Source organism: Aeromonas sp. ASNIH8 (assembly GCF_002919855.1).
Lineage (GTDB): Bacteria > Pseudomonadota > Gammaproteobacteria > Enterobacterales > Aeromonadaceae > Aeromonas > Aeromonas caviae.
In genome coordinates this window covers 1-54,021 of sequence record NZ_PQLN01000024.1, presented here as the reverse complement: position 1 = coordinate 54,021, position 54,021 = coordinate 1, and the positions used below count along the sequence as shown (strand labels likewise).

At 62.2% G+C, this 54,021-nt stretch carries 43 protein-coding genes and 2 pseudogenes; 21 read left to right on the top strand and 24 right to left on the bottom strand.

Features of this window, described 5'->3' with window-relative positions; translation table 11 throughout:
• Positions 1–160: 160 nt before the first annotated feature.
• The 4 genes and pseudogenes from C3418_RS08700 to C3418_RS08685 all read left to right on the top strand — a co-directional run.
• Positions 161–409: pseudogene (locus C3418_RS08700) on the top strand (cupin domain-containing protein); the annotation flags it as partial.
• Between the two features lie 205 nt (positions 410–614).
• Complete coding sequence (gene asnB, locus C3418_RS08695) at positions 615–2,279, top strand: asparagine synthase B (RefSeq protein WP_103858313.1); 1,665 nt, start codon at positions 615–617, stop codon at positions 2,277–2,279.
• A gap of 179 nt (positions 2,280–2,458) precedes the next feature.
• The gene (locus C3418_RS08690) at positions 2,459–2,959 is read left to right on the top strand and encodes a thioredoxin family protein (protein WP_103858312.1); all 501 of its coding nucleotides are present in this window, start codon (positions 2,459–2,461) and stop codon (positions 2,957–2,959) included.
• A gap of 128 nt (positions 2,960–3,087) precedes the next feature.
• Positions 3,088–3,711 (top strand): glutathione S-transferase family protein, encoded by a 624-nt coding sequence (locus tag C3418_RS08685; protein WP_103858311.1) that lies wholly within the window; start codon positions 3,088–3,090, stop codon positions 3,709–3,711.
• A 72-nt stretch (positions 3,712–3,783) separates the two neighbouring features.
• On the opposite strand, the gene maiA is transcribed toward C3418_RS08685, so the two are convergent.
• From maiA to C3418_RS08655, 6 genes are all read right to left on the bottom strand, one after another.
• Complete coding sequence (maiA, locus tag C3418_RS08680) at positions 3,784–4,422, bottom strand: maleylacetoacetate isomerase (RefSeq protein ID WP_181023080.1); 639 nt, start codon at positions 4,420–4,422, stop codon at positions 3,784–3,786.
• Between the two features lie 69 nt (positions 4,423–4,491).
• Positions 4,492–5,490, bottom strand: coding sequence for a fumarylacetoacetate hydrolase family protein (locus tag C3418_RS08675; RefSeq protein WP_103858309.1), 999 nt, complete (start codon positions 5,488–5,490; stop codon positions 4,492–4,494).
• A 10-nt stretch (positions 5,491–5,500) separates the two neighbouring features.
• A complete protein-coding gene (locus C3418_RS08670; RefSeq protein ID WP_103858308.1) occupies positions 5,501–6,649 on the bottom strand; it encodes a homogentisate 1,2-dioxygenase in 1,149 nt (382 codons plus the stop codon).
• The gene (gene hppD, locus C3418_RS08665) at positions 6,642–7,796 is read right to left on the bottom strand and encodes a 4-hydroxyphenylpyruvate dioxygenase (RefSeq protein WP_010675123.1); all 1,155 of its coding nucleotides are present in this window, start codon (positions 7,794–7,796) and stop codon (positions 6,642–6,644) included. Before hppD ends, C3418_RS08670 begins: the two co-directional genes overlap by 8 nt.
• 239 nt (positions 7,797–8,035) lie before the next feature.
• The gene (locus tag C3418_RS08660; protein ID WP_069785203.1) at positions 8,036–8,689 is read right to left on the bottom strand and encodes an HAD family hydrolase; all 654 of its coding nucleotides are present in this window, start codon (positions 8,687–8,689) and stop codon (positions 8,036–8,038) included.
• Positions 8,686–9,330, bottom strand: coding sequence for a TIGR01621 family pseudouridine synthase (locus C3418_RS08655; protein WP_069785204.1), 645 nt, complete (start codon positions 9,328–9,330; stop codon positions 8,686–8,688). Before C3418_RS08655 ends, C3418_RS08660 begins: the two co-directional genes overlap by 4 nt.
• Positions 9,331–9,418: 88 nt before the next feature.
• On the opposite strand from C3418_RS08655, the gene C3418_RS08650 reads away from it, so the two are divergent.
• Positions 9,419–11,011 (top strand): GGDEF domain-containing protein, encoded by a 1,593-nt coding sequence (locus tag C3418_RS08650; protein WP_069785205.1) that lies wholly within the window; start codon positions 9,419–9,421, stop codon positions 11,009–11,011.
• Positions 11,012–11,116: 105 nt separating this feature from the next.
• On the opposite strand, the pseudogene C3418_RS08645 reads toward C3418_RS08650, so the two are convergent.
• Positions 11,117–12,667: pseudogene (locus tag C3418_RS08645) on the bottom strand (methyl-accepting chemotaxis protein); the annotation flags it as partial.
• Between the two features lie 382 nt (positions 12,668–13,049).
• Here C3418_RS08645 and prpB point away from each other — a divergent pair.
• The 4 genes from prpB to prpF all read left to right on the top strand — a co-directional run bounded on the left by prpB (position 13,050) and on the right by prpF (position 19,145).
• A complete protein-coding gene (gene prpB, locus C3418_RS08640) occupies positions 13,050–13,949 on the top strand; it encodes a methylisocitrate lyase (RefSeq protein WP_052814557.1) in 900 nt (299 codons plus the stop codon).
• A gap of 64 nt (positions 13,950–14,013) precedes the next feature.
• Positions 14,014–15,171, top strand: coding sequence for a 2-methylcitrate synthase (gene prpC / locus C3418_RS08635; RefSeq protein WP_010675128.1), 1,158 nt, complete (start codon positions 14,014–14,016; stop codon positions 15,169–15,171).
• The gene (acnD, locus tag C3418_RS08630; RefSeq protein WP_219812688.1) at positions 15,171–17,789 is read left to right on the top strand and encodes a Fe/S-dependent 2-methylisocitrate dehydratase AcnD; all 2,619 of its coding nucleotides are present in this window, start codon (positions 15,171–15,173) and stop codon (positions 17,787–17,789) included. Before prpC ends, acnD begins: the two co-directional genes overlap by 1 nt.
• 156 nt (positions 17,790–17,945) lie before the next feature.
• Positions 17,946–19,145 carry a 2-methylaconitate cis-trans isomerase PrpF gene (gene prpF / locus C3418_RS08625; RefSeq protein WP_103858307.1) on the top strand — a complete coding sequence of 400 codons (1,200 nt, stop codon included), beginning with the start codon at positions 17,946–17,948 and terminating at the stop codon, positions 19,143–19,145.
• Between the two features lie 103 nt (positions 19,146–19,248).
• Here prpF and C3418_RS08620 read toward each other — a convergent pair whose 3' ends face one another.
• From C3418_RS08620 to C3418_RS08610, 3 genes are all read right to left on the bottom strand, one after another.
• Entirely contained in the window at positions 19,249–19,509 is a 261-nt protein-coding gene (locus C3418_RS08620) for a DUF6719 family protein (protein ID WP_103858306.1), read from the bottom strand.
• A gap of 135 nt (positions 19,510–19,644) precedes the next feature.
• Positions 19,645–20,691, bottom strand: a complete 1,047-nt coding sequence (locus C3418_RS08615) for an alpha/beta hydrolase (protein ID WP_103858305.1) — start codon at positions 20,689–20,691, stop codon at positions 19,645–19,647.
• Between the two features lie 97 nt (positions 20,692–20,788).
• Positions 20,789–22,945: a TonB-dependent siderophore receptor gene (locus C3418_RS08610; RefSeq protein WP_103858304.1), complete on the bottom strand. Its 2,157-nt coding sequence runs from the start codon at positions 22,943–22,945 to the stop codon at positions 20,789–20,791.
• A 130-nt stretch (positions 22,946–23,075) separates the two neighbouring features.
• Here C3418_RS08610 and C3418_RS08605 point away from each other — a divergent pair, with 130 nt between their 5' ends.
• The 5 genes from C3418_RS08605 (at position 23,076) to C3418_RS08590 (ending at position 27,707) form a co-directional block, all read left to right on the top strand.
• Positions 23,076–24,014: an AraC family transcriptional regulator gene (locus tag C3418_RS08605; RefSeq protein ID WP_223932020.1), complete on the top strand. Its 939-nt coding sequence runs from the start codon at positions 23,076–23,078 to the stop codon at positions 24,012–24,014.
• A gap of 163 nt (positions 24,015–24,177) precedes the next feature.
• Positions 24,178–24,834, top strand: a complete 657-nt coding sequence (locus C3418_RS08600; protein ID WP_010675134.1) for a Bax inhibitor-1/YccA family protein — start codon at positions 24,178–24,180, stop codon at positions 24,832–24,834.
• A 95-nt stretch (positions 24,835–24,929) separates the two neighbouring features.
• Positions 24,930–25,097 carry a hypothetical protein gene (locus C3418_RS24355; RefSeq protein WP_158656303.1) on the top strand — a complete coding sequence of 56 codons (168 nt, stop codon included), beginning with the start codon at positions 24,930–24,932 and terminating at the stop codon, positions 25,095–25,097.
• 1 nt (position 25,098) lies between these two features.
• A complete protein-coding gene (yccS, locus tag C3418_RS08595) occupies positions 25,099–27,240 on the top strand; it encodes a YccS family putative transporter (RefSeq protein WP_103858302.1) in 2,142 nt (713 codons plus the stop codon).
• 122 nt (positions 27,241–27,362) lie between these two features.
• Positions 27,363–27,707: a TusE/DsrC/DsvC family sulfur relay protein gene (locus C3418_RS08590; protein ID WP_039038798.1), complete on the top strand. Its 345-nt coding sequence runs from the start codon at positions 27,363–27,365 to the stop codon at positions 27,705–27,707.
• A gap of 113 nt (positions 27,708–27,820) precedes the next feature.
• Here the strand turns inward: C3418_RS08590 and dedD are convergent, their stop codons facing one another.
• The 7 genes from dedD to C3418_RS08555 all read right to left on the bottom strand — a co-directional run bounded on the left by dedD (position 27,821) and on the right by C3418_RS08555 (position 36,719).
• On the bottom strand, positions 27,821–28,624 hold the full coding sequence (gene dedD / locus C3418_RS08585; protein WP_029314728.1) for a cell division protein DedD: 804 nt from the start codon (positions 28,622–28,624) through the stop codon (positions 27,821–27,823).
• A gap of 179 nt (positions 28,625–28,803) precedes the next feature.
• The gene (gene folC / locus C3418_RS08580) at positions 28,804–30,063 is read right to left on the bottom strand and encodes a bifunctional tetrahydrofolate synthase/dihydrofolate synthase (protein WP_164882630.1); all 1,260 of its coding nucleotides are present in this window, start codon (positions 30,061–30,063) and stop codon (positions 28,804–28,806) included.
• Between the two features lie 2 nt (positions 30,064–30,065).
• A complete protein-coding gene (accD, locus tag C3418_RS08575) occupies positions 30,066–30,929 on the bottom strand; it encodes an acetyl-CoA carboxylase, carboxyltransferase subunit beta (protein ID WP_010675139.1) in 864 nt (287 codons plus the stop codon).
• Positions 30,930–31,048: 119 nt separating this feature from the next.
• Complete coding sequence (gene truA / locus C3418_RS08570) at positions 31,049–31,858, bottom strand: tRNA pseudouridine(38-40) synthase TruA (RefSeq protein WP_103858300.1); 810 nt, start codon at positions 31,856–31,858, stop codon at positions 31,049–31,051.
• 156 nt (positions 31,859–32,014) lie between these two features.
• Positions 32,015–34,141, bottom strand: coding sequence for a FimV/HubP family polar landmark protein (locus C3418_RS08565; RefSeq protein ID WP_103858299.1), 2,127 nt, complete (start codon positions 34,139–34,141; stop codon positions 32,015–32,017).
• 293 nt (positions 34,142–34,434) lie between these two features.
• Positions 34,435–35,451, bottom strand: coding sequence for an aspartate-semialdehyde dehydrogenase (locus C3418_RS08560; RefSeq protein ID WP_041214974.1), 1,017 nt, complete (start codon positions 35,449–35,451; stop codon positions 34,435–34,437).
• A gap of 146 nt (positions 35,452–35,597) precedes the next feature.
• The gene (locus C3418_RS08555) at positions 35,598–36,719 is read right to left on the bottom strand and encodes a 4-phosphoerythronate dehydrogenase (RefSeq protein ID WP_103858298.1); all 1,122 of its coding nucleotides are present in this window, start codon (positions 36,717–36,719) and stop codon (positions 35,598–35,600) included.
• A gap of 250 nt (positions 36,720–36,969) precedes the next feature.
• Between C3418_RS08555 and C3418_RS08550 the strand changes: the two genes are divergently transcribed.
• On the top strand, positions 36,970–37,692 hold the full coding sequence (locus C3418_RS08550) for a phosphatase PAP2 family protein (protein WP_103858297.1): 723 nt from the start codon (positions 36,970–36,972) through the stop codon (positions 37,690–37,692).
• 53 nt (positions 37,693–37,745) lie between these two features.
• Here the strand turns inward: C3418_RS08550 and C3418_RS08545 are convergent, their stop codons facing one another.
• Positions 37,746–38,567, bottom strand: coding sequence for a MetQ/NlpA family ABC transporter substrate-binding protein (locus C3418_RS08545; RefSeq protein ID WP_103858296.1), 822 nt, complete (start codon positions 38,565–38,567; stop codon positions 37,746–37,748).
• Positions 38,568–38,908: 341 nt separating this feature from the next.
• On the opposite strand from C3418_RS08545, the gene C3418_RS08535 reads away from it, so the two are divergent.
• From C3418_RS08535 to C3418_RS08525, 3 genes are all read left to right on the top strand, one after another.
• On the top strand, positions 38,909–39,295 hold the full coding sequence (locus C3418_RS08535; RefSeq protein WP_103858294.1) for a VOC family protein: 387 nt from the start codon (positions 38,909–38,911) through the stop codon (positions 39,293–39,295).
• 69 nt (positions 39,296–39,364) lie between these two features.
• Positions 39,365–39,904 carry an isochorismatase family protein gene (locus C3418_RS08530; protein ID WP_103858293.1) on the top strand — a complete coding sequence of 180 codons (540 nt, stop codon included), beginning with the start codon at positions 39,365–39,367 and terminating at the stop codon, positions 39,902–39,904.
• A gap of 17 nt (positions 39,905–39,921) precedes the next feature.
• Complete coding sequence (locus C3418_RS08525) at positions 39,922–40,101, top strand: hypothetical protein (protein WP_223918067.1); 180 nt, start codon at positions 39,922–39,924, stop codon at positions 40,099–40,101.
• An 18-nt stretch (positions 40,102–40,119) separates the two neighbouring features.
• Here the strand turns inward: C3418_RS08525 and modF are convergent, their stop codons facing one another.
• Positions 40,120–41,574: a molybdate ABC transporter ATP-binding protein ModF gene (gene modF, locus C3418_RS08520; RefSeq protein ID WP_103858292.1), complete on the bottom strand. Its 1,455-nt coding sequence runs from the start codon at positions 41,572–41,574 to the stop codon at positions 40,120–40,122.
• Between the two features lie 118 nt (positions 41,575–41,692).
• On the bottom strand, positions 41,693–44,065 hold the full coding sequence (gene ppsA, locus C3418_RS08515) for a phosphoenolpyruvate synthase (RefSeq protein WP_048207926.1): 2,373 nt from the start codon (positions 44,063–44,065) through the stop codon (positions 41,693–41,695).
• Between the two features lie 307 nt (positions 44,066–44,372).
• Between ppsA and C3418_RS08510 the strand changes: the two genes are divergently transcribed.
• Positions 44,373–45,185 carry a pyruvate, water dikinase regulatory protein gene (locus C3418_RS08510; RefSeq protein ID WP_103858291.1) on the top strand — a complete coding sequence of 271 codons (813 nt, stop codon included), beginning with the start codon at positions 44,373–44,375 and terminating at the stop codon, positions 45,183–45,185.
• Positions 45,186–45,314: 129 nt separating this feature from the next.
• Here the strand turns inward: C3418_RS08510 and C3418_RS08505 are convergent, their stop codons facing one another.
• Positions 45,315–45,590 (bottom strand): hypothetical protein, encoded by a 276-nt coding sequence (locus tag C3418_RS08505; protein ID WP_081999384.1) that lies wholly within the window; start codon positions 45,588–45,590, stop codon positions 45,315–45,317.
• Positions 45,591–45,946: 356 nt separating this feature from the next.
• Between C3418_RS08505 and C3418_RS08500 the strand changes: the two genes are divergently transcribed.
• The gene (locus C3418_RS08500) at positions 45,947–47,323 is read left to right on the top strand and encodes an amino acid permease (protein ID WP_039041364.1); all 1,377 of its coding nucleotides are present in this window, start codon (positions 45,947–45,949) and stop codon (positions 47,321–47,323) included.
• Positions 47,324–47,489: 166 nt separating this feature from the next.
• Here the strand turns inward: C3418_RS08500 and C3418_RS08495 are convergent, their stop codons facing one another.
• From C3418_RS08495 to C3418_RS08485, 3 genes are all read right to left on the bottom strand, one after another.
• Positions 47,490–48,191, bottom strand: a complete 702-nt coding sequence (locus tag C3418_RS08495; RefSeq protein WP_103858290.1) for an SIMPL domain-containing protein — start codon at positions 48,189–48,191, stop codon at positions 47,490–47,492.
• Between the two features lie 54 nt (positions 48,192–48,245).
• Positions 48,246–48,803, bottom strand: a complete 558-nt coding sequence (locus C3418_RS08490; protein ID WP_103858289.1) for a hypothetical protein — start codon at positions 48,801–48,803, stop codon at positions 48,246–48,248.
• Between the two features lie 87 nt (positions 48,804–48,890).
• Positions 48,891–53,519: an S-layer family protein gene (locus tag C3418_RS08485; protein ID WP_181023079.1), complete on the bottom strand. Its 4,629-nt coding sequence runs from the start codon at positions 53,517–53,519 to the stop codon at positions 48,891–48,893.
• Positions 53,520–53,622: 103 nt separating this feature from the next.
• Between C3418_RS08485 and C3418_RS08480 the strand changes: the two genes are divergently transcribed.
• A partial coding sequence (locus tag C3418_RS08480) for an ISAs1 family transposase (protein WP_146054096.1) occupies positions 53,623–54,021 on the top strand: 399 nt, incomplete at its 3' end.

Genomic DNA, 54,021 nt, shown 5'->3' with positions numbered 1-54,021 from the left:
ATAGTGTATAACTTGTTTATCGCTAAATTGTGTGGCTACGGTGCGTAACATGCCTGCGACTACTTGCAGCCATTATATTTGTTATGTTTAGTTATACGGCGGCTGCAGTAATCTCCACGAGAGCGCTCGGCGGCAGCGTCAGATGGGTATAAGGGACAGCTCCGACCCGAGCCAGCAGTTTCACGTGGGCTTCTGGGCTTGCGAGCCGGGCTGCTGGGCCGTTCACTATACCGAACACGAATACTGCCAGATGCTGGAAGGGGAGGCGGTGATCCACGACGAGCAGGGCGGCCGGCTGCACCTCAAACCGGGGGATCAGTTCGTCATTCCCGCCGGTTTTGTCGGGCAGTGGGAGACCCTCACCCCTTGCCGCAAGCTCTATGTGATCTTCGAACCCGCCGCGACTTGACGCGCACGTCAACCCTGACCCTCTCTCTTCAGGCGGCCGAACGGCCGCCATCCCCTGCGCAACTTGACGCTTACGGCATGATTTTCTGCGGTTTTCCCGCTTGCAAAAGGGTTTTCCGCTAGGCATTGTGATTGGCGAGGAATGTAAATGGAATTTCGAGCCCAAACGTGGGGGGCTCATATAAAAATCAAGAGGATTACCGCCAATGTGTTCTATTTTCGGCATTCTGGACATCAAGACCGACGCCACTGCCCTGCGCAAATCGGCCCTGGAGATGTCCAAGCGACTGCGTCACCGCGGGCCTGACTGGTCCGGCGTCTACAGCTCCGACAAGGCCATCCTGGTGCACGAGCGCCTGGCCATCGTCGATCCGGGCAACGGCGCACAGCCTCTCTACAACCCCGAGCGCACGCACGTATTGGCCGTCAACGGCGAGATCTACAACCACAAGGAGCTGGAGAAGAACCTCAAGGTCGACTTCCAGTTCCAGACCCACTCCGACTGTGAAGTGCTGCTGGCCCTCTACAAGGAGAAGGGCCCGGCGTTTTTGGACGATCTGAACGGCATCTTCGCCTTCATCCTCTATGACGCGGAGCAGGATGCCTACCTGATTGGTCGCGACCACATGGGGATCATTCCCCTTTACACCGGCCGCGACGAGCACGGCAACTTCTACGTCGCCTCCGAGATGAAGGCGCTGGTACCGGTCTGCAAGAGCGTCGAAACCTTCCCGCCGGGACACTACCTGTGGAGCAAGGATGGCGAGCTTAAAACTTGGTACAAACGCGACTGGATGGAGTACGGCGCCGTCGAGCACAACGTCAGCGACAAGGCCGAGCTGAAAGCCGCGCTGGAAGCGGCAGTGAAGCGCCAGCTGATGTGCGACGTGCCCTACGGCGTGCTGCTCTCCGGCGGGCTGGATTCGTCCGTCATCTCCGCCATCACCAAGCTCTATGCCGCCCGCCGGGTGGAAGACGATGGCAAGAGCGAAGCCTGGTGGCCCCAGCTGCACTCCTTCGCCGTCGGCCTGGAAGGCTCGCCGGATCTCGCCGCCGCCCGCAAGGTGGCCGATCACCTCGGCACCATCCACCACCAGATCCACTTCACCGTGCAGGAGGGTCTGGATGCCCTGCGGGACGTCATCTATCACCTCGAGACCTATGACGTCACCACCATCCGTGCCTCCACGCCGATGTATCTGATGGCCCGCTACATCAAGGCAATGGGGATCAAGATGGTGCTCTCTGGCGAAGGCTCCGACGAGCTGTTCGGCGGCTACCTCTACTTCCACAAGGCGCCCAACGCCCGCGAATTCCACGAAGAGAACGTGCGCAAGCTTGCCTCGCTGCACCTCTATGACTGCCTGCGCGCCAACAAGTCGATGGCCGCCTGGGGGGTGGAGGGTCGCGTACCCTTCCTCGACAAGGAGTTCATGGACGTGGCGATGCGCCTGCAGCCCGCCGACAAGATGTGCGGAAAGGGCAAGATCGAGAAGCATATCCTGCGCGAAGCCTTCGAGGATCTGCTGCCCCACGAAGTGGCGTGGCGCCAGAAGGAGCAGTTCTCCGACGGCGTAGGCTATTCGTGGATAGACAGCCTGAAAGCCATGGTCGAGGAAGAGGTGACGGATCAGATGTTCGAGGCGGCCGCATTCCGCTTCCCCATCAACACCCCGCTCACCAAGGAGGCCTACTTCTATCGCGCCATCTTTGACGAGCACTTCCCGCTGGAGTCCGCCGCCCGCACCGTGCCCTACGGCAAGTCGGTCGCCTGCTCCACCCCGACCGCGCTGGAATGGGATGCCAAGTTCAAAGAGATGGCAGACCCGTCCGGTCGCGCCGTGATGGACGTCCACCAGCAGGGTTACTGATCTGCCGGCGACCTCCCTTGCCTGAATGCAAAGCCCCTCCTGCGAGGGGCTTTGTTTTTTCCCGCCGACCCATTCCCGCTTTTTGCATAACAAGCACCCATCTCGCCCTTGGCGGCCGGGCTCGCTCGTGTCACATTGTTGCGGCTTGGAAGCAACCACAACAACACAAGGAGCACGTGATGAACCGACTGCTATTGCCGCTGGTGCTTGGCACCGCCCTGTTTCATGGCGAGGCGTACAGCGCCGGCCACCTCTGGAGCCAGACCCTGCCCGATTACAGCCAGGGCTATGACGAGCAACGGGACCCGGCCCGCGATCTCGCCGCCGCCACCGCCAAGGCCAGTGCCGAGGGCAAGAAAGTCCTGCTGCTGGTGGGCGGCGAGTGGTGCAGCTGGTGCCAGGAGATGAACCACTTTCTGGACCAAAAACCCGATCTTGCCAGTCAGCTCAACCGCACCTTCGTGGTGGTCAAGGTGAACGTCAGCGAGCAGAACAAGAATGAATCCTTCCTGAAAGCCTATCCCGAGTATCTGGGGGTCCCCCACTTCTACGTGCTGGATGCCAAAGGCAGGCTGCTCGAGTCCTTCAACACCGGGCTGCTGGAGAAGGGGAAGAGTTACGACGGGGAGAAACTCGGCAAATTTATCGCCTATTTCCAGCCCAGGACCACCCACGGCTGACTCGCCAGTCAATAAAACAGGGCCCCGCACGGTCAGTGACAGTGCAGGGCCCTGATGGCTACGCAAACAGGGAAGTGGCATGTCTGCGACAAACAGGCCATCCATCACCCCGGACAAGGACGAAAAAGATGTTGCGAATACTGGGCAAGGCGTCGTCAATCAATGTGCGCAAGGTACTGTGGACCTGTGCCGAGCTGACCCTCCCGTTCGAGCTGGAGGAGTGGGGATCCGGCTTAAAACCCACGGACACCCCGGCGTTTCTGGCGCTCAACCCCAATGCCATGGTGCCCGTCATTCAGGATGAGGATTTTACGCTGTGGGAGTCGAACACCATCATCCGCTACCTGGCGACGCGCCATGGTGCCAATGCACTCTATCCCGCCGAGGCGAGAGCCAGGGCCAGGGTCGATCAATGGATTGACTGGCAGGCATCGGACTTGAACACCGCCTGGCGCTACGCCTTCCTGTCGCTGGTGAGGCGCTCTCCCCAGCATCAAGACCATCAGGCCCTTCACGCAGCTTGCCTGCAGTGGTCTCACTGCATGGAGATCCTGGAGAGACAGCTTCAAACAACCGGAGGATATGTGGCCGGTCCGCACTTCTCGCTGGCAGATATTCCCATCGAGCTGTCAGTCAACCGCTGGCTGGAGACGCCCTATGATCGCCCGTCGCTACCCGCCGTGGACGACTACTATCAGCGACTGAAAGAGCGGCCGGGGTTTCGACGCTATGGGGCCAATGGCACGCCCTGAGGAGAGCAAGATAACTCGGGCAAGGAAAGAGACGGCAGACCGGGCCAACGCGCTGGTCCGGTCTGCACAGCTTCAGGGCTGGGCATCCGGCTGATTGGCGGGGGCGGCCTTGATAAAGGCCTGCAACTGCTCGCAGTTGGTGACGATGCGCGCAATGGTGGGGTAGTCATCCAGGGTCATGTCGAAGCGGAGGGCGTTGTAGACCTGGGGTACCAGCATGCAGTCCGCCAGGGTAACCTCATTGCCCACGCAATAGATGCCGGAGGTGGTCATGAGAAGCTGCTCCAGCGCGGTGAAGGTCTCGTCTATCCAGTGGCGATACCAGGCATCCCGCGCCATCTTGCTCTGCCCCAACTCCTGCTCCAAGTAGTGCAGCACGCGCAGGTTGTTGAGGGGGTGGGTGTCACAGGCGATCATGTTGACTATCTGGCGCACCTGGGCGCGCTCGATGGGGGCGGAGGGCATCAGGGGGTAGGCGGGATAGGTCTCGTCGAGGTACTCCATGATGGCCACCGACTGACCCAGATGCACGTCATCGTCCACGAGAAACGGCACCAGCCCCTGGGGATTGACCCGGCGGTAGGCCTTCTCCTTCTGCTCACCCTGCCGCAAGTTGACCGGGTGCTGCTCATAATCGAGCCCCTTGAGTTGCAGTACCAAACGCACGCGAAAGCTGGCCGATGAGCGCCAATATCCAAACAACTGCAGCATAGTGTGTCCCTGTGGTGGCAGATGTCTGCCACCTGCCGTGTCGCCCGCCCCTCCCGGGGTCGGGCTCTCCTAGCTCGCCCGCTCGGCCGTTGCTTGCGTGACCCGCTGCAAAATGGTGCCAAACAGACTCATCCCGTTGCGATCCTGCATCGCGATGGACACTGTATCACCAAAGCGCAGAAAGGGTGTAGTGGCTTGACCTGACTCGATAATTTCCAGCATCCGCCGCTCGGCAAGACAGGAGGATCCCCGGCTTCTGTCGTAGTTGGAGACGGTGCCCGAGCCGATGATGCAACCCGCCCCGAGCGGCCTTGTCTTGGCGGCATGGGCAATCAGCTCATGGAAGGTGAAGGTCATGTCCACCCCGGCGTCGGGCTGCCCGAACAGGGCGCCGTTGAGGTGGGTCACCAGGGGCAGGTGGACCTTGCCATCGCGCCAGTCATCCCCCAGCTCGTCCGGGGTGATGGCCACCGGCGAGAAGCTGCTGGAGGGCTTGGACTGGAAGAAGCCGAAGCCCTTGGCAAGCTCCCCGGGAATGAGGTTGCGCAGGCTCACGTCGTTGACCAGCATCAAGAGCTTGATGTGGCTCGCCGCCCCCTGCGAACGGGTGCCCATGGGCACGTCGTCGGTGATGACGGCGACTTCCGACTCGAAGTCGATACCCCACTCCTCGGAGCCCATCACGATGGGGCCACGGGGCGGCAGGAAGCTGTCAGAGCCTCCCTGATACATCAGGGGATCGTGCCAGAAGCTTTCTGGCATGTCGGCGCCGCGCGCTTTGCGCACCAGCTCCACGTGATTGACGTAGGCACTGCCGTCAATCCACTGGTAGGCGCGAGGCAGCGGGGAGAGGCACGCCTCCTCATCGAAGGGGAAGGCGTCGGGGCAGGCGTCCTCGTTGAGTCGCTGATAGACGTTCGCCAATTGCGGCGCCACTTCGCCCCACTGGTCGAGGGCCGACTGCAGGGTCGGGGCAATGGTCGTCACGTGGACGGCGCGCGCCAGATCGCGGCTCACCACCACCAGGGCACCGTCGCGCTTGCCATTGTTCAGGGTTGCCAGTTTCATATCGAACTCCTTATTTGCCGAGCGTCTCTGGACGCTGCCAGCTGGTGACATAACCGGGGTATTCAACCCCTTCGCAGATCGGGCCGACGGCCAGGGCATCACGGGTGTCGAGCATCACCGCCACCTCGTCGGTGAAGGTCTTGGTATGAGCCAGCCCCGCCGCAAAGGCCTTGGGATGGGGACCATGGGTGAAGCCGGCAGGGTGGAAGGTGACCATGCCCCGCTTGATGTTGTCCCGGCTGAAGAAGTCCCCGGCGTGGTAGAAGAGCACCTCGTCGAAGTCATCGTTGCTGTGGTAGAAGGGCACCCGCAGGGCACCTGGATCGCTCTCGATGGGACGCGGCACGAAGGTGCAGATGACAAAACGGCTCGCCACGAAAGTGGTGTGGGCCGAGGGAGGCAGGTGGTAGCGGTGGCTCATCAGCGGGCGGATATCCCGCCAGTTGAGGCGCACCACGCACAAGTCCCCGTGCCACCCTTGTGCATCCAGCGGGTTGAACGGCCAGGTGACGACCGAGACCTGATCGTGGCGCTTGATCTGCAGCGACCAGGGGTTTTCATCCTGCTGGGCCAGGAAGCGCTCATTGATGGCGGGCACGTCCAGGGCCGCCGGATCGAAGATGGCGTGATTGCCCAACAGTCCCTTGTCCGGCAGCTGATAACTGTCTTCCGTCGCCTCGATCATCAGGATGAAGAGGGGCGCGGTGGGCTCGATGCGCCACATGGTGCCACGGGGGATCACCACATAGTCGCCATCTCTCAAGATGAGGTGCCCGTAGTCGCAGTAGAACTCGCCGCTCCCCTCGTGAATGAACAGGAGCTCGTCGCCATCGGCGTTGCGCACCAGAAACGGCATCCTCTCGCTCAGGCGCCAGATGCGGTAGCGGCAGTGGGGGTTGCTGAGCAGATCCGGCATCACCCAGGGGGAGAGGGAGCTCACCTCCTCCTGCAGATCGTTTAAGTCAAACGCCCGTGGCCGAAGCGGCCCTTCCCAGTTGACCCAGTCGGTGGGAGCGTGCTTGTGGTGCATGTGGGTGGCCGGACCGAAGAAGCCCGAGCGCCCCAGCTCGCGCTCATAGATGGCCTGCTCCGGCAGATCGGCATGGGCCTGGCGGGAGTGGGTTCCCTCCCGATGGGGGAAGCTTATCCAGTTACGCATCGCTCGGTTCTCCGTTTTTCTGGCCCTGCGCGGCACTGTTCACCTCCCCTTGCGTGGATCCGTCCAGCACGCCACGGCGGATCTGATCCAGCTCGATGGATTCGAACAATGCCTGGAAGTTGCCCTCACCAAAGCCCTCGTTGCCCTTGCGCTGGATGATCTCGAAGAACACGGGACCGATGACGGTATCGGTGAAGATCTGCAGCAGGATGCCGTCCTTCGTCGGCGAGCCGTCGATGAGGATGCGCAGCGCCTTCAGCGCCGCCAGATCCTCCTGATGACCCGCGACCCGGCTGTCCACCTTCTCGTAGTAGGTGTCCGGCGTCGGCATGAAGCCGGTTCCCCGCCCTCTGAGCGTGCGGATGGTGTGATAGATGTCGGCAGAGGCGAGCGCGATGTGCTGGATCCCCTCCCCCTTGTACTGGCGCAGGTACTCCTCTATCTGGGACTTGTCGTCCGCCGACTCGTTGATGGGGATGCGAATTTTGCCGCAAGGGGCCGTCATGGCGCGCGAGTGCAGTCCGGTCAGCTTGCCCTCGATGTCGAAGTAGCGGATTTCCCGGAAGTTGCCGATCCGCTCGTAGAAATTCGACCAGAGGTTCATGTTGCCGCGATGGACGTTGTGGGTCAGGTGGTCGATCTCATAGAGCCCCGCGTCCACCTCGGCCATGCGGGCCTGCCAGTCGGGGTAGAAGATAAAGTCCACGTCATAGATTGAGCCCCGCTCACCATAGCGATCGACAAAGGAGAGGGTACTCTCGCCGATGCCGTAGATAGCGGGGATGTTGAGTTCCATGGGGCCGATTTTGCCCACAAACGGCTTGGCCCCCTGGCCAATGGCGTACTGCTGGGCACGGCCGGCATCGCTCACCCGAAACGCCATGCCGCACACGCTCGGACCATGGGCCCGGGCAAACTCCTCCGCCTGGGAGTGGGGCTCGGCATTGACCACGAAGTTGATGTCCCCCTGGCGATAGAGCCAGCACTGCTTGTGCCTGTGCTTGGCCACTTCGGCAAAGCCCAGTGAGACGAACAACGCCTTGAGGGCCGCAATGCCCTTGAGATCCGGCGCCGTGTACTCGACGAACTCAAACCCGTCGGTGCCAAGGGGGTTGATGGTGTGAGTACGGGAAGAGGGGGTGGTCATGATGCGCTCCTTGCGATGAACTGATAACGAAACGGTTCACGCCGCAAGGGCTCGACAGGCAGCCCGCACGGCGTTGTTAACAACTTGTTTCATTAGAGTGGCGAGCGCAGGGAATGAGAAGGGGCTGCGTTCAGATAGTTTGGCGGGGATCCGCGCCAAAAAATGTAAATGAAATGTGACATAACAGCCCCAACCTTGCACTGCGCTCGTTAGCGTCCCGCAAGGCTGTCAGCTTTGCCTTACAGCGACCAATAACGGGGTTCGATATGGGGCAGCACCGCCCTCGCCTTTAGCAATCGAGTCCTTTGCGGGTTGATGAGCCAGGCCTGCTCCCCCAACGCCAGCAGGGGCAGATCGTGCAGGCTGTCACTCAGGGTGAGTGCGGCCTCCAGGGTCAGGAGCTCGGGCAGCAGCTTGTGCCTGCCATGGCAATAGAAGCGCGGCACCAGGCCGCCGAAACGGTAACCCATCCGCGAGCCGATGATGCGGTGAGGGAGCCTTGGCAGTTGACGATGGAGCTGGGCACGGACCAGGGCGCGGGGACTGGCGGAGATGACCCAGCAGTGGTGCCCCTCCCCCGTCAGGAGGGCTCGCGCCTCCCGATACAGACCGGGCCGGGTCAGGCTGTACTGCCGTACCAGGGCGCGCCAGGCCAGGGGGGATAGCCCGAGGGTGATGGCCCACCAGATGAGTGCAATGCCGCGACTGCGCTGACCTGGCAGCAGATAGATCACGGCACCGAACGCCATCAGTGGCCACAGCAGCAGCGGCCAGATACGGCGGCGCAAGATGAAACGCAGCAACCCCGCATGGCTGTCATCCGGCGCCAGGGTGTCATCGAAGTCGGCCAGGATCCAGCCACGGGCTGGGACTCTCGCGGTTGCAGCGCTCATTCGGTGATCTCTGCGATGGCGGCATGCAACTCGGGCAGGAGGAACAGCGCCCCCTCATCGGGCGGACAAACGAGATCGAAGCTCTCACCTGCCAGGGTGAAGGCGAGGCGCCAGGCGTGCAGATAACCGCGATCCGCCGCCGTGCCGCCGTAACGCTCATCTCCGAGGATGGGGGCTCCCACGCTCTTCAAGGCCACCCGGATCTGGTGGGTCTTGCCGGTCCGGGGCTTGATGCGATAAAGGCGCAGCCCCTCGCGCACCGAAACGGAGTCGAACCAGCTGATGGCCGGGTTATCCTGGGTGCGGCTCAGCATCCAGCTGCCGCCTCGCCCTTTCTCCATGTCACCCTTCACCCAGCCCTGCTTCTTCTTCGGCTTGCGATCGGAGAGGGCCAGATACTGCTTGCTCACTTCCCGCGCCGCGAAAGCCATGCTGAGGGCGCGATTCGCTTCGGCGGTGCGGGCCAGCAGCACCAGCCCAGAGGTCATCTTGTCCAGTCGATGGACCGGATAGAGGTCAAGACCGGTATCCATTCTGACCCGATTGACGAGACCCGGCTCGCCGGCATCATCGTGCATGCCAATGCCCGGACGCTTGTTGATCACTATGAAATCTTTGTGCTGCAATTGTATCCGGTACATGTATAACCCTTTAGAATGTTATTTGTTAACAACTTGAATGCAGGCCTGCAGGCCATCTTCATGGACCCTCAGCACAAGAATCGCACGAATGAAAAAATGCCTGTTTTGGCTGTTGTTGCTTGGCATCACTTGCTTCTCGCCCCTCCAGGCCAGTGAACGGACACGTGATCTGCCGGAGAAGGTGGTATTGCAGTTGCGCTGGCTGCATCAGCCCCAGTTTGTGGGCTATCACATGGCCAAGGCCAAGGGGTATTACGCCGACGTCGGTCTGGATGTCGAGATAAGGCCAGGTGGCAAGGGAATAAGTCCGGTTCAGGAGGTGCTGGCCGGACGCGCCGACTTTGGCGTCGGCAACACCGAGGTGCTGACCCACTACGCCCAGGGCAAGCCACTGCTGGCGCTGGCCAGCGTCTACCAGCACTCTCCCTCCATCTTCCTGGCACGCCGCGACAGCGGCATTCTCACCGTTGCGGACATGCGTGGCAAACGGATCATGATGTTTCCGGGTCATCAGGATGCCGAACTGCTGGCCACCCTCTACTATCAGGGGCTTCACGAGCGCCAGCTCATCCCGGTACCCACTTCGGTCAACATCGACGATCTGATCGCCGGCCGGATAGACATCTTCAACGCCTATCTGAGCAATGAGCCCTTCTATCTGGAAGAGCGCGGCATCTCGGTGTCCGTCATCAACCCTCGCAACTACGGCATCGATTTCTACAGCGACATTCTCTTCACCACCCAGGCACAGGAGCGGCTCAATCCGGAGCGGGTAGCACGTTTTCGTGCAGCCAGCCTCCAGGGATGGCGCTATGCCCTCACCCACCCCGAGGAAGCCATCGCCCTGCTGCGCACAGAGTATGGCGTCAACCGCAGTCAGGCCCACATGGAATACGAGTTGCAGATGAGCAAGGAGATGATCCAGCCGCTCTATGTGGAGATCGGGTATATGAATCCGGATCGCTTCGCTCACATCATGCAGCAGCTGGTCGAGATAGGCCTCCTTGCCAAACCGGTCTCCCTGACCCGTTTTCTCTATCAGGTTCCCTCAGAACAGTGGAGCTTCTGGCGTCCATGGTTCCTGCTGAGCCTGGGTGTTGGTGGTCTCATCCTGCTGCTCTCCCTCTATCTTCTGATGAGCAACAAGCGGCTCAACCAGGAAGTGGCCCTGCGCAAGCAGCGAGAGCAGGAGATACTGCAACTGGCCCGCCTCGATCCCCTTACCGGGCTGCCCAATCGCCTGAGCCTGATGGAGCAGTTGAAACACCAGGTGCAAAGCGACAATCCGGGCTGCCTGCTGTTTTGCGATCTCAATGACTTCAAGCGCATCAACGACAACTTCGGCCACAGCCAGGGGGATGCCATCCTCTGCCAGCTGGCCCGACGGATCCACGACGCCATCGGCCACCAGTGCTATTTTGCCCGCTTGGCGGGGGACGAGTTCATCCTGCTGCTGCCGGGCTACGATATCCGTCAGGCAGAGGAGGTCACCGCCGTGATCCGCCAGGCCATGCAGGCCCCCTTCGTGGTCAATGACCAGCCGATGCAGGTGGGCATCAGCATCGGCGTCAGCCACTACCAGCATGACTGGAGCCCGGAGCAGTGGCTCATTCAGGCCGACAGGGCCATGTATTGTGACAAGGGCGGCCGCGTCATCACGCTGGCGGAGCAGTCCGGCTGACTGGTTCATCTCCCGGCACACAGAGCCGATACCCCCATGAAACCAATAAACAGGAAGGCCACCCCAGGGGTGGCCTTCCTGCATTGCATGAGTCTGACCGCTCTTACCCGAAGGTCTCCCCAGGGATATGAGCTGGCGAGCCTTGGTGAGCAGGATGTCGCTCGAAGCGTCCATGTCCTGCATCTTGTTGCTGTTGGTGTGGGAGTGCTGGGAGATGGCGTTGACGTTGCGGCTGATGTCCTCCACCACCGCCTGCTGCTCCTCTGCCGCCGTCGAGATCTGGGCCGAGAGGTCCACCACCCGTTCTATTTCCGCCAGCACCTGATGCAGGCTCTCTGATCCCTGGCGGGTCAGGGTCACGCAGGATTGGGTCTGTTGCAGGTTCTGCTGCATCATTCCCTTCCAGCCGTTCAGGGTACGCTGGATCTGGCCTATGCTGCTCTGGATCTGCTCGGTCGCCTTGTGGGTGCGCGTGGAGAGGGTTCGCACCTCGTCCGCCACCACCGCAAAGCCTCGCCCCTGCTCCCCTGCCCGCGCCGCCTCGATGGCGGCGTTGAGCGCCAGCAGATTGGTCTGATCCGCAATGCCCTGGATCTCGCTCATCAGCACACCGATGCGGTCCGACTCCTCCGCCAGTGCCACGGCGGCCGTGAAGGCATGCTCTGCCTGGGTGGCCAGCTCCATCACCCTGTGCTGGGTATCTTCCAACTGCTGATCGGTGTGTTGGCAGTGCGCCTTGGCCTGGGCTATCTGGTTGTCCGTCTCCAGGATATTGCGGGCAATCTCGTGGGCTGTCGCCGCCATCTCGGTGATGGCCGTCGCCACCTGCTGGGTCTGGATATCCTGTTCGGCGATGTCGGCGCTCGCCTCGCTGGAGGCTGTTTTCAGATGCACCGCGAGATCCTGCAGGGAGAGGGTCGCATCGTCCACTCGTCCAAGGACGGTGCGGATCCTGGCCTGCAACAGCTTGATGTGGAAGTCTGCAATGGCACTGGCATCCTCCCCCGAATAGATGAGCCGGGTCAGGCTGTCATATTCGTCCGCGAGCTGTCGCAGATAACGGGGGGTAGTGATGAGGGTGTCACGATAGATCAGGGCCAGCCACAAGAGAGGCAACAGGGTGAACAACGGCCCCCAGGGCCCCATCAGATAGGCCCCCCCTGCCAGCATCAGCAAGACACCGATGATGGCCAGCCCGTGGCGCATCGGGCGCAGGCTCAATCCGCCCTTTCGCTCCCCCCGCTCCACGCTCTTCAATCTGGCATAGGTGCGCCCGGCCACGGCTTTCATCTCCGGCGCGGCGCGACTGCGGACCGACTGGTAGCCATTGATCCGCCCCTGCTCGAAGATAGGGGTGACATAGGCATCCACCCAATAGTAACGCCCATCCTTGCAGCGGTTTTTCACCATGCCGCGCCAGGGTTTGCCCTGCTTGAGCTTGCCCCAGAGGTCAGCAAATGCAGCCTTGGGCATGTCCGGGTGGCGAACCATGTTGTGGTGCTGGCCGATGAGCTCAGCCCGGCTGTACCCCGCTACCCGGCAGAAGTGATCATTGGCGTAGGTGATCACACCCTGCAGGTCCGTAGTGGAGACCAGCTGTTCATTGGCAGGAAAATCCACCTCTTCGTCGATGAGATGAACCTGGCTTTTCTTCATGGCGCACACCCCTTGTTTGATCACCCACTGAGCGTAGCCAAACGCCTACGGGCAAGCAACGCAGAGACCCAGTCGGGGAGGATGGCTGAGACACAATTTGCATCCTGTTTGACGCCGCGCAAGATTATGACCCCAAAAGACCAGGTTTGGCCAAAAAACACTCGGCATTTTCCCAGGTTCACCTCTCTCCCACACGATGCATCACACCAAAAAATGGTTCCAACGAGTCTGTGTTACTGGTGTTACCAGGGGCCCGTCAGGGGAGAGCACACTTGATACGACCTTGGACCTAAGCATAATTGACGTTAACGTAAACGTAGTGTGAGATGATGCCATTCACCCTACACATCCAGCAGACACGCACCCCATGAAAGGAGTCACCATGTCCAACCTCTCCCCCTCGGCCGGCAAGCGTTTTCGCACGGCCCTGGCCAACGAAAAGCCCCTGCAGATAGTCGGCACCATCAATGCCTACATGGCGCTGATGGCCGAGCGCAGCGGCTTCCAGGCCCTCTATCTCTCCGGCGCCGGGGTGGCGAACGCCTCCTATGGCCTGCCGGATCTCGGCATGACTTCCATGAATGACGTGCTCATCGATGCCGAACGCATCACTGCCGCCACCCAGGTGCCACTCTTGGTGGACATCGACACCGGCTGGGGGGGCGCCTTCAACATCGCCCGCACCATCCGCGCCTTCGAGCGCGGCGGTGTGGCCGCCGTCCACATGGAAGATCAGGTGGCCCAGAAGCGTTGCGGCCACAGGCCCAACAAGGCCGTGGTCAGCGTCACCGAGATGGTGGACAGGATCAAGGCGGCGGTGGATGCCCGCCAGGACGAGAGTTTCGTCATCATGGCCCGCACCGACGCCCTGGCGGTGGAAGGGCTGGGCTCGGCCCTGGAGCGCGCCGCCGCCTATGTGGAGGCGGGCGCCGACATGATCTTCGCCGAAGCGGTCACCGAGCTCGAGCAGTACGACCGTTTCAGGCAAGCGGCCGGGGTGCCGATCCTCGCCAACATGACCGAGTTCGGCAAGACCGAGCTGTTTGACAAGGAGGCGCTCGCCTTGCATGGCGTCGACATGGTGCTCTACCCCCTGAGCGCCGCCCGCGCCGCCAACCAGGCCGCCCTCAACGTCTATCAGACGCTTCGCCGCGACGGCCACCAGCGCGCCGTGGTCGACACCATGCAGACCCGGGAGTCCCTCTACGATTTTCTCGGTTACCACCACTACGAGCAGACCCTGGACAGGCTGTTCACCCAGGATCTTTCGACAAAGGAATAAGACGGCGACCGGCCGCCTTATGCTGGCGGCTGGCGCATCAACGGACTGAATGAGGAAACATGTGATGAGCGCCCTGCCCGAAACCACCGGCTTCAAGCCGAAGAAATCCGTCGCCCTTTCCGGCACCGCCGCCGGCAATACCGCCCTGTGCACCGTGGGCCTCAGCGGCAACGATCTGCACTACCGTGGCTACGACATCCTGGACGTGGCCACCAGCTGCGAGTTTGAAGAGATAGCCCACCTGCTGGTGCACGGCCACCTGCCCAATGTGGCGGAGCTCGCCGCCTACAAGGCCAAGCTCAAGGCCCTGCGCGGCCTGCCCACCGGGGTCAGGACCGCCCTGGAGCAGTTGCCTCCCTCCGCCCACCCCATGGACGTGATGCGCACCGCCGTCTCCGTTCTGGGGTGCCTGTCGCCGGAGAAGGACGATCACAACCACCCGGGCGCCCGGGACATCGCCGACAAGCTGATGGCCTGTCTCGGCTCCGTGTTGCTCTACTGGTACCACTTCAGTCACAACGGTAAACGCATCCATGTGGAGACCGACGACGACTCCATCGGCGGCCACTTCCTGCACCTGCTGCACGGGCACAAGCCACGCGACTCCTGGGTTCGCGCCATGCACACCTCTCTCATCCTCTACGCCGAGCACGAGTTCAACGCCTCCACCTTCACCGGCCGCGTCATCGCCGGCACCGGCTCGGACATGTACTCCTGCATCACGGGAGCCATCGGTGCCCTGCGCGGGCCAAAGCACGGGGGCGCCAACGAGGTGGCTTTCGAGATCCAGAAGCGCTACGAGAACCCGGACGAGGCGGAGGCCGACATTCGCGCCCGCATCGAGAAGAAGGAGGTGGTCATCGGCTTCGGCCACCCGGTCTACACCGTCTCAGATCCCCGCAACAAGGTGATCAAGGAGGTGGCGCGCGAGCTCAGCCAGGAGCAGCACAACACCAAGATGTTCGACATCGCCGAGCGGCTGGAGTCCACCATGTGGGAGGCCAAGAAGATGTTCCCGAACCTCGACTGGTTCAGCGCCGTCAGCTACCACATGATGGGGGTGCCCACCGCCATGTTCACCCCGCTGTTCGTCATCGCCCGCACCTCAGGCTGGTCGGCCCATGTCATCGAGCAGCGCATCGACGGCAAGATCATCCGCCCGAGCGCCAACTACGTCGGCCCGGAGGATCTCCAGTTCGTGCCGCTCAAGGAGCGCAAGTGATGATCAACACGCAATATCGCAAGCCCCTGCCCGGCACACAGCTTGACTACTTCGACGCCCGGGAGGCGGTGAACGCCATCGCCCCCGGCGCCTGGGACAGGCTCTCCTACACCGCCCGCGTCCACGCCGAGAACCTAGTGCGTCGGTGCGATCCGACCATCCTCGGCGAGTGCCTCGGCCAGATAGTGCACAACAAGCGCGATCGCGACTTCCCCTGGTTCCCGGCGCGGGTGGTGTGTCACGACATCCTGGGTCAGACCGCCCTGGTGGACCTCGCGGGCCTTCGCGACGCCATCGCCGAGCAGGGGGGAGATCCCGCCCAGGTCAACCCCGTGGTGCCGGTGCAGCTCATCGTCGACCATTCCCTCGCCGTGGAGTGCGGCGGCTTTGACCCCCAGGCGTTCGAGAAGAATCGCGCCATCGAGGATCGCCGCAACGAGGATCGCTTCCACTTCATCAACTGGACCAAGCAGGCGTTCAAGAACATCGAGGTGATCCCGCCCGGCAACGGCATCATGCACCAGATCAACCTGGAGAAGATGTCGCCGGTCATCCACGCCGATCGCGGCCTCGCCTACCCGGACACCTGCGTCGGCACCGACAGCCACACCCCCCACGTTGACGCTCTGGGCGTCATCGCGGTGGGGGTGGGTGGGCTGGAAGCCGAGAACGTCATGCTGGGGCGCGCCTCCTGGATGCGGCTGCCTTCGATCGTCGGCGTGGAGCTCTCCGGCAAGCCGCAGCCCGGCATCACCGCCACGGACCTGGTGCTGTCGCTCACCGAATTCCTGCGCCAGCAGAAGGTAGTCGGCGCCTACCTGGAGTTTCGTGGCGAGGGCGCCGCCGCCCTCACCCTCGGCGATCGGGCCACCATCTCCAACATGGCACCGGAGTATGGTGCTACCGCGGCCATGTTCTTCATCGACCAGCAGACCCTCGACTACCTCAAGCTCACCGGCCGTGACGACGAGCAGGTCAGGCTGGTGGAAACCTATGCCAGGGAGGCCGGTCTCTGGGCCGATGCCCTGGCGAGCGCCCAGTACGAGCGGGTGCTGCACTTTGACTTGTCGAACGTGGTGCGCACCCTGGCGGGCCCCTCCAATCCCCATCGCCGCCTGCCGGTATCGGCATTGGCCGAGCGCGAAATCGCGGTGGACCTGGACAAGGCTCGTGCCCAGGAGGCTGACGGCCTCTTGCCCGATGGCGCCGTCATCATCGCCGCCATCACCAGTTGCACCAACACCAGCAACCCGCGCAACGTGATTGCCGCAGGCCTGTTGGCCCGCAACGCCAACCGGCTCGGCCTGATGCGCAAGCCCTGGGTCAAGTCGTCCCTGGCCCCCGGCTCCAAGACAGTCGCCCTCTACTTGAAAGAGGCGGGACTGGACGAGGAACTTGAGCAACTCGGTTTTGGCGTGGTGGCCTTCGCCTGCACCACCTGCAACGGCATGTCCGGTGCCCTGGATCCCGCCATCCAGCAGGAGATCATCGAGCGGGACCTCTACGCCACGGCGGTGCTGTCCGGCAACCGTAACTTCGATGGCCGCATCCACCCTTATGCCAAGCAGGCGTTCCTCGCCTCCCCGCCCTTGGTGGTGGCCTACGCCATCGCCGGCACCATCCGTTTCGACATCGAGAAGGATGTGCTGGGAGTGGTGAACGGCCGCGACATTCGCCTCAAAGACATCTGGCCGTCGGATGAAGAGATCGACGCCGTAGTCAAGGCCTCGGTCAAGCCGTCCCAGTTCCGCCAGGTCTATATCCCCATGTTCACCCTCGAGGAAGACCATGGCCCCAAGGTGGCGCCCCTGTACGACTGGCGTGCGCAAAGCACCTATATCCGTCGCCCGCCTTACTGGGAGGGGGCACTGGCGGGCGAGCGCACTCTGCGCGGCATGCGGCCCCTGGCGCTGTTGCCGGACAACATCACCACAGACCATCTCTCCCCTTCCAACGCCATCCTGCCCGACAGCGCGGCGGGGGAATACCTGGCGAAGATGGGCCTGCCGGAGGAGGACTTCAACTCCTACGCCACCCACCGCGGCGATCATCTGACCGCCCAGCGCGCCACCTTCGCCAACCCCCAGCTGGTCAACGAGATGGCGGTGGTGAACGGCGTGGTGCAGAAGGGGTCCCTCGCCCGTGTCGAGCCGGACGGCAAAGTAATGCGGATGTGGGAAGCCATCGAGACCTACATGGCACGCAAGCAGCCCCTCATCATCGTGGCCGGTGCCGACTACGGTCAGGGCTCGTCCCGGGACTGGGCGGCCAAGGGGGTGCGCCTTGCCGGGGTGGAGGTGATCGCGGCGGAAGGCTTCGAGCGCATTCACCGCACCAACCTCATAGGTATGGGGGTGCTGCCGCTCGAGTTCAAACCGGGTACCACCCGCCTCACGCTGGGCCTCGATGGCACCGAGACCTATGACGTGGTGGGAGCACGCCAGCCGCGCACCGATCTCACTCTGATGATCCGCCGCCTGAGCGGCGAAGTGATCCAGGTGCCCATGACCTGCCGCCTCGACACCGCCGAGGAGGTCTCGGTCTATGAGGCGGGTGGCGTGCTGCAACGCTTCGCCCAGGATTTTCTGGCGTCGACCGCGCAAAAGGCCGTGAGCTAAATCGCAACTCGCTCCACCCCTTTGAAAAAGGGGAAGGCATAAGGCACCCTCTCTCTTTGGGAGAGGGTTGGGATGAGGGGACATCCCCCACATCCGCCCTTCGGGTACCTTCTCCCAGAGGGAGCAGGATCTATGACTCTTTTCAGGACACTCTCTATGGCCCACATACCACAAGTCAGAATTCCGGCCACCTACCTTCGCGGCGGCACCAGCAAGGGGGTCTTCTTTCGCTTATCTGACCTGCCCGAGCGCTGCCAGCAGCCGGGCCCGGCACGGGATGCCTTCTTCCTGCGGGTCATCGGCAGCCCCGATCCCTACGGCGCCCATGTCGACGGCATGGGGGGCGCCACCTCGTCCACCAGCAAGTGCGTGATCCTCTCCAAGAGCAGCAAGCCCGATCACGACGTGGACTACCTCTACGGCCAGGTCGCCATCGACAAGGCATTCGTGGACTGGAGCGGCAACTGCGGCAACCTCTCCACCGGCGCCGGGGCCTTCGCCATCCACGCCGGCCTGATGGACCCGTCCCGCATCCCGGAGAGCGGCACCTGTGAGGTGCGGATCTGGCAGGCCAATATCGGCAAGACCATCCTCGCCCACGTGCCGGTGACGAACGGCCAGGTGCAGGAGACAGGCGATTTCGAGCTGGACGGGGTGACCTTCCCCGCCGCCGAGATCGTGCTGGAGTTTCTCGACCCGTCCGACGAGGGTGAAGACGGCGGCGCCCTCTTCCCCACCGGCAATCTGATAGACGAGCTGGAGGTGCCGGATTCTGTTGTAAAGAGCGGCACCTTGAAGGCCACCCTGATCAGCGCAGGCATCTCCACGGTGTTCGTCAACGCCGAGGACATCGGTTATGAAGGCACCGAGCTGCGCGAGGCGATCAACACAGACCCGCAAGCGCTCGCCCGTTTCGAGGCGATCCGGGTTGCCGGTGCCCTGCGCATGGGGCTCATCAAGCGCCCCGAAGAGGCGGCCACTCGCCAGCACACCCCGAAAATTGCCTTCGTCGCACCCGCCAAGGATTACCGCACCGCCAGCGGCAAGGAGATTATTGCCGGCGAGATCGATCTGCTGGTGCGGGCCCTCTCCATGGGCAAGCTGCACCACGCCATGATGGGCACCTGCGCCGTGGCCATCGGCACGGCGGCGGCCATTCCCGGCACCCTCGTCAATCTGGCCGCCGGGGGCGGCGAGCGCGAAGCGGTGCGCTTTGGTCACCCCTCCGGCACCCTGAGAGTCGGAGCCCAGGCAGAGCAGGTCGCGGGACAGTGGACGGTCACCAAGGCGGTGATGTCCCGCTCCGCCCGCATCCTGATGGAAGGCTGGGTGCGGGTCCCTGGAGATACCTTCTAGCCCGCTGCGGCATCACACCGACCGGCCAGCCAGACGAAAAGAGCCCCAAGGCGACTGCCTCAGGGCTCTTTTTTGGATGTTTCAGGCTGTGAAAATCACATCATCATTGCGGTCTTGCCACACACTCCACCTTTCTTGGCACATTGTGCTTCGCGTCCCCGCCGATGAGCCGCTTGACCTGCCCTGGTGGGCAGCGACCGTCATCCACATAGGCGGTCTCCCCAAGGGGCAGCCTGCCTGGGGGCGGATCCTGACTCAGATAGGTGACGGGAATGGGCGCAGGCGCAAACCCACCACACCCCGACATCAGGAGTGCACCGCACCACAGGGCCAGCATGCCTCCCCTCTTTCCTGCAACCGCCATCGCTCACTCCCTGCCTCTATCGGGGCACCGACCCAGCGCCCCTCGTTTCGGCAGTCTACCCAGGGATGGCGCCGGACCGACACCCGTCTCCGGCGCCGTTGTGACGATTCCAGACACAGGCAAAAAATCGGCTTTTCACGGCTTCGACCCGTAGTAGTGGGCCAGCAGGGCATCGGCCTCGTCCACGGGGATCGCCATCTGCGGCCAGCGCGCGGCCTTCTCCCTGATGTCCCGCAGGCTCCCCAGCTCCGGGCGCAGTGCGCTGCCGAGGTGGCGGTTCAGGGCATCAAAGCGGGCGATCACCCCCTGTCGGCTGAAGTGCCCGGGCGCCAGATCCAGCCGATAGCCCTGAAACAGCCACTGGAGTCCCTGATAGACGGCGGGGTGGTAGACGCTGTGGTGATCCTCCTCCTCGAAGTAGCGGCTGGTGACGTTCAGGTTTGCGCCGGGCGCTGCAACTACCTGCCGCGCAAACTGCTGCAGGCGATCCCGGTGAAACGCCGAGCGCCCGAATCCCGGGGTGAAGGGGTTGTTGGCCACCGCCATGAACAGCGAGGAGGCGTGCTTGAGCGGCCCGGTCAACTCCGACGCGATGCGCTCGTAATTGCGGGGGTAATCGAACCAGAGGCTGGCGTCGATGGCGATCACCCCCTGGAACTGGCCGCCGTCTTGCGCCTGTGCATCGAGTGCCAGCAGGCCGCCGAGGGAGTGGCCCACCAGCAGGGCCGGCGCCTGGGTCCGAAACCTCTCCTCGATGAGGGGGCGCAGTTCCTCACTCAGATAGCGCAGGAACCGGGGCCCGCCCCCCGTCACGGCATAGCCGGGCCCCGCCGGTGCCCCATTGGGCAAGGTCATGGTGTGGCTCGGGGTGTAATCCCGCATCCGGTCGGTGTTGTGCACCGCGACGATGATGAGGGGGGGGATAGCCGGATTGAGCCCGGCCCGCAGGGCCCGGGTGATGCCGACAACCTCCAGCAGGCTCTTCTCCCCGTCGAGCAGATAGAGCACGGGGAACCGAGCCCCGGGCTCGCGTTCATATTCCTGGGGCAGGGAGACGCTGTATTGCCGCGTCTCCCCCAGCAGGGCCGAATGGTGGGTGAAGCGCTGGGCGTAGTGGAGCATGTCTGCCTGGGCAGAAGAGAGTGTGATCATGATGAGCAGCAGGGTGATGAGTCTTGTCATTGGATGAACCAGGATTGTGTCGCCAGCCTTGGGGATCCCCCGTAGGGCGGCGCACAGAGACGACAGCAGGGCCCGCAGGCCCTGCTGTCGTCGGTCGTTACAGCTTGTAGGTGAAGCCTGCCATCAGGTTCGCCGGCTCGCCGTACATGTTGAAGGTGCTGGTGGAGCCGACCCGGTAGAAGTACTCCCGGTCGAGCAGGTTGTAGAGGTTCAGGGTCACCTGCATTCTGTCGTTGATCTCGTAACGCACCGCCGCATCGAACAGGGCATAGCCCCCCTGATGGGTCTCGACCCCCTTCTGGTTGAAGCCGTAGTCGCTCACCGCCGTCATTCCTGCCCCGAGGTGCAGCCCCTGCACCCAGTCGGCCAGGTGGTAGTCGGTCCAGAGCGAGAGGGTGTGACGGGGGATGGTGTCGAATTTCGGGTTGTGATCCCCGGCCTTCTCCTCGATGTCGGTGAAGGTATAGCCGGTCATCACCATCCAGTTCTGGCTGAGATAGCCGCTCGCCTCCAGCTCCACCCCTTGCGTCTCCACCTTGCCGGTAGCCCAGTAGGTGTTGGTGATGGCAATGCCCTGATCGTCGTAGGCCTGGGCCGCGATGTTGTCGTCCTTCATCAGGAAGAGGGTCGCCCGGGTATTGAGCAGGCCGTCACGCAGCGAGGACTTGATGCCGGTTTCCCACTGGCTGCCCTCCCGGGGCTTGAGCAGGTTGCCGCTCTCGTCCTGGCTGGTCTGGGGCTTGAACACCTTGGAGTAGCTGGCATACCAGGCGTGTTCGTCGCTCAGGTCATAGACGGCCCCCGCGTAGGGGGTGAGCTTGCCGTTGAACGCACTGGACTCGCCACTCTGGGCTCCGGAACTCAGGGTCGTGCTGACGGCATCCAGATCGTACCAGGAGACGCGGGCCCCAGTGATCACCGCCAGCGGCTCCAGCAGACGCCAGGTCACCTTGCCATACAGACCGAGCTCCGACTGCTCCTCATGGTCATTCTTGGTGTAGCTGTAGTCCGGCTTGGCGACCCGGGTCGGGTCGAAATCGAACACATTGATCTTGCCGAGGTTGCGGTTGGTGTAGGTCTGGATGTCCGACTCGTAGCGCTTGTAGTCGGAGCCCAGCACAAACTCGCTCTTGTGCCCCAGCAGATCGAACATCTGACTGTAGTTGGCATCGAAGGCCATGTTCTTCTGCTGGTTCCCCTGGCCGTTGAACATCAGCCCGGTGTTGCCCGCCGCGTCCACGGGGCCGTTGGTGAAGGTCTGCTCCAGCCGCATGTCGTGATCCATGTAGCGGGCCGAGACCTGACCCGCCCCGCCGTTGGCAAAGGCGTGTTGCAGCGAGGCCCCCACATCCGTGGTGTCGGCGTCGAAGAAATCTTCAGCCGACCCCAGGTAGGTGCTGCGGCCGATGTCGAGCAGGGAGCCGTCCTTGTACGCCGGCAGGCCGTTGGTGGGCAGGATGTCCTTGGTCTGGTGCAGGGCGTAGACGGAGAGGCGGGTGCGATCCGAGAGATCGAACTCCAGGGTGCCGTAGTAGGTACCGTTGTCGTTGTTGTTGTAGTCCACCTGGTTCTTGATGTCGGCGTTGGCCACCACGACGCGGCCGCGCAGGGAACCCTCGTGGTTGAGTGCGCCCCCCATGTCCGCCTCCAGGTAATGCCTGTCCCAGCTGCCATAGCGCGCCGTGACCGAGCCCTTGAAGGCGTCGGTCGGACGCTTGAGCACCATGTTGATCACGCCCCCCAGCTCGCTGGTGCTGTTGAAGAGGCCGGAGGGGCCCCGCATGATCTCCACCCGATCCACCGCCGCCAGCGACGGCAGGGTGCCGTACTTGCTCTGCATGGGCGATGGCAGGCCGTTGAGGTTCACTTCGTCGTACTCATAGCCACGGGAGAAGATGGAGGAGCGACCGCTGTCATTGACCAGGGTGCGCAGACCCGGCGTGAACTTGGCCAGATCGTCCACCGCCACGAAGTTGCGCTCCTCGATGTAGTCGTTGGTCAACACGGTGATCGACTGGGGGATGTCTTTGAGGGCCGCCGGCGTCTTGGTGCCGACGGTGGCCGAGTCGACCCCATAGCCTCCCGTCTCCTCCGACGGCGACATCCCGTAGAGTGGATTGCCATAGACGACCAGGGTTTCGTCCGGCTTGATGTCCGGTGTGTGTGCCCCTGCTGGGGCGGCAACGGTGACGGCCAGAGCGGCAGAGATGGCCAGAGCCAGCAGGCTTCGCGCTTTATCCTTCAAGACAACCATAGTAAGAGTGACCCCAAGATAGAGATGATAATCATTTTCATTTGATTTTCCGGGGGCTAATATATCACTCCATCTTCCGCCGCAGTTTTGCGGTGTGGTCATTTCACTCTTCGACATGGTCAAATTGCACATGACTGACACAGTGGCAAGGGACACCAGCGCACGCCAACGGGGGCGCTTCACCGGCAGGGTGGAGAACCTGGTGATCCAGGAGGGTCTTCGCTTTCACAACAAGGACATCGTTCACAAGGCAGACTTCGCCACCGAGCGGGAGTTGCCGCCGCAGTTGATCATCGCCATTCCCCTCGAGAGCCGGGCCCTGATGACCTATGGCGCCACTCACAGGCTCAAGGGGTGTCGCTTCCACGAGTCCGACCCCATAGTGGCAACCGCCATCCTCTATACCGAGCCCGACATCGTGCAGGGGGCGGCCAAAGCCCAGGTGCGCAGCCGCAGCATCGTCCTCTCCCTGGACCACACCTGGCTCGCCCACAACCTGGCACAGGCGCATCGCAAGGCTTTCACACAGACCTTCAGCCGCCATCTGAGCCGCGTCGACTGGACCCTGCCCGCTGCCCTTGGACAGATTGCGGAAGCGCTCAATCTCACCAGCAGCCAGAACGCCTCCGAGATGCTGATGCGCAAGGCCTTTGCCCTCAGTGTCTGGGAGAGCCTGATGACCAACCTCCAGCAGGCCGCCTCCCCCTGTTGCCAGCGCCAGAACGAGCAACCGACGCGCCTCAAGATGCTGCTCAGGGATGAAAAAGTGGACGAGATGACCCTGACCGAGATCGCGGCCACCCTCGGCATGAGCGTCTCCACCTTGCAGCGGGCCGCAAAAAAAGAGCTGGGCATGAGCCTGCAGCGCTACCTTCGCCAGCGAAAGCTGCAAGAAGCGCGGGCCAGGCTGGAGGCGCGCAGTCTCTCTCTGCAAGGCGCCGCCGCCCACGCCGGCTATGACCATGTGGCCAATTTCATCACGGCGTTTAGAAAGCAGTTCGGCTTCTCGCCGACGCGGATCGCCAGACAGGGTAAAGAGCAGGAGCAGGCGCCCTCTGCAACGCCTTGAGCCTCCTTGTTCATGCGCAATACATCTTTGCTCTGGGATAGTAGGCACCACGCAGGTGGGGTGGCGCTTGAAATCAGCGCTCGTCATCCACACATTCAGTGCATACAATGCGTTAACGAAGCACAACTGGTCGCTTCACCCCGGAAATCAAGAGGACATCAAGATGGATACCCGTTCTATCTACACTGGCACCCAGGGTGCCGTGCGCGACACCAACAAGGTGCTGCGCAACACCTACATGCTGCTCTCCCTCACTCTTGGCTTCTCAGCCGTGGTAGCCGGGGTAGCAACCGTCATGAACATGCCGCCCCTGCACTGGGCCGTGTTCCTCATCGGTGTCTACGGCCTGATGTTCCTGACCGAGAAGAACCGTGACAACGGCATGGGGCTGGTGTTCACCTTCGCCCTGACCGGCCTGCTAGGCTATAGCCTCGGCCCCATCATCAACATGTACATGAACAACGGCGGCGGCGAGATCGTGATGACGGCGCTGGGCGGTACTGCGCTCACCTTCTTCGGCCTGTCTGCCTATGCCCTGACCACCAAGCGGGACCTCTCCTTCCTCGGCGGCATGCTGTTCGTCGGGTTCTGGGTACTGCTGGTTGCCATGGTCGCCAACATCTTCCTGCAGATGAGCGCCCTGAGCCTGGCCCTGTCCGCCATGTTCATGCTCTTCTCCTCCGGCGCCATCCTGCTGACCACCCAGCAGATCGTGCGCGGCGGCGAGACCAACTACATCTCTGCCACCGTCACCCTGTATGTCTCCATCTACAACATCTTCCTGAGCCTGCTGAGCCTGCTTGGCGGCAACCGCAACTGATGGATGCTTGATATGCACAAGACCCCGCTTCGGCGGGGTTTTTATTGGCGCCCATTTCTGTCAGGATAAGTTGCAAATCAAGGATATGAAGCGAAGTGGCCCTGATCCAAATCAGGGCCGTTTCGCTGTCGACGGGTTATGCTGTCGCTTTCGTTTCGCTCAAGGGTTGCCTTCATCCCATGCCCATGGACTTCTCAGGTTTATTGCGCCGTCTGCTGACCGACAGCCACATCGATTTCACCTCGTTCAAGGGTGGTGCCTAGCATGCCGATGGATTTCTCCGGCCTGCTGCGCCGGCTGCTGACAGACAGCCACATCTATTTCGCTCTCAAGGTCCTGCTCGCCATCGCGGGGCTGCTCGCCTTCGCGCTGGCTACCGGTGACATCCAGCTCACCGTGCTGCTCTCCCTCGGGGTGGTGGCCGGCGCCATCGCCGAGACCGACGACAGCCTCTGGGGCCGGGTCAAGAACCTCGCCATGACCCTGATCTGCTTCCTGTTTGCCTCATTGTGCGTACAGTATCTCTTCCCCACCCCCTGGCTCTTTGCCATCGGGCTCGCGGGCTCCACCTTCCTCTTCGTGATGGTGGGTGCCCTCGGCCAACGCTACGCCACCATCAGCTTTGGCTCCCTGCTGATTGCCATCTACACCATGCTGGGGGCCGCCAAGGCGCCGGATCTCTTCTATCAGCCGCTGGCCCTGTGCGCCGGGGCCCTCTGGTACGGCCTGGTGTCCCTGGTCTGGCTCTGGCTGCTGCCCTACAAGACCCTGCACGAGCAACTGGCCCAGAGCTACTTCGCCCTCGCCCGCTACTTGCAGGAGAAATCCCGCTTCTTCCCGGCCGACGAACACGGCGCCCAGGCCATCCGCCACAATCTGGCCCAGCTCAACATCAACCTGGTCAATGCCCTGAACCAGGCCAAGACGGCGCTCAATGCCCGTCTTCATGCCCCCGGCCGCCACGGGGTGGCCCCCGAGCTCGCGGGCCTGCTGCGCCTTTACCTGCTTGCCCTGGAGATCCAGGAGCGGGCCACCTCCAGCCACTACCCTTACAGCAAGCTGGAAGCAGAGCTCAAGCAGGGCATCGTCCTCGACGGCTTCCAGGAGGTGCTGTCACAGCTTGCCGACGCCTGTCAGCAGCTTGGCTACGCCATCCTGGTGCACAAGCCCTACACCCACCACAAACGCATTCACTGGACCCTGGAGGCCCTCGGCGATCAGCTGGAGTTCACCCACCTCAAGCAGCACTACCCCAAGACCCTGCTGACACCGATGAAGTTCCTGCGTCGCAACTTAGCCAGCATCAACCAGTTGCTGCAAAGCGCCGAAGAGCTGCAAAACCCCGCCGCGCCGCCCACCAGCCTGCCTCCCCTGGCACGGCCGGTCGCCCTGCCCTTGCTGGCATTGCTCAGGCAGCACCTGACCCCGAACTCCATGGTGTTTCGCCATGCCCTGCGGCTCTCCCTCGGGCTGGTAGTGGGCTATGGCATTCTGCAGGCGTTTCACCTGGACAAGGGGTACTGGATCCTGCTCACCGTATTGTTCGTCTGCCAGCCGAGCTACAGCGCCACCCGCCGTCGTCTGGTGCAGCGGATGCTCGGCACCTTCGCCGGTATCCTCATCGGCGTGCCCGTGCTCTGGTTCTTCCCCGAGCTGCACCTGCAACTGGGGATCATGGGGCTTGCCGCCTTCCTGTTTTTCACCCAGGTGCGCAGCAACTACAGCGCCGCCGTCTGCTTCATCACCCTCTACGTGCTGATGGCGTTCAACCTGCTGGATGGCATCGGCTTCGCCATCCTGGGACCCCGCCTGCTCGATACCCTGCTCGGCTGCCTGCTCTCCTACGCCCTGGTGGCCTGGCTCTGGCCCGACTGGCAATACAAGCGGTTGCCGACCCTTATCGCCAACTCCCTGTCCGCCAATGCGAAGTACCTCTCGGCGGTACTCGCCAGCCTGCATCGCCAACGGGATGAATCCCTGGACTACCGGGTGGCCCGCAAGTGTGCCCACCTCGCCGACAGCGAGCTGGCCATGGCCTGGCAGAGCATGCTGGTGGAGCCGAGCAAGCGCCGCCGCTTCCTGGATCTCTGCTTCACTCTCACCTGGCGCAACCATGCCCTGCTCTCCTATATCTCGGCACTCGGGGCCCATCGCGACAAACTCGAGCCCATCGAGGGGCTGGAGGAGATAAGCCGCCACATCAGCCAGACCCTGGAGCAGGCCGCCGGTCACCTGGCGGGGCAGATGCCGACGCCGCTCGCGGGAGCCTGTCCGGCCATCGCTCCGGAGAGCAGCGAGGAGCAGCTGATGCTGAGCCAGCAGCTCTCCCTCATCAGCCAGTTGGCAGACGAGCTGTTGGTGCTGGCCAACGACGGCCAGTTGCTGACAGGTCAGGGTCGAACCTAGCCGGACATAGCCGCCGGGCCGATCCCGCCCGAGGCAGGTGCCAAGCGCCGCCCCGGTTGCCGGGCGGGACGCAAGGCGCTACCATGCCCGCCCCATTGAGATAGCCTTTTCGAGGAAGCGTCATGTCCGAGCCACATCATTTGCAGTTCAACGGCCAACTCATCGAGACCGATGCCCAGGGCTATCTGCGCCACAGCGAGCAATGGAGCGAGGCGCTGGCCCTGGTGCTGGCCGAGAAAGAGGGGATAGTGCTGGAGGATCCCCACTGGGAAGTGGTGCGTTTCGTACGGGCCTTCTATCTGGAGTTCAACACCTCCCCCGCCATCCGCGCCCTGGTCAAGGCGATGGAAAAGCAGTACGGCCCGGAGAAGGGCAACAGTCGCTACCTCTACAAGTTGTTCCCGGAAGGCCCCGCCAAGCAGGCCACCAAGATCGCAGGCCTCCCCAAGCCGGTGAAGTGCATCTAGTCCTCCTCGGCAGCCCGATAGCCCGATAGCCACACTGCCTCCCCCGTGTTGGACACAAAAAAAGACCGCGCCCATGTTGCCATGAGGCGCGGTCTTTTCATTTCATCGTCCTGTCAGGGGTTGTAGGCCACCACGGAGCCGCTCAAGCCTGTCATCTGACTGATCCGGCTCTGCATGCCCTGCAACTTGGCCTTGGAGACATCCGGCCCGATGAAGACCCGGTTGATCTGCCCCTGCACCGGGGTTCTCGGCGACGTCTGGGCCGAGTAGCCCGCCGCCCTCAGCTTGCTCACCAGGGCATTGACGCTGTCTGCATTCTTGAAGGCGCCAAGCTGCAGGATCCAGCTCCCCTGAGCCGGGGCTGCTGCCGGTGCCGTAGTCGGCTGGGCCATCTTGCTCGCGATGAGATCATCCATGGTCTTGATCTGGCCCGCCTGTGGCTTGGCCTCCACCGGTTTTTGCACCTCTACCGGCTTGGTTGGCACCGGCTTGGGTTTGGGCTGCTCCACCGGTTTCTTGGCGATCACTTCCGGCTTGGGCTCGGGTTTGGGCTGGGGCTTGGGTTGCGCCACGGCCTGTACCGGCTGCTGCTGGGTGATGGGAGCCTGACTGGCTCCCGCTGGATTGGCTCCCCCCTGATTGGCCAGGGTCACGGTATCGCCAATCTCCTCTACCTGCCACTGGGTCGCGGCAGAGGCCTGCTGCTGACTCGCCAGATGCTCGGCCGGCAGGGTGCTCGCCGCCGAGACCTGAAGCGCAGGTTTGGCGGGCTCCAGCTCCGGACGCAGGGGGATCTTGGCGAAGGCCTCGTCCTTCTGCTCCAGCTTGTTGCCGTCCATCAGGTCCGGCAGAAAGATGACCACCAGGGCGACCAGGATGACGGTCCCCACCAATCTGTTTTGAAACTTCGAAGCCAAGTTAATTTCCACCCATGTTACTTAGGATCCATTGCAATCTTGCACACTTCGCAAAGAACGCCTCCCCTCACGCCGGCTGGCGAAGCCGGGTCCCTCGCCACCCACTTGGCCTGAAAGGGGATTATCCAGTGCAAAACCCGGCCCGTCGTCACGATGACGGAGCCAGGGGAGCGAACGGCTCAGACCGCGCTCAGAGCCAGCACGTCGGCGACAGTGTAAAACGAGCCGAACACAATGACCATATCGTCAGGACTCGATGCGGCCAAGGCGGCGCCGTAGGCATCCCCCACGCAGGCAAAGGTGAGCGCCACGCCCCGGCCGCTGCCAAGGGCCGTCGCCAACTGGTCGGCCGTGGCCGCGCGCGGGCCGTGGAGGCTTGCCAGGAACCACTCGTCAATCAGACCGTCAAGCTCGGCCAGCGACCCCGCCATGTCCTTGTCCTTGAGCATGCCAACCACGGCGCGGCGCTTGCCCTTGCCGGGGCGCTGACGCAGCTGGCTGGCGAGATAGGCGGCAGAGTGGGGATTGTGGGCCACGTCGACGATGACCAGCGGCGAGGTTTGCAACTGCTGCATCCGGCCAGCCAGGCGGGCATTGGCCAGGCCGTCGCGGATGGCGGACTCCGCCAATGGCAGACCGAGGGACTCCAGGGCCGCCAGCACGGTGACCGCATTCATCAGCGGCAGGGCCGGTTTGGGCAATCCCGACCAGTGGTGCAGGCCGTGATAATCCCAGTCACCTTCATGCTCGTCACCACGAAAATCGATGCCGACCTGACGCAGGCAGGCGCCGAGGCGCGCCGCTTCGCTTGCGATGGTCGACGGCGGATTGGGCTCCCCGCTGATGGCGGGTTTACCTTTGCGATAGACGCCGACTTTCTCCACCGCCACCGCCTCCCGGGTATCCCCGAGCCAGTCGCAGTGATCCAGGGCAATGGAGGTGATCAGGGCGACGTCGGACTCCACCACATTGGTGGCATCGAGCCGCCCCCCCAGCCCCACTTCCAGCAAGAGCACATCGGGCGCGGCGCGGCGAAACAGCCACAGACCCGCCAGGGTGGCGAACTCGAAGAAGGTGAGGGCGATGTCGCCCCGGGCGGCTTCCACCTCGGCAAAGGCCGCGCAGTGATCGCCATCGGCCAGCTCCTGGCCATTGACGCGCACCCGCTCGGTAAAGCGCAGCAGATGGGGGGAGGAGTAGACACCGACCCGGTAGCCGGCGGCCATCAGGATGCTGGCCGCCATGGCGCAGGAGGAGCCCTTGCCGTTGGTGCCCGCCACCGTGATCACCTTGAACGGCAGTTCGGTGAGGCCCATGCGGCGGGCAACCGTGCCGACCCGCTCCAGCCCCATGTCGATGTTGGCCGGGTGGATCTGCTCCAAATAAGAAAGCCAGTCGACCAGCGACCGGCTTTGGGATTGTTGCATGTGTGAACTCATCTTCAGTCTTCGATGACCTGAGTGTTCATCAGCTTGGCCAGCAGACCGGCCAGACGGTTGCGCATTTCGCGCCTGTCGATGATGAGATCGATGGCACCCTTCTCCAGCAGGAACTCGGAGCGCTGGAAGCCTTCCGGCAGTTTCTCGCGCACGGTCTGCTCAATGACGCGGGGGCCGGCAAAGCCGATCAGCGCCTTGGGTTCGCCTACGTTGATGTCACCCAGCATGGCCAGACTCGCGGAGACGCCACCCATGGTGGGGTCGGTCAGCACGGAGATGAAGGGCAGGCCCGCCTTGGTGAGGCGATCTAGGGCCGCACTGGTCTTGGCCATCTGCATCAGGGAGAACAGGGCTTCCTGCATCCGCGCACCACCGGAGGTGGAGAAGCAGACCAGGCCGCGGCCCTCCTTGATGCTCTCCTCGACGGCACGCACGAAGCGGGCACCGACCACGGAGGACATGGAGCCCCCGATGAAGGAGAACTCGAATGAACAGGCGACGACCGGTACCCCCTTGAGGGTCCCCTTCATCACCACCAGCGCATCCTTCTCGCCCGTCTCTTTCTGGGCGGCAGACAAACGATCCTTGTAGCGCTTGGAATCCTTGAATTTCAGGATGTCTTGCGGCTCCAGCTCGGCCGCGACTTCGCTGCGTCCCTCGGCGTCGAGGAAGCTCTCGAGACGGGCACGTGCGCTGATGCGCATATGATGGTCACACTTGGGGCACACTTCGAGATTGCGCTCCAGCTCTGCCCGGTAGAGCACCTGTTCGCAAGCAGTACACTTGGTCCACACCCCTTCCGGAATGTTGTGACGACGCGGTGTGGTGATCTTGCTCTTGGGAAGGATCTTCTCAAGCCAGCTCATGGAATTCCTTAATGCATTTGTGCCTGACAAAACACATCGAGCCTTGATTGTTCAATGACTTAACGGCTCGATGGCAATAAACGACGGATCATTAAACCACAAATTTTCGGGCCCAGTTACTAAAAACTGGTCGTACCCGGTGCCGAGTCCGGCAGCCACAGCGGGCCGAGGGGCGGCCGGGGCAACCCGAATTCGGCCGGGTAATCCACATCCACAAGATAGAGGCCGCCCGCCTTGGCGGTCGGGCCCGCCAGGTTGCGATCCTTCGCCGCCAGCACCTCGGCAATCCACTCCACCGGTTGAAGCCCCTGCCCCACCAGCAGCAGGGAGCCGGTGATGTTGCGCACCATGTGATGCAGGAAGGCGTTGGCCTTGATGTCGAGCACGATGTAGGGGCCGGAACGGCTGACACACAGGTGGGTCACATTGCGCCAGGGGGTGTTGGACTGACAGGCGACAGCCCGGAAGGTGCTGAAGTCGTGCTCCCCCAGCAGGCTCTGGCCGGCCTGGTGCATCAGCGCCGCATCGATGGTTTCGTGGTAGTGACTGACGCCACTGCCGAGGATGGCCGGGCGGTAGTTGTGGTTGTAGATGACGTAACGGTAGCGACGGGCGGTGGCGCTGAAGCGGGCATGGAAATGCTCGTCCACCTCCCTGACCCAGCGCACGGCGATGTCTGGGGGCAGGTTGGAGTTGAGTCCCAGGGTCCAGGCGCCTTCTGCGCGGTTCGACTCGGTATCGAAGTGGATCACCTGGCCGGTGGCATGCACCCCCGCATCGGTGCGACCGGCACACTGGATGGAGACGGGGTGGTTGGCGATGCGGCTGAGGGCTTTTTCCAGCTCCTCCTGAACGCTGATCACTTCGCGCTGGCGCTGCCAGCCGAAGTACCGGCTGCCGTCATATTCAATACCAAGGGCAATTCGCATGGGTAACGGTGTCTTCTGATGAAAGGATGCAGTGAAAGAAACGGGGCGGATTATACGCGCTCGGGCTCAAAAGTCCCAGACCGGGCGAGGCCGCGCCCAAAGAGAGAGGGCAGCCCGCGGGCTGCCCTCTCTGGTGCATGGATGACAAGGGCCTGCCTAGCCCAGGCGCTTGAGCAGCTTCTGCGCCTCGCTGCGCTGGTGCTCGCTGCCCTGGGCCACCGCCTCTTCCAGCAGCTCGCGGGCGCTCTCCTTGTCGTCGATCTCGAGGTAGGCCCGGGCCAGATCCAGCTTGGCCCCCACCCCGCCGTCATCGGCATCCACATCAAAGCCGTTGGACTCCGGCAGCACCTCGGGGAAACCGTCCAGCCCCACATCCAGGGAGAAGCCCTGATAGGGTTCCTGCTCCGTACTGCTGGCATCGGCATCGGCCAGCAGCTTGTCGATTTCAACGAAGTCGCTGTCTTGCACCTGCTCGCGGGGTTTCACCTCCCCCTGATGGGACTCCACCTCGGCGAAGGCATCCTCGAAGTCCGCCAGGGCCAGCTCGCTGGGATCCCACTCGGACGCCGCCGGCTTGGTGGGCTCCAGCCCGAGCTCGGCCAGCATGTCGTCCACATCGTCCTTGCCAAACCCCGTCTCGTCGATGTGCGGCGCCTTGGCGGCAAGCTCATCGTCGGTCGGCTCGCCAAACCCGGTCTCTAGATCGCTCAGATCGAAGTTGGCCAGTGTCTCGTCACGCTGGCTGCGGCTCTCCTCCTGGGCCTGGGCCAGATCCGCTTCCAGATCCGCGTCCAGCTCGGCAAACAGGGCGGCCTGCAGCTCCTCCTCGGTCATGATCTCGTCATGACCACGAGCAGAGGAGGTGGGCTCGTCGGAGAGATCGAGTTCCGGCACCACGGGCAGATCGAAGTCACCCTCGTGGGCCAGATCCAGCTCGGGCACCAGATCCGGATCCCGGTTCGCCGTCGTCACCGCAGGCTCCACATCAAAGGCGGAGAGCGCCGTCTCGTCATCCCGGAAGATGACATCGGCGGCAGCACTGGCGCCATCTTGCTTCCTGCTCACTTCCGGCTCGTTGAGATCCGGCATGCCATGGAGGGGCTCGTCATCCGCGATGCCCACCGTCATCAACTGATCAAACTCGCTGTTCTCGTCTCCCATGACCATGGAGGTCGACTCGGAGAGGCTCTTCTCCTGCTCTTCCAGCTCGCGGCGGGCACGAGCACGCAGCCAGAGCGTGACCAGGGCAAGCACCAGGAGTACCGGCAGCAGGATGATCATGGCGAGATTGAGCGGCGAAGAGAGCAGCTCCATCAGCCAGCTCTGTTTGGGCACCGGCGCCACCACGGGAGGCGTCGGATTGGCCTTGAGTTCCGCCACCTCTTTTTGCAGGGCGGTTTGATCCTGCAACTGGGCCTTGAGGGTCTCCACCTCTTCGGTCAGGGCTTGCAGACGCAGCTTGAGCCTGTGGTTCATCTCGGTGACCTGGCCGAGCTGGGCGTTGGCATCTTCCAGGGCCAGCGCCATCTCGGTGGAGGGTTTGCCCACCGCAGTGGCGGGCAGGGGCGCCGGCGCCGTGCTGGCGGCGCTGCTCGCAGCACCGCTCACCACCACGGGGGTGGAGACAGCCGCCTTGGCGGTCTCCTTCACCTCGGGGGCTGGAGCCGTTGCCTTGGGTGCCGCCGGGATCGGCGCCGCCTTGGGCGGTGTATTCTTGGCCACCACAGCCGGCTTGGCCGGAGCAGGCTTGCTCACCACCGGCTGGGCGACGTGGGATTGCTTGTTGGCCAGGTATTTGGGGCTCAGCCCCTTCCAGCTCGCGTTGTCGCTGTTGAAGCGACGGCGTGCTTCGGCATCTGTGATGCGCCCCGCCTCTGCGGCGGTGGGCAGCAGGATGTGGGAACCCACCAGAATATGGTTGATGTTGCCGTCTGCGAAGCTTCGGGGGTTCTTGTCATAGATGGCTACCATGGTCTGGTAGACGCTTACCCGGTTGGACGGGCGATGCTTGCTCGCCAGACTCCAGAGGGTATCGGTGGGACGCACGGGACCATAACTGCCAGCCGACGCAGCAGGCACCTGACGCACGATGGGCTGGGCTCTGGGCAGGGTGACGGGCGCCACGGGCTGGGCCCGGGGCTCTGGTTGCACCGCGGGGGGCGGTGAGCCATCCGGTCCCTTGAGTTCGACAAAGAAGGGTTCTCGCGCCCCCTCTTCGGCCTGAACCGTGCCCAGAAGCCCCAATGCGAGTAGCGTTGCCAGCGTTATGCGGGAATGTCCCATATTCGTTCCTTCGTATGACGGCCCTATCACATTGAAAAATCTGGATAGTTACCCCAAAACAATCGGCTCAATATAAATCAGGCGCCGGTCTCAAGCCAGCGATCCGACATATTTCGCGCCCGGCGGCGACCAGAAAGCAGCCCCAGACGCGAACCAGAGTGTAGAAAAAAACCTAGTCCACTGATATCACACGGTATTCCAAAAACCGGAGAGTGGGTTCCCGGTCACATCCCGGGGCCAGGGCGCCCACATCAAGGCGGGGTTCCCTCCCCGCCCGGGGCCGACATCCGGCCTCAGAGGTAGTCGCGTACCAGCAGTTCGGCAATCTGCACGCTGTTGGTCGCCGCGCCCTTACGAACGTTATCGGCCACGATCCACATATTGATACCACTCGGATGAGAAATATCCTGGCGCACCCGCCCGACCATCACATCATCCTGGCCGGTGGCATCGCGCACCGGGGTCGGGTAGTCCCCTTCATCATCAAACAGGGTGACGCCCGGGGCATTGCGCAGCAGCTCCTTGACCTGCTCGGCGTCCAGCGGCTGGTGCAGCTCCACATGAACCGCCTCAGCGTGACCATAGAAGACCGGTACCCGCACGCAGGTGGGGTTCACGGCGATGCTGGCATCCCCCAGGATCTTCTGGGTCTCCCACACCATCTTCATCTCTTCCCGGGTGTAGCCGTTGTCGGTGAAGGCATCGATCTGCGGGATCAGGTTGAAGGCGATCTGCTGCGGATAGAGGGTCGGCTCCACCGGACGGCCGTTGAGCAGGTGGGCGGTCTGGCCCGCCAGCTCGCTCACCCCTTCCTTGCCGGAGCCGGAGACGGATTGGTAGGTCGCCACGTTGATGCGACTGATGCCCACCTCGTCGTGCAGGGGCTTGAGGGCCACCAGCATCTGGATGGTGGAGCAGTTGGGGTTGGCGATGATGTTGCGGTTGCGAAAATCGGCCAGCGCGTCCGGGTTCACTTCCGGAATGACCAGGGGAATGTCCTCGTCGTAGCGGAAGCAGGAGGTGTTGTCGATGACGATGCAGCCGTGCTCGGCGGCGATGGGCGCCCATTTGGCCGAGACCTCGGCACCGGCGGAGAAGAGTGCAATCTCCACCTGGCTCCAGTCAAAGGCCTCCACGTCAAGGATGTCGACGTTCTTGCCACCAAAACGCACCGTGTCCCCAGCGCTGCGACTGGAGGCGAGCGGATAGAGGGTCGCTACCGGGAAGGCGCGCTCCTCCAGGATCTCGATCATGGCCTGACCCACGGCGCCGCTGGCACCCAATACCGCTACGTTGAATTGCTGACTCACTGATCTGTTCTCCTGTGATGCGGCCCGTCGGGGCCGGGCATGAGGGCCCGGCTGGCACGCGTATCGGTTTGATGACAGGCCCGCCATGATGCCGGGCCGGGGGGAAGCGCCGCCTGGGCAAGCCCTTCCCCTTGTTGAAATCGGGTTTATTGCTCCGAGACGGCAAAGCCCAGTCGGGCCAATCTGTCGTCGGCGAAGGGCCCTTTCAGTTGCAGGGCGCCCAATTCGCGCCGCTCGGGGTAGCGCTTGCGCTGCTCATCGAAGCTGCCGGGCAGCCCGATCCGGTTGCGAAAACGGGCGTCGTCACGGCGCACGTCATAAACAAGGTGGACAAGCTGCTTGATGAGCGCCTGATCCGCTGGCTGCCCCGGCGTCAGCTCGCGCACCTCTGGGGCAGGCAGCAGGGATTGCAGATCCTGGCGCGGGGTGCGCCCCAGTTGCCGGCACAGCGCCTCATAGAGCATCCAGGTGCCACGGGCCTTGCCTTCCAGGCTATAACCGGCGATGTGCGGGGTGGCCAGCTCGGTATGGGGCACCAGTTCATTGAGGGGCTCCGGCTCTCCTTCCCACACGTCCATCACCAGTCGCAGGGGATGGGGTCCCTGCTGGCGGACAAGCAGGGCACGGTTGTCCCACACCTCGCCGCGGGAGGCGTTGATGAGGATCTGCCCGGCCGGACGCTCGGCGATCTCCTCGGCTCCCAGCAGGTGGAAGGTGGCCTCATCCCCTTCACGAAGATAGGGGACATGGAAGCTGACGATGTCGGCATCCAGGGCAGTGCGGTAATCCACGAAGTCGCCAGCGGCGCCGCTACGGGCCAGGGGCGGGTCGCAGCGCAGCACCTTCATCCCGAGCGCCTCGGCCTTGCCGGCCACGCTCTCGCCGGTGTTGCCGGCACCGATGACGGCGAGGCTCATCTCGCTCAAGGTCAGCTCATGGCGTTCCGCCAGAACCAGCAGGGCGGAGAGCACGTAGTCCCCCACCGACACCTTGTTGCAGCCGGGGGCGCTGAAGAAGGGGATGCCCCGCGCCGCCAGCAGCCCCTGATCGATGTGATCCGTGCCGATGGTGGCCGTGCCGACAAACCCCAGCCTGGGGCAACTCGCCAGGAGCGCTTCGTTGACCCGGGTCACGGAGCGCACCAGCAGCACATCCGCCTCTTGCAGATCCGCGGCCTTTATTTCTCGTCCCGGCAGGGGAACCACTTCACCAAATTCCGCAAACAGCTCCACCGCATGGGGCATATTTTCATCAACGACGATCTTCATCGGCACGCATCTCGTCCACCAGGGCCACAGGCGCGCCATTCTAGCCCAAACGCGACGGATTTTCAGAGGCTTGTTGGCAGACCGCTCTGCGGCCATCTTTCCGCCTTCCGGCCTCAGGTGCGGGCACGATGCCCGGCAGCATCATATGTAACAGCCTGTTGCCCTCGCCCCCTTCGCCTTGACCAGAGCAACCTGACTGGCACAATGACGCCTCTTTTTAGCCGCTCGCGCCACCGAACCGGACCCCTTGATGCCGACTCACTGCTCTTCGTTGCCACGCCGCAAGGTGCTTCATTTCAATGCCCTCCTGCTCCTCCCCCTGCTGCTGCTCGTCTGCCTGCCCTGGCAGCCGTTCATGACCCAGGCCCTGCAATCGGGCTGGCTATGGTGGCCCTACGCCCTCACCCGCATGGTGGACTTGCCGGGGCTGGTCTTCACCATCGCCGCCCTGCTGCTGCTCACAAGACACAAGCTGACGCTGGACGGTCGCGCCCTGCTGGCGCTGGCTGGCGCCCTCTTTGCCGTACTGGCGAGCGACTGGGTCATCAAGAGCCTCATCAAGCTGCTGACCGAGGAGCCCAGGCCCTACCTCATCTGGCTGGAGAGCCAGGAGCTGATCCCCGCCATCCGCCAGTTCTATGGAGGAAGCCAGGCCCTTCGCAGTGAACAGGTCCACGCCGCGACCCAGTTGCTTGCGCTGCCCGCCTGGCTCGGCCAGCACTGGCAGGCAGAGGTCAACTACGCCTTTCCCTCCGGTCACAGCATCGCCGCCATGAGCCTCGCCCAGTTCTTCGGCCTGATCTGGCTGGCCCGGGCACCCGCCGGGGCCTGGCTGCTGCCGCTCTGGGCCATCGGGATCGGCCTCTCGCGCACCCTTATCGGCATGCACTGGCCCCTGGATGTGCTGGCAAGCGCCCTGCTTGGCAGCCTCACCGCCCTCCTGGCCGCCCGCTGGTGGTTGCGCCACTACTGACCTCCAATAAAAAACGGGCACCTGGGTGCCCGTTTTTATCGCTTGTACGCCACTCACCCCTTCTGCTGCCAGCCCTCGGGATACTTGTAGCCGACGAAGCGCTTGGCGGCATAAGCCTTGAATTCGGGGGAGTTGTAGGCGGCCGCCACGTCCTTGGCGAACGGCTTGCCCGCATCGGCGCTCTTTACCACCACCCAGTTGATGAAGTCATAGCTGCGCTCGAGGAAGAGGCCGGAGCTGAACGGGATCCCGCTTGAGGCGGCAAAGTTGCCGTTGATGACGGAGAAGTCCACATCCTCACGGGAGCGCGGCAGCTGCGCCGCCTCCAGCAGCACCAGCTTGAGGTTGTGGGGGTTCTTCACCACGTCGAACTCGCTCGCCTTGAGGGGATTGATCCCCTCCTTGAGGCTCAGCCAGCCCAGATCCTGCAACATCAGCAGTGCCCGCGCCTGGTTGGTGGGATCGTTCGGGATGGCGACCGTGCTTCCCTCTTTCACCGCCTTCAGATCCCCCAGCTTGCCGGCGTAGAGCCCCATGGGACCGGTCGGTACCTGGGTGATGGGCGCCAGAGAGAGACCCCGGTCTTTGGCGAAGCTCTCCAGATAGGGCTTGTGCTGGAAGCAGTTGACGTCAAGCGACCCGTCCGCCAGGGCGATGTTGGGGGTCACGTAATCGGTGAACTCCACCAGTTTGACCTTGTAGCCCTTGGCTTCAAGCTGCGGCTTGATGGCGTCGGTGACCATGTCGGCAAAGTCGCCAACCGTGGTGCCGATGACGATCTCTTTCTTCGCCTCATCGATGGCAAAGGCGGACAGCGGCAGGCTGCTGGCGAGCAACGCCAGGGCGGAAAAGGTGAAGAAGGAACGACGTTGCATAATAACTCCCTGTCAACATGATCATCAAAACGGTGAGCGGTCGGGGGCGCGAACATGCAGTCAGCGCACAACCATCTAGCCATCCAAACGGCTAACTGAGCACACCATAACAGAGCTCGTAGCCTTCGCCAAGCAACACAACCGGGCAAGCTTGGCCAGCACGAAGCAAAGCGCATCCCGCAACTGGATGAAAAATCTTTGACAGAGCGCGCAGTTATGCGCCTTGCCCTCTCCCTGCCTGGCGTCAAACTGGCTTATTGTGGTCATTCAATACCCATTTCAACGGGTTCCCATAAGGTCCTGATGGGCTGCTCTACACCCAGGCCACACAAGGAGTCACCGTGTTCGATCATGTAGAAATCAAGGTGGTGCGTTTTGACTCCTGTCAGCACTTCTACGCCACCGTGTTGGCTCCTCTTTTGATAAAACTCAAATGGTCTGATGAGACGGCGGCCGGTTTTGGCCTGATGGGCAGCGATCACGTGGGCTTCCTGATTGAGCGGGGGCAGCAGGGCGCCTCCTGCCATCTCGCATTCAGGGCCGACGACGCGACCCAGGTGGATGCGTTCCATCACGCGGGGATCAAGGCAGGTTTTGCCTGCAATGGGCTGCCGGGGCTGCGTCCCCACTATGCCCCCAATTACTACGCCGCCTTCCTGCGCGATCCCGATGGCAACAACATCGAGGCGATGACCTACCTTGAATGCCCAGGCACGGCAAGCGAGTGAAGCAGCGCCACTCAGTCAGCCAACGAAAGCCTTCAGGCGAGGCTGTCCGCCACAGACAAGGAAACATTCATGCTTGAGCAAAACACCACCGGCCTGCTGGTGGTCGATATTCAGGGCAAGCTGGCCCGTCTGGTCGAGGAGAGCGACGCCCTGATTGCCAATACCGCCAGGCTGGTGCAAGGGGCCAGGGTGTTGGGGCTGCCGGTTGTCTGGCTGGAGCAGAACCCGGACAAGCTCGGTGCCACCGTGCCCGAACTGCAGTCGCTGCAGGCAGGCGATCTTGTGCTGCCCAAATACAGCTTCGGCGCCCTGGGGGAGCCGACGGTGGCGACCGCATTGGCCGAGAGCGGGGTCGAGCATTGGCTGGTATGTGGCATCGAGACCCATATCTGCGTCTACCAGAGCGTGCTGGGGCTTCTCGCCAGCGGTGCCGGGGTCTCGCTGGTGGTGGATGCGGTGTCGTCTCGCTGCGCTGCCAACCGGGATCTCGCCATCGGCCAGCTTGCGGCCAGGGGAGCTGCGCTGACGTCGGTGGAGATGTGCCTCTATGAGCTGATGGGGGATTGCCGCCATCCGGCATTTCGCCAGATCCTCTCCCTGGTGAAATGACCGCCATGATGGACAACATGGCGCCCTTTCTGTTCGCCCTCATCGCCTTCGGGGCGGCACTCATGGTGACGGTGACGGGGATGGCGGCCACCCGTCACTATCTTGCCTGGCTCTGGCTGGGGATCATGCTCTTCTTCGGGCTGTGGTGGACGCTGCTGGGGATGCCGCCGCTCCTTGCCGAACCAGCCCCTCTCTGACCATGCCGCCCGGACGGCTCAGCCCCCCAGACGCTCCTGCAGATAGTCGTATCCTCCCCCCTCCCTTGGCACGAAGCTCAGCCTGTGGGTCAGACCGGGGGGCGCATCATCGGCATGATGGGAAACGAACAACAGCTGGGTTCCCTCGCCCACGAGGCGCGCCACCATCTCCCGTACCAGGTGACGGTTGAGGGGATCCAGTCCCTGCAGGGGTTCGTCCAGGATGAGCAGCGGCGGATGTTTGACCAGGGCACGGGCGATCAGCACCAGTCGCTGCTGACCGAAAGAGAGAGAGTGGAAAGGCTGCGCCCCCTGATCGGCCAGCCCCAGCAGGGCCAGCCACTGGTTGGCCAGCGCCAGCTGACGATCCCCCGGCCGGGTATAAAGCCCGATGGAGTCGTAGAAACCGGAGAGGATCACTGTCTGCACCGGGCAGCTGACACGATAGTCCAGATGCAGCGCCGGGCTCACGAGCCCGATGTGGCGCTTGATCTCCCAGATGCTCTCGCCGCTGCCCCGCAGCCGTCCGAACAGATGGAGCTCATTGTTGTAACCTTGCGGGTGATCCCCGGTGATGAGGGAGAGCAGGGTCGACTTTCCAGCCCCATTTGGTCCCACCAGTTGCCAGTGCTCCCCCTCGGCAATGATCCAGTCGAGCCCGTCGATGATCACCTGATCCCCGTAAGCGATACGCATGGCTTTCATGACGACCCGAGGGCCGGGAGGCAAGGGCTCGGGTGTCGTCAGCGGTGGCGGCAAACGGGGGGATACGGTTTCGGCCCGTGCCAGCTGGGCCACCTCCTGGCTGCCGAGCACCGCCTCGCGCTCCCCCGCCAGCAACAGACGGCACTCACCGAGCAGGCCGAGGTGAGTGGCAAAGGGGGGGATCTCGTCAAAACGATTGACGATCACCACCAGGCGCAGCCCCTCTGACACCAGGTCGGCCAGCAACATCATCAAAGAAGCCCTGGCCCCCTGATCCAGGCCATCGAAGGGTTCGTCCAGCACCAGCAGCTCGGGTCGCCCCAGCAGGGCCCGGGCCAGCAGCAGCTTGCGCCCTTCCCCGCTCGAGAGGTAGCGATAGGGGCGCTCCCACAGGGATTCAATGCCAAAACGGGCCAGCAGCGCGCGGGCCTCATGCTCCTCGCCCCCCGCCTCCAGCATCAGGGTCGATACCCGATACCCCGCCTCCTCCTCTTCTCCCAGCATGTCGGTATTGCGCCGCTGCCAGTCCAGCTCCCCCAGCTGTTGCTGCGACTCGAACGAGAGTCGCTCGGCCCGGACTCGACCCGATACCGCTCCGGCACGCACGGCCAGCTCGCCGCACAGGGCCGACGCCAGCGCCGTCTTGCCGCTGCCGTTGCTGCCGACGAAGGCCCAGCAGGCCTGCGGGGTGAGACAGAGTTCGGGAATAACCAGGGTACGGTGGCCACGAAGGGCCAGGGTGGCGGATTGCCACTGCAATGAGGTCATGGGATCGTCCTGTGATGGGTGCGGAGCGCCTTGCTCATTCCCCTTGTAACAGAAAAAGGGGGGCGCAGACAAAAACGGCGCCATTGCGGCGCCGTGTCATCAAAAAGCGGGGACGGGTTTAGCCGGCCTTGTGCTGCTCGGCCAGATAGAGCCAGGTGTCGACCACGGTATCCGGGTTGAGCGACACGGAATCGATCCCCTGCTCGACCAGCCAGGCGGCGAAGTCCGGGTGATCGGACGGCCCCTGGCCGCAGATCCCCACGTACTTGCCCGCCTTGCGGGCGGCGGCGATGGCCATGGCCAGCAGAGCCTTGACCGCCTCGTTGCGCTCGTCGAACAGGTGGGCGATGAGCCCGGAGTCCCGATCCAGCCCCAGGGTCAACTGGGTCATGTCGTTGGAGCCGATGGAAAAGCCGTCGAAGTGCTCGAGGAATTTGTCCGCCAGCAGCGCATTGGAGGGCAGTTCGCACATCATGATGACTTTCAGGCCGCGCTCGCCACGGCGCAAGCCGTTCTCAGCCAGTATCTCCACCACCTGTTCCGCCTCACCCAGGGTACGCACGAAGGGGATCATCACCTCGACGTTGGTCAGCCCCATGACATCCCGCACCCGCTTCATCGCTTCGCACTCGAGGGCGAAGCAGGGGCGGAAGCTGTCGGCGATGTAGCGCGACGCGCCACGGAAACCGATCATGGGGTTCTCTTCATGGGGTTCGTAACCACGGCCCCCCACCAGGTTGGCGTACTCATTGGACTTGAAGTCCGACATCCGCACGATGACCCGCTCAGGCCAGAAGGCGGCCGCCAGGGTGGCGATCCCTTCCGTCAGCTTGGCTACGTAGAACTCCCGTGGGCTCTCGTAGCCCGCGATCATCCTGGTGATGGTGGCCTGGAGTTCCGGGGTCTGCTGATCGAACTCCAGCAGCGCCTTGGGGTGGACCCCGATCATGCGGTTGATGATGAACTCGAGGCGGGCCAGGCCCACGCCGGCATTCGGCAACTGGGCAAAATCGAAGGCGCGGTCCGGATTGCCGACGTTCATCATGATCTTGATGGGCAGGCGCGGCATGTTGCCCACCTCGGTCACCGCCACGTCAAAGTCGAGCTCGCCGTCATAGATGAAGCCGGTGTCCCCTTCCGCACAGGAGACGGTGATGAGCTGACCATCCTGGATGTGGTCGGTGGCGTTGCCGCAACCCACCACTGCCGGAATGCCAAGCTCCCGGGCGATGATGGCGGCGTGACAGGTGCGCCCACCCCGGTTGGTGACGATGGCGGAAGCGCGCTTCATGATGGGCTCCCAATCCGGATCCGTCATGTCGGTGACCAGCACATCGCCAGGCTGCACTTCATCCATCTGGCTGATGGAGGAGATGACACGGGCCGGACCCGCGCCAATCTTGTGGCCGATGGCGCGCCCCTCGATCAGCACCTTGCCGGTTTGCTTGAGGGCAAAGCGCTCGAGGGTATTGGCTTCCTGGCGGCTACGCACGGTTTCCGGACGGGCTTGAACGATGTAGAGCTTGCCATCCTGACCATCCTTGGCCCACTCGATGTCCATCGGACGACCGTAATGCTGCTCGATGATGAGGGCCTGCTTTGCCAGGGCCATCACTTCCTCGTCCGTGATGCAGAAGCGGTTGCGCTCGGCATCGGTGGTGTCGACCACCTTCACCTGACGGCCATGACCGGCATCCCCGGAGTAGGTCATCTTGATGAGCTTGGAACCCAGCGTCTTGCGCACCACGGCAGGGCGCCCGGCCTTGAGGGTCGGCTTGTGCACATAGAACTCGTCCGGGTTGACGGCCCCCTGCACCACCATCTCGCCCAAACCCTGGGCGCCGGTGATGAAGACCACGTCGTTGAAGCCGGATTCGGTGTCCAGGGTAAACATGACGCCGGAGGCAGCGAGATCCGAGCGCACCATGCGCTGCACCCCGGCAGAGAGAGCGACCCCCTTGTGGTCATAGCCCTGATGGACCCGGTAGGAGATGGCGCGATCGTTGAACAGCGAGGCAAACACATGCTTGATGGCCGTCATGACGGCATCGATGCCGCGCACGTTGAGGAAGGTCTCCTGCTGACCGGCAAACGACGCATCCGGCATGTCTTCCGCGGTGGCGGAGGAGCGCACGGCAAAGGATGCCTCGAGCCCCGCGCTCAGCTTGTCATAGGCCTCGCGCACCGCCTGCTCCAGAGCGGGCTGGAAGGGCGCTTCCACCACCCAGTCGCGGATCTGCTGACCGGCCCGGTTGAGGGCGGCGATGTCATCCACATCCAGACTGTCTAGCAGGTCATGGATCTTGCCGTTGAGGCCGCTTAACTCCAGAAACTCGTTAAACGCAAAGGCCGTGGTCGCAAACCCGCCCGGTACGGACACGCCGGCCCCCGAGAGGTTGCTGATCATCTCGCCAAGGGATGCATTCTTGCCGCCGACGCGTTCAACGTCCTGCATACCGAGCTGTTCGTACCAGAGTACGTACTGTTGCATTTGCATGTCTCCAGGTTGGGGGGCCAGGGTGACAATTCACCTGCTGTGCCAAGTCGTGTGTTTTTGTTAGTGTCTGTTGCCAACGACCATGAAAACGTTTTCTATTTATTGTCAAAAAAATCCCCGAGCAAGAGTTGGGGATGGTCGTTTGACACAGGCATTCTACAATAGCGACACAAAAAGGTAACGACTCAGGTTTGCAACCGAGTTCACAACTTGGGCATGGCAGATCTGTTGACAAAAACGATATGGTTTCGAGAGATACTTATTTCTCGCCGCCCCCTGGAGCGCACCACAGGAGTCCGCAGTGCACACCGTATTCTATGTATCCGACGGCACCGCCATCACCGCCGAAGTCTTCGGCCACGCAGTGTTGAGCCAGTTTCCCTTGGCCTTCGAACAGATCACCATCCCTTTTGTCGAGACCCAGGAGAAAGCGCGCCAGGTACGGGCACGTATTGACGAGCAGTTTCGCCAGACCGGGGTGCGCCCCATCCTCTTTCACACCATCGTCGACCCCATGGTGCGTGAAGAGGTACTCAGGGCCCAGGCCAGCAGCCACGATTTTCTCAACACCTTCGTGAGCCCTCTCGAACAGGAGCTCGGTATCAAGGCCGAACCCAGGTTGCACCGCACCCATGGCATGGAAAACCGCAAGCTGTACGACGATCGCATCGAAGCGGTCAACTTTGCGCTGGCCAACGACGATGGCATCACCACCAGGGAGTATGACGAGGCAGACATCATCCTCATCGGGGTCTCCCGTTGCGGCAAGACACCGACCAGCCTCTATCTGGCACTGCAATTTGGCATTCGCGCCGCCAACTATCCCTTTATCGAGCAGGACATGGGATCGCTGGAGCTGCCCGCCGCCCTCAAGGCCAATCGCCACAAATTGTTCGGCCTCACCATCATGCCGCAGCGGCTGCACGAGATCCGCAACCAGCGCCGCGCCAACAGCCGCTACTCCTCGCTTGATCAATGCAAACAGGAGCTGGCCAGCGTCGAGAGGCTGTTCCGCCAGGAGGCGATCCGCTTCCTCGATACCAGCTCCCACTCGGTCGAGGAGATCAGCGCCAAGATCCTGGAAGCGACCGGCCTTCGCCGCCAGCTCTGCTAACCTGCAATGCTGTGACAGCACAACGTACCATTAAACAGGTGAGTGGCAAGATAACGAAACAGAGAAACAGGATGAAAAAATGATGCCAGCATCGTCGCTGGCATCCTATCACTCGCGGGACAAGCAGGCTCAGGGCTTGTTGAGCTCCTTGTTGTTCATCAACATGCCGTGAAAATGGATGAGTCCCCTGCCCTTGCGGACTCGCTCGCTCAGCCAGCAGGCTGGCACCAGCCCCATCCCGGCAGCAAGGATGAGCACCATGGCGATGTGGTTCACCAGGTAATCCGCTCCCAACCAGCCCCAGACAACAAGGCTGCTCATCGCCATCGTCAGCAACATGGGGGAGAGCCAGATCCCGAGCCAGAGCACGGCCATCACCAGGCCACCGACAATACGCTCCATCATATGAGTCCCTTTTTATCAAAGGGCAACAAGGCCATAAAAATCAATTCGCGTCAACAGGCGCAAACCCATCCGAACGCAAAACCAGCAATCACTCTCAAAACCCCTTTTCAGATCATGAAAAACCTGCATGGCGCACAAAAAAGCAGCCAATGATGAGGAAAACAGGTGCATGGACGGTCGATTATCACTATTCTGCTCGGGTTGGTAGCCGCTACAAAAAACAGCCAGCGGCAAACCGTAACGATATAAATACGGATTTCGTCACGTTTTCGGCACAAGATGCCGCGCCAGGCAGAGGACGTGCTGTGGCTGACGGGACGCGAGCCGAGTGGTTTCAGCGACGTAAGGAAGGAAGCATGGATCTTCAACAACACGGCGAGGAGCTCAAGCGCGGTCTGAAAAACCGCCATATCCAGCTTATCGCACTGGGCGGTGCCATCGGTACAGGCCTGTTCCTCGGCATTGCCGACACCATCAAGATGGCGGGCCCTGCGGTGCTGCTGGGCTATGCCATCGGCGGCTTCATCGCCTTCCTCATCATGCGCCAGCTGGGCGAGATGGTGGTGGAAGAGCCGGTTGCCGGCTCATTCAGCCATTTTGCCTACAAGTACTGGGGTGACTTCGCCGGCTTCGCCTCCGGCTGGAACTACTGGGTGCTCTATGTACTGGTGAGCATGGCCGAGCTGACGGCAGTCGGCATCTATGTCCAGTACTGGTGGCCCGAGATCCCGACCTGGATGTCGGCGGCCTTCTTCTTCGTGCTGATCAACGCCATCAACCTCTCCAACGTCAAGGCGTTCGGCGAGATGGAGTTCTGGTTCGCCATCATCAAGGTGGTCGCCATTCTCGGCATGATCGGATTCGGCGGCTGGATGCTGTTCTCCGGCAGCGGTGGCCCCGAGGCCACGGTCAGCAACCTCTGGGCCCAGGGTGGCTTCTTCCCCAACGGCGTCGGCGGGCTGGTGATGGCCATGGCCTTCATCATGTTCTCCTTCGGCGGTCTGGAGCTGGTCGGCATCACGGCAGCGGAAGCGGACAATCCCGAGAAGAGCATCCCCAAGGCCACCAACCAGGTGATCTACCGCATCCTCATCTTCTACATCGGCGCCCTGACCGTACTGCTCTCCCTCTATCCCTGGGGCAAGGTAGTGGAAGGCGGCAGCCCGTTCGTGATGATCTTCCATGCGCTCGACAGCAACCTGGTAGCCAACGTACTTAACCTGGTGGTGCTGACCGCCGCGCTGTCGGTGTACAACAGCTGCGTCTACTGCAACAGCCGCATGCTGTTTGGCCTGGCCAAGCAGGGCAACGGCCCCAAGGCCCTGCTCAAGACCAGCAAGAGCGGCGTGCCCCTGACCGCCATCACCATCTCGGCCGCGGCCACCCTGCTGTGCGTGCTCATCAACTATTTGATCCCGGGCAAGGCCTTTGGTCTGCTGATGTCCCTGGTGGTCTCCGCCCTGGTCATCAACTGGGCCATGATCAGCCTGGCGCACCTCAAGTTCCGCAAGGTGAAGGCTGCAGAAGGCGTCACCACCAAGTTCAAGGCACTGTGGAGCCCGTTTGGCAACTACCTCTGCCTCGCCTTCATGGCCGCCATCCTGGTGATCATGTACATGAACGATGGCACCCGCATCTCGGTCGAGCTGATCCCGGCCTGGGTCCTGGTACTCGGTATCGGCTATCTGCTCAAACAGAAGAGCCAACGCAAGCTGGCTACCAACCTGGGCTAGGCATCAAGCCTCCTCCAGCAAAAATGCCGGTCACTGACCGGCATTTTTTTACTCCATTCCCGTTTCACCAGATCCTGTTCGTGGCTCGCTTGTCCTGCCAGCCCCTGCAATGACAAACCCGAGGGGTTGCCTCGGGTTTGAGTGATGGACAAAGGGGCTGTGTGTGTTATTCCAGCAGGAAGACGGCTTCTACATTGTCAGTGATGCTGATCTGCTGCTGTTGATAGCTGTTTTCCATCATGTCGGCGGCAGGGGCTGCCGCGGCCTTCATGGCACGGGTATAGACCGGCATGGGGGAACTGTTGCGGTATTCGACGCTATACACCTTGCCAAGCTTCATGCCGAAAGCCTTGGCCAGGGATTCCGCCTTGCTCGTGGCATCAGCAACAGCACCAAGCCGGGCCTGCTCCTTGATGACCTGTGGTGACTTCAGGCCGTACTCTATCTGGGTCACGGACTCCAGACCCGCCTTGAGGGCGGTATCCATCAACTGGCTGAGTTTGTCGAGTTGATAGAGTTTGACGGCCAGTTGGCGCTGGGCACGGTAACCCACCATTTCAGGCTGCTTGTTCTGGGGGTACTGGTACTCGGGGGAGATCACCAGATTGCCAGCCTCCACGTCGCTGCGCTTGATGCCGAGGCTCTCCAGCTGGCCAAAGAAGGCTGCTACCTTGGTATCTACCTGCTGTTTGGCCTTGATGCCCTGCTTCTCCAGTGCCGTGACGGCGACATTGAGCGTCAGCATGTCTGGTTCAGCCTTCTGCTCCGCATAGCCACTGACGACCAGATGGGGGGCCTGAGGAACCTCGATGGCAAGCAACGGAGCACTGACAACCAGCGCGGACAGGGTAAGAAGGGTACGCCACATAAAAAAACCTCCATCATTTAGATGGAGGTCATTATGCATGTCGTCGATTGGGATTCATATATCGTGTGTCGGCGGGATCTGGTCCAGCACCTGATTGGTCATGTCGATATTGATGCTGATCTCCCCTCCTCCTGAATTGCCATGGCTTGTCATCACGGGAGCAGGCGCCGGGCTGCCAAACAGCGATTCATCCTCAAAGTGGAACGAATCCCACGACAGGACATGACCTTGTGATGGCAGATTCGGCTCGGACGTCGTCACAACGGCCAGCGCCCCCCAGTCAAGCTCCTCACCGTGGCTGAGCAGCCCCTGCAAGGAGGTATCGCTCAGACTTTGCAACGAATACTCCTGCTGCCCCCACTCATGGCCGACCAGCACCATCATGTGGGGCAGGGGCGCATCCTCTGCTGGCGTGAAGCTGATACGAGAAGCGGCAAAGTCCACATTCAGCAACCCCGCCACGTCACCATCTTCGCTCTCCAGCTCCAGACCGTTGAGCGTGTCACCCGTCATCGTGGCCTGATAGCCAAAGCGGCCGGTGCAGACGATATTGTCCTGCCCGTTCCAGCTATAGCGAATGCCGTCGATGTCGACCCAGTTGAATGACTGCATGGTGACCCTCTCCTGATACTGCAGCTATCTTATCTGCCCACTCCATCAAATAACAGGGGCCGGGCACACCCGGCCCCCATACCCTGCTTACGGATCGACCTTGAGGTTGCCCTGATCCAGCAGATCCTGAATGATCTGCAGATTGGATTTGCCAGCCGTCAGATCCACGTTGTCAAAGAGGATGGTATGAGTCGTGGTGCCACTTCCCGCTCCATCCAGATCAATGGTCAGAGTCGACTTGCCACTGCCCGGACCAGGAGCAAAGGTAAGATAGTGATCCAGTGTGCTCGCATCGGCATGCTCACCACTGAGCAGTTCACTCAGGTCCAGAACATCTCCATTGGCCCCCGTGGTGAAGTCTTTGATGGTATCCGTGCCTCCTGCATCACCTGCCATCCATTTGAAGGTATCCTTGCCAGCCCCACCAGTCAGGGTATCACTGCCGGTACCCCCAATCAGCAGGTCGTCGCCACCACCACCACTCAAGATGTCGTTACCTGCCAGTCCGCTCAAGACGTTGGCATTACCATCGCCGGTCAGGCTGTCGTTGAACATGGACCCTACCAGATTTTCCATGTTGCTCAGGCTGTCTGTCCCTGCCCCTCCGGTATTCTGACTGGCACCATTGACTGTAACCGTGACCCCAGCAGCGCTGTCGAAGTAACTGGCCGTATCATTGCCGTTGCCGCCGTTCAGGGTATCGTTGCCAGCGCCACCGATCAGGAGATCATTGCCCTCACCACCATTCAAGGTGTCGTTACCGAGTCCTCCAAGCAGGATGTCGTTCCCGGCATTGCCGTTGAGCGTATCGTTTCCAGATCCCCCAATAAGGATCTCGTCGAGATAGCTCCCGGTAAGTGTCAAACCGCTCTGCACATCCACATACACCTTGGCCGTATCTGTGGTCGTGCTATTGGTGTAGTTGAACGAACCCTCGTAAGAGTTAGGAGTCGCATTGCCGGAGGTATCATCAAATGTTACCGAGCCTGCATTGTCTGTGACGGTCCCTCCCACAGCTCCCGAGACGCCCGTGATCATCTGGGTCGCAGCCAGAGGCCCGGTGTCATTGGCAAGCAGAGCCCAATCCGGAATGGTCGCCGGGTCCTGGTTGGTGATGATAAAGTCATCACGAACTACGGTAGGACCGACCGCCGGGTTGATAACGATGGACAAGGTGCTGGACGCAGTATCCCCATCGTTGTCTATCACACTGTAACCTACGACCTGGTTTATCCCCCCGACCGGAATGGATGACGGCGGAGTATAGGTGTAGGCGCCGTTGTCCATGTCCACCTTGAGGATGCCGCCTGCAAGTGTAATGGTCCATTCGTTGGTCGTTGTATTGAAGGTCCCGGCTGATGTCCCTCCCGAGACGCCGGCGAAGTCCGTCTTCTGGTTGTAGGTATAAGTCACCCCTCCCAAGGTAATGGCATTGAGCCAGCCACCATCGGCCCCGGCACTCGCCGCTACCCCGTTGATCAGTTGTCCTGCCAGGGGCGGAGCTACCACGGTGCTCAAAAGGGTCGCGGTCAGTTGGCTGAAGTCAGTCACCACCACTGCGGTGGTATTTGCCGGGCTGGCACCACTGACCCCGTTGTAGGCAATGGGATCCAGTGCAGACTGGGTCGCTCCCGAGCCCATCCCGAGCGCGTACGAATTGATGTTGTTCGCCGTCAGGAAATCGGCCCAGTCCTTGGTTTCACCGCTCAGTGTCGTGCCGTCACCATCGATCCCGTTTCCACCGCCAAGCGAGTTGTTGCCATCAGGAACTGTGGCGGGGGTACCGCTCAACGAGTTGGCATTTGGCAGACCATCCGACATGAAGTAAGAGACATTTTGCGCATTAGCGAGTTTACCTGTATCGCCAAAGGCTTTGATTGCCTCGTTCAGTGCATCATCGTAGTTGGTCGAGTTCGTGGGGGTAAGGCCAAGGATGATGGCCTTGGCTACATCGACCGAGACCCACACCCCGGTCGGATTGGCGGCTGAAGTGGAGAAGGTCACGATATTGACCATGACGCTGCCGTAGGCGCTGTATTTGTCCAGCAGCTCCAACGCGGACTTTTGCATCACCTGCATCCGAGTCATGCCTTGATAGCCCGATGGATCACCCATACTGCCGGAGATATCGAGGATCAACATCAGATTCGTGTTCTGCACCTGAGTCGCCTGGCCTGCATTGGTAACAGCATTGGCAATGGGGGCATCATCGCTGATCACAACCTGCAGGTTACCCGTGCCACTGTCGCCACTGGCATCCGTAGCCGACACGACGAAACTCGGACCATTCGCTGTATCAATGTTGCCTTGAACGTTGTGAGTCAGCACATTGTCTTTGAGCGTGTAGGTATAGTTCACCGTGTAGACACCGGCTGTGGGGCCGCTGACACCGGTTACCGTCAGCATTCCTTCCGTATTGTTGATCAAGGTCTGACTGCCGCCACTGGTCAAGTTGTAAGCCTGCCCACCGATGGTCAAGGTAGTCAGATTTTCCCCCTGGGTGTTGATGGTGAAGCTGCCATTGAATATCTCCGAATTCCCACTGGCAGCCGTCCCCTCAGGCAGTCCCTCCTCATCAACCGTCGCATTGCCGATGGTCAATACAGGGACACGGGTATCCTGAGCAATATTGATGGTCAGTGTTGCCGGATCCGTATCACCATCGCCATCTTTGAGCGTGTAGGTAAATACCTCCGAGGCCCCCACGGGAACCGATGCCGCAGTGAGCGTATAACTGTATTCGCCATCCAGCCCCATGGTCAGCGTCCCATACAGCCCGGTCACGGTGAATCCACCGGCAGGATTACTGTCTGAATTGCCGTTCGAGCTCACGACCTGGCTGATTGCCGCACCATCAGCCCCCATGACGTCCACCCCGGCACCGGCTGTGCCGCCGATGGTACCCGCCCCGGTAATGACATTACCCGTCACCGGAGTGAACACACCTTCAGTGGCACTGTCAGCATCATCGTTGGCCGTCGGCACGTCATCGACGATCTGCACGCTCAGGGTGTTCGAGGCCGAGTCACCGTCGCTGTCCACCAGGCTCACCGCGAAGTCTTCGAACAGGCTGTTGTTGCCGTCCGCCGTCGGGTGCGCCTCGTTGTCGTTCAGGGTGTAGCTGTAGCTCACCAGCCCCGTCGCCGGGTTGTACCCGGTGATGGTCAGGGTGTTGCCCAGCGGCGTGGTCACCCCGCTCAGCGGGAAGCCCGCCACCACCCCGTTCACCACGATGTTGATGCCACCCACGCTCAGGGTCTTCACCCCGTCCGGCGCGCTGATGGTGAAGTCCCCCGTCACCGTGGTCGACTCCTTGCTGCTGTCCGACCCCGCCGACTCATTCGCGCCGCGGGTCGCCAGCAGGTCGTCTTCGTGCACCTTCGCATCCCCGCCCTCGCCCTTGGGCGTCAGGTTGGTGATGGTCACCCCGTCATCGTCGTTCTTGATGGTCAGGGTCAGGGTCGCCGTGCTCACGTCTCCGTCCGCATCCGTCAGGGTGTAGGTGAACACTTCGCTGCCCACCCCGCCCCCGGTCAGCGCCTTGAAGTCACCGTCGTTCGGGTTGAGGGTGTAGGTGTAGGTGCCGTTGGCATTGAGCACCAGGCTGCCGTAGGTCCCGCTCAGGTTGGCGGCCGTCACCGCCGCGCCATCCGCCCCCTGCACGTCGTTGGTGATGACGTTGCCATTGAGGACCAGGTTGTTCTCGCTCGCCGCCGTCAGGTTGACGTCGCTCACCGCCGTCGGCACGTCATCGACAATCTGCACGCTCAGGGTGTTCGAGGCCGAATCCCCGTCGCTGTCCACCAGGCTCACCGCGAAGTCTTCGAACAGGCTGTTGTTGCCGTCCGCCGTCGGGTGCGCCTCGTTGTCGTTCAGGGTGTAGCTGTAGCTCACCAGCCCCGTCGCCGGGTTGTACCCGGTGATGGTCAGGGTGTTGCCCAGCGGCGTGGTCACCCCGCTCAGCGGGAAGCCCGCCACCACCCCGTTCACCACGATGTTGATGCCACCCACGCTCAGGGTCTTCACCCCGTCCGGCGCGCTGATGGTGAAGTCCCCCGTCACCGTGGTCGACTCCTTGCTGCTGTCCGACCCCGCCGACTCATTCGCGCCGCGGGTCGCCAGCAGGTCGTCTTCGTGCACCTTCGCATCCCCGCCCTCGCCCTTGGGCGTCAGGTTGGTGATGGTCACCCCGTCATCGTCGTTCTTGATGGTCAGGGTCAGGGTCGCCGTGCTCACGTCTCCGTCCGCATCCGTCAGGGTGTAGGTGAACACTTCGCTGCCCACCCCGCCCCCGGTCAACGCCTTGAAGTCACCGTCGTTCGGGTTGAGGGTGTAGGTGTAGGTGCCGTTGGCATTGAGCACCAGGCTGCCGTAGGTCCCGCTCAGGGTGCCCGCGGTCACCGCCGCGCCATCCGCCCCCTGCACGTCGTTGGTGATGACGTTGCCATTGAGGACCAGGTTGTTCTCGCTCGCCGCCGTCAGGTTGACGTCGCTCACCGCCGTCGGCACGTCATCCAGCACCACGACATCCAGCCCTGCACTGGTCGTGTCGCCATCGAGGTCCGTCAACACGACATTGAAGCTCTCCGTCAGAGCCCCATCATTTGCAGGTTTGTTATGTGTTTCGTTATCGTTCAGGGTGTAGCTGTAGGTCACGCTGCCAACCCCTGTCACCGGGTTGTAGCTGACGCCGGTCACCAGCAGTTGATTTCCCAAAGGACTGGGGATCCCCTCAGGGCGGGATCGCACTTTGTTAATGAAATTTGAACAGGCATATCGTCTGTGATCTAATCGCGTCTCCATGCAGGAGGCACGCGCTATGACGTTGATTGAACACCTTACCCTTGTCGAAGAAACTCGCTCTGAGATCAATCGTAAACATAACCTGGTTGATGTCATGTTCCTTGTCATCAGTGCCATCATGAGTGGTGCCGAGGGCTGGAATGACATCGAAACCTATGGCGATTCAAAGATCGATTGGCTCCGTCAGCATCGCCCCTTTGCCAACGGCATCCCGCGGCGTCACACGGTTGCCCGCATTCTGCGCTGCATTGTCATCGATACCTTGCTTGAAGCGTTGCTGTGCTGGGTCAATGAACAGCGCACTCATCAGGGCAAACCCATCATTGCCTTTGATGGCAAGGTGTTACGCGGCTCCTTTCGGGGAAATGCCAAGGATGCGCTTCAGTTGGTCACGGCTTACGATACCGAAAATGGG

Coding starts and splice junctions, on each gene's coding strand:
- asnB (WP_103858313.1), top strand. CDS start 615: ATGTGTTCTATTTTCGGCATTCTGGACATCAAGACCGACGCCACTGCC.
- C3418_RS08690 (WP_103858312.1), top strand. CDS start 2,459: ATGAACCGACTGCTATTGCCGCTGGTGCTTGGCACCGCCCTGTTTCAT.
- C3418_RS08685 (WP_103858311.1), top strand. CDS start 3,088: ATGTTGCGAATACTGGGCAAGGCGTCGTCAATCAATGTGCGCAAGGTA.
- maiA (WP_181023080.1), bottom strand. CDS start 4,422: ATGCTGCAGTTGTTTGGATATTGGCGCTCATCGGCCAGCTTTCGCGTG.
- C3418_RS08675 (WP_103858309.1), bottom strand. CDS start 5,490: ATGAAACTGGCAACCCTGAACAATGGCAAGCGCGACGGTGCCCTGGTG.
- C3418_RS08670 (WP_103858308.1), bottom strand. CDS start 6,649: ATGCGTAACTGGATAAGCTTCCCCCATCGGGAGGGAACCCACTCCCGC.
- hppD (WP_010675123.1), bottom strand. CDS start 7,796: ATGACCACCCCCTCTTCCCGTACTCACACCATCAACCCCCTTGGCACC.
- C3418_RS08660 (WP_069785203.1), bottom strand. CDS start 8,689: ATGAGCGCTGCAACCGCGAGAGTCCCAGCCCGTGGCTGGATCCTGGCC.
- C3418_RS08655 (WP_069785204.1), bottom strand. CDS start 9,330: ATGTACCGGATACAATTGCAGCACAAAGATTTCATAGTGATCAACAAG.
- C3418_RS08650 (WP_069785205.1), top strand. CDS start 9,419: ATGAAAAAATGCCTGTTTTGGCTGTTGTTGCTTGGCATCACTTGCTTC.
- prpB (WP_052814557.1), top strand. CDS start 13,050: ATGTCCAACCTCTCCCCCTCGGCCGGCAAGCGTTTTCGCACGGCCCTG.
- prpC (WP_010675128.1), top strand. CDS start 14,014: ATGAGCGCCCTGCCCGAAACCACCGGCTTCAAGCCGAAGAAATCCGTC.
- acnD (WP_219812688.1), top strand. CDS start 15,171: ATGATCAACACGCAATATCGCAAGCCCCTGCCCGGCACACAGCTTGAC.
- prpF (WP_103858307.1), top strand. CDS start 17,946: ATGGCCCACATACCACAAGTCAGAATTCCGGCCACCTACCTTCGCGGC.
- C3418_RS08620 (WP_103858306.1), bottom strand. CDS start 19,509: ATGGCGGTTGCAGGAAAGAGGGGAGGCATGCTGGCCCTGTGGTGCGGT.
- C3418_RS08615 (WP_103858305.1), bottom strand. CDS start 20,691: ATGACAAGACTCATCACCCTGCTGCTCATCATGATCACACTCTCTTCT.
- C3418_RS08610 (WP_103858304.1), bottom strand. CDS start 22,945: ATGGTTGTCTTGAAGGATAAAGCGCGAAGCCTGCTGGCTCTGGCCATC.
- C3418_RS08605 (WP_223932020.1), top strand. CDS start 23,076: ATGACTGACACAGTGGCAAGGGACACCAGCGCACGCCAACGGGGGCGC.
- C3418_RS08600 (WP_010675134.1), top strand. CDS start 24,178: ATGGATACCCGTTCTATCTACACTGGCACCCAGGGTGCCGTGCGCGAC.
- yccS (WP_103858302.1), top strand. CDS start 25,099: ATGCCGATGGATTTCTCCGGCCTGCTGCGCCGGCTGCTGACAGACAGC.
- C3418_RS08590 (WP_039038798.1), top strand. CDS start 27,363: ATGTCCGAGCCACATCATTTGCAGTTCAACGGCCAACTCATCGAGACC.
- folC (WP_164882630.1), bottom strand. CDS start 30,063: ATGAGTTCACACATGCAACAATCCCAAAGCCGGTCGCTGGTCGACTGG.
- accD (WP_010675139.1), bottom strand. CDS start 30,929: ATGAGCTGGCTTGAGAAGATCCTTCCCAAGAGCAAGATCACCACACCG.
- truA (WP_103858300.1), bottom strand. CDS start 31,858: ATGCGAATTGCCCTTGGTATTGAATATGACGGCAGCCGGTACTTCGGC.
- C3418_RS08565 (WP_103858299.1), bottom strand. CDS start 34,141: ATGGGACATTCCCGCATAACGCTGGCAACGCTACTCGCATTGGGGCTT.
- C3418_RS08555 (WP_103858298.1), bottom strand. CDS start 36,719: ATGAAGATCGTCGTTGATGAAAATATGCCCCATGCGGTGGAGCTGTTT.
- C3418_RS08550 (WP_103858297.1), top strand. CDS start 36,970: ATGCCGACTCACTGCTCTTCGTTGCCACGCCGCAAGGTGCTTCATTTC.
- C3418_RS08545 (WP_103858296.1), bottom strand. CDS start 38,567: ATGCAACGTCGTTCCTTCTTCACCTTTTCCGCCCTGGCGTTGCTCGCC.
- C3418_RS08530 (WP_103858293.1), top strand. CDS start 39,365: ATGCTTGAGCAAAACACCACCGGCCTGCTGGTGGTCGATATTCAGGGC.
- C3418_RS08525 (WP_223918067.1), top strand. CDS start 39,922: ATGGCGCCCTTTCTGTTCGCCCTCATCGCCTTCGGGGCGGCACTCATG.
- modF (WP_103858292.1), bottom strand. CDS start 41,574: ATGACCTCATTGCAGTGGCAATCCGCCACCCTGGCCCTTCGTGGCCAC.
- ppsA (WP_048207926.1), bottom strand. CDS start 44,065: ATGCAACAGTACGTACTCTGGTACGAACAGCTCGGTATGCAGGACGTT.
- C3418_RS08505 (WP_081999384.1), bottom strand. CDS start 45,590: ATGATGGAGCGTATTGTCGGTGGCCTGGTGATGGCCGTGCTCTGGCTC.
- C3418_RS08500 (WP_039041364.1), top strand. CDS start 45,947: ATGGATCTTCAACAACACGGCGAGGAGCTCAAGCGCGGTCTGAAAAAC.
- C3418_RS08495 (WP_103858290.1), bottom strand. CDS start 48,191: ATGTGGCGTACCCTTCTTACCCTGTCCGCGCTGGTTGTCAGTGCTCCG.
- C3418_RS08490 (WP_103858289.1), bottom strand. CDS start 48,803: ATGCAGTCATTCAACTGGGTCGACATCGACGGCATTCGCTATAGCTGG.